This is a genomic window from Stenotrophomonas sp. PFBMAA-4, from assembly GCF_030053215.1.
Classification (GTDB): domain Bacteria; phylum Pseudomonadota; class Gammaproteobacteria; order Xanthomonadales; family Xanthomonadaceae; genus Stenotrophomonas.
The window spans coordinates 1-43,389 of the sequence record NZ_JASGBW010000039.1 but is presented as its reverse complement, the minus strand read 5'-3'; the positions used below and the strand labels follow the sequence as shown (position 1 = coordinate 43,389).

Sequence of the window (43,389 nt, the reverse complement as noted above, 5' to 3'; positions counted from 1 at the left end):
GGTCGGCACCCACCCAAGCAGAACGCCGTTCCAGTAGATCCACGCCATGCGTGGATGAAATCCGTCAGATATCGATATTCAAAATTGGATCCGCCCCCGTGCCGACCAACGGTCGGCACCCACCCAAGCAGAACGCCGTTCCAGTAGATCCACGCCATGCGTGGATGAAATCCGTCAGATATCGATAATCAAAATTGGATCCGCCCCCGTGCCGACCAACGGTCGGCACCCACCAAAGCAGAACGCCGTTCCAGCAGATCGCAGAAATCTGTCGAAGGCGGGGTGGGTCCGGTTGAGGGGGCGTGAGCCGCATGGATGCGGCGACCGAGCTTACATGGACGTACTTGCAGCGTCCCCCTCAACCGGACCCACCCCGCCAACCCACGGAATGCAGGCTTTTGAAGTTGAAGTTGATTCTGCAGGTGCAGGGCTGCAAGCCCTGCAAAAAAACCTACCGCCCAAGCACCCGCGCGATCGCTTCGACCAGCAGCTCACCCGTCACCGGCTTGCGCAGGAACCCGCCGATGCCCGCCGCCTCCACCTGCTCCTGCAGGTCAGCATCGGTCCGCGCCGTCACCGCCAGCAGCGGCAGCATGTAGCCCTGGTTGCGCAGGTGCTGGGCCAGCTCGAAACCACTCAGGCCCGGCAGGTCCAGATCCAGCAGGCCAACATCGAAGTCGCCCGCGCTGATCTCGCGCAGCGCCGCCAGCGCGTGGCCCGCATGCACCACCTGGTGCCCGCGTGCGGACAACAGGCCCACCACCACATCGGCCACGGTGGCATCGTCTTCCACCAGCAGGATGCGCAGCGCCGGCATGTTCGCCACTGCGCCCTCACCCAGCACCGCCTCACCCCCCTCGCCCACGCCATCCTGCTGCAGCGGCAGCGGCAGACTCACTTCGAAGCGGGTACCACTGCCCAGCTGGCTCTCCACCCGGATACGGCCCTGCATGGCCTGCGCCAGCTCGCGGCAGATGGCCAGGCCCAGGCCACTGCCACCGTACTGCGCTGCAGTGCGGGCGCCGTCGGCCTGCTCGAAACGGCGGAACAGGCGCTGCTGCTGTTCCTGGCTGATGCCCGGGCCAGTGTCGTGCACCTCGAAGTGCAGGCCACGCGGGCCGTCCTCGCAGCGCGCGTGCAGGGTGATGGTGCCGCGACTGGTGAACTTCACCGCGTTGGACAGCAGGTTCAACAGGATCTGCCGCACCCGCATCGCATCGCCGGTGGCCTGCAGACCCGCCGGCAGCTGGTTGTCCAGCACGAAGCGCAGGCCCTTCTGGGCGGCCAGCGGGCCCATCAACGCGGCCAGGTCCTGCAGCAGGCCGTTCAACGCGAACGGTCGCGACTGCAGCTCCAGCCGCCCCGATTCGATCCGGGCCAGGTCCAGTGCATCGTTCACCAGGTGCAGCAGGTGCTCGCCGGCATGGCGGATCGATTGCGTGTACCCGCGCTGCTGCGGGTCGAGCGACGAGGCCAGCAGCAGTTCGCTCATGCCCAGCACGCCGGTCATCGGCGTGCGGATTTCATGGCCCAGGTTGGCCAGGAACCGGGTCTTGGCAGCCGAAGCCTGCTCGGCCAGTTCCTGCTTGTGCAGGGCCAGCTGATAGGCGTGCTTGCGCTGCAGGCGGCGCCGGTACAACCAGGCGAACCAGCTGGTCAGCAGCAGGCCGATCGAGGCCAGCACCAGCACGCCGGACAGGCTGCGCCACCACGGTGGCTGCACGTGGAACTCCAGGGCTTCCACCCGCGACCAGACGTGGTCGGCCGAACGGGCCTGCACTTCCAGCCGGTACGCGCCCGGCGGCAGGCGCGAGAACAGGCGTTCGCCGCCCGGCCCGACTTCCACCCAGTCCGGGTCGTAGCCGGTCAGCCGGTAGCGGTAACTGTTGGATGCCGAGTCGGCAAAGGACAGCAGGCGCGCGACGATGCGCAGGTCGCGGTCGCCATCGGCGATCTGCAACGGCGTGTCGTGGGTCAGGTCCAGCACCTGTTCGTTGCGGCGCACTTCCACCCGCTCGATCACCAGCGGCGCGCGCCGGGTCGATGGGCGTACCAGCGTGGGATCAAACGCAACCACGCCAGCCGGCGTGCCGGCCACCAGCCGCCCGCTCGCGGTGGCGATCAGCGTGTGGTCGCGGAATTCCTGGCTGGGCAGGCCGTCGTGGACACCGTACAGGCGCACGCTCTGGCCAGAGTCCCCCACCCGCACCAGGCCGCGCGCACCGCTGGCCCAGGCCACGCCCTGCGCATCGACCACCAGGCCGGTCGCGGCAATGGCCGGGTAGCCCTGTTCGCTGCCGATCACCGCCTGCCGCTCCAGCCGCCCGTTGCGCCAGAGGTAGCGCGACAGGCGCCCGTCCTCGGACAACCACACCTGGCCATTGGCGCCGACGTCGATCGCATACACCGGCGTGGCCGGCGCCCCGGGAACCGGCTGGAAGCGCTGCGCATCGGGCTGCCACTGCAGCAGGCCGCGGCTGCTGGCCAGCCAGATCCGGTCCTGCGGCCCACATTCGACATCCATGTTGAGCTGGCCGGCCTGCAGGCCGTCACGCCCGTTTTCCAGCTGCCGGCGCAGGTGGCCGTCCAGGTCACGCTGCTGCAGGCCCGAGGGCAGCATCAGCCACAGGCTGTCGCCGTCGCAGGTCATCATCGCATCGATGTTGCCCTCCATCGTGGCATCGGCGCCGCTTTCCCCGTCCCAGCGCCGCAGCGCGCCACTGCGCGGGTCGTAGCGCAGCAGTGCGTCGGTGGAACCGACCCATACCTGGCCACGTCGATCCTCGCGCACCGAGGTCAGCCAATGCATGCCATTGAGGAAGGTCCGATGCTGTTCGATGTCGCCACTGCGCGGATCGAAACGATCCAGCGCACCGTGGCTGCCAACCGTCCACACCCCGCCATTGGCCGAGGGGCTGGTGCCCAGCACGTAGGCATTGCGCAGCGACGATGGATCGTCCTCCAGCCGCGAGAACACCGAGAACTGCCACCAGCGCGGCAGCAGGTGCCACAGGCCGGCATTGGTGCTGGCCAGCCAGATGCCGCCTTCGCGGTCTTCGTAGGCCCCCGCCCAGTTCGGCCGCACCTGGCCGCGCGCCACCGCGCTGTACAGCGGCACGGTCTGGTACTGGCCATTCACTGCGCGGCCCAGGCCACTGCGGGTGTCCAGCCAGTGCCCGCCCTGCTCATCGCGCAGCATCATGCCCAGCACCTGGTCATCGGCCGGCAACTGCCACGGCGGCGCCTCGAAGTGGCCGTCGGGCCGGCGCACGGTGGCGCCGGCCACGGTGCTGATCCACAGGCTGCCGTCGGGTTCGGCGGTCAGGCCATTGACCAGCTGGCTGGGCAGCATACCGGCCTCGATGCGCTCGAAATCGGTACCGGTCCAGCGCGCGACGCCGTGCTTCGTGCCCACCCACAAGGTGCCGTCGGGCAGGGTCGCCAGGAAGGGGATCGAGGCGGCCGGCACGCTGCGCGGGTTGTCTACTTCGGGCAGGAAGCGCTGCAGGCGGTCACCGCGATCCAGCCGGTACAGGCCACCGCCGTAGGTGCCGAACCAGATGGCGCCGTCCGGCGTCGAGGCCAGGCTCCACACCGTGTTGCTGGCCATCAACGGCTGGCTGCTGCGGTCGTAGAAGCGCAGCTGCCGGCGATCGGCCGACATCCGCACCACGCCGGCATTCTCGGTACCGATCCACAGCTCGTTCTGGGCATCGACCAGCACGGTCCAGATGCGGTTGTCGCGCAGCCCGTCCTCGGAACGCCAGACGCGGTAGTTGCGCCCGTCGTAGCGGGCGAGGCCGTCATTGGTGGCGATCCACAGGTAGCCGTAGCGGTCTTCGGCCATGCGGTTGACGGTGTTGGACGGCAGCCCGTCGAACACGGTCACCTGCCGCGGGGTCGGCGGCACCGGCTGCGCGGCCACGGGCGCCAGCACGCACAGGAGGATCAGCAGCAGCGTCGCTGCCCGCAGATACGCCACCGATTGCCTCCTCACGCTGCCTGTTGATGGACCCCGCGTTGTGCGGCGTCGGCATGGTAAACCGAAAGTCAGGGCATTCACGCCAGCGATTGTCCCGATCAGACGTCTATCTGGCGTTTTGACCGGGCCTGGAGGATTGCTGACACCAGCAGGTCACCGGTCACCGGCTTGCGCAGGAAACCATCGAAGCCGGCGGCAAGTACCTGGGTTTCCGCATAGGCATCGGAACGCGCGGTCACCGCCACCAGGGGCAGCTCGTAGCCCATCGCGCGCAGCTGGCGGGCGATGGCGGTGCCATCCAGCGCGGGCAGGTCCAGGTCGAGCAGGCCGACATCGAAGCCGTCGGTGGCGATCTCCGAAAGCGCACCCAGCCCATGCAGCACGTGCACCACCTGGTGTCCGCGCGCGCGCAGCAGGCCAGCGATGACGTCGGCCACGGTGACATCGTCCTCCACCAGCAGGATGCGCAGGGCGGGCAGCACCGGCACCGCGGCCGCCTCGCTCTGCGGCGACGCCGCCTGGCGCGTCCACGGCAGCGGCACATGCACGCGGAAACGCGCGCCCTTGCCCAGCTGGCTGTCCACGTCGATGTGCCCGCCCATCGCCACGGCCAGTTCCTGGCAGATCGCCAGCCCCAGCCCGCTGCCGCCATAGCGCGAGGCCGTGCGCGGCCCGTCGGCCTGCTCGAAGCGGTGGAACAGCCGGCGCTGCTGCTCGGCATTGATGCCCGGGCCGCTGTCGCTGACCTCGAAAGTGACCGCGCCGCCCCCCTCCTGCAGGTGGGCGCCCAGCCCCACGTAGCCACGCTCGGTGAACTTGATCGCATTGCCAAGCAGGTTCAGCAGGATCTGCCGTATCCGCATTTCATCCCCGCTGACGCAGATCGGCCCGGGCAGCGCGTCCTCGCGCCGGAACGCCAGCTGCCGCTGCTGCGCCATCGGCTGCATCAGCGCCTGCACCTGGTCGAGCAGGCCGTTCAGATCGAACGGACGGATATCCAGCTCCAGCCGCCCGGCCTCGATGCGGGCCAGGTCCAGCGCGTCGTTCACCAGCCGCAGCAGATGGCTGCCGGCCTGCTGGATCGAGCCGGCGTAGCTGCGCTGCACCGGGTCCAGTTCGGTGGCCAGCAACAGCTCGCTCATGCCCAGCACGCCGGTCATCGGCGTGCGCACCTCGTGGCCCAGCGTGGCCAGGAAGCGGCTCTTGGCCTGCGAGGCCTGCTCGGCCAGCTGCTGCTTGTGCACGGTCAGCTGCCACTGCTGGCGCCGCCGCAGGCGCCGGCGGATCGACCACACCGTCACCAGCAGCAACAGCGAACCCAGCATCAGATAACCGAAGATGGCCATGCCACTGCGCCACCACGGTGGCAGCACTTTCACCTGCAGCCGCTGCGAGGCCGTCCACGGCCCGCTGGCGGTGGCGGCCTGCACTTCGATGGAATACAGCCCCGGCGGCAACCGCGACAGCGTGCGCTGGCCATCGCCACCCTGCTCCACCCAGTTCTGGTCGTAGCCGTCGACGCGGAACCGGTAGCGGTTGCCCTGCGGATTGGCATAGGACAGCAGGCGCGCGTCGATCTGCAGGTCGCGATCATCCGGGCCCAGCAGCAGCGTGCCGTCCGCCGGCAACGGCTGCCAGCCACGCGCATCGTCGCGGCGCACGCGTACCTGCGCGATCACCAGCTGCGACGGCGGCAGCACGACATCGGCCGCGTCGGGATCGAAACCGACCAGGCCGGTCTGGGTCACCGCCAGCACGCGGCCGTCGGCGCCGATGGCCGGCGGCCGACCGGTGAACTCGGCATCCGGAAGGCCATCGCGTTCGTTGAACTGCTGCACGCGCCGCGTCTGCGGATCCCAGCGCACCAGGCCACGCGGCGTGGTGGCCCACACGCGTCCATCACGGGCCAGCGCCAGCCCGCCCATGCTGACCGGCGGCATGCCGTAGGTCGCGTCGACGCGCTGGATCAGGCGCAGGCCCAGGCCATCCCACTGGTAGCGTTCGAATGCGCCCTGCCTGGCCAGCCACAGCTGCTGCGGGTCGATCCAGACCAGGTCGTAGATCTGCCCCTGCGACACGCCGGGCACGGCCACGAAGCGCTCGGCCTGCTCGCGCCAGATTCCCATCGCGCCGACCAGCCAGGCCTGCCCGCGCGCATCGAAGCGGATCTGCTCCACCGGCGCATCGCCTTCGCCGCGCAGCGCCGCCAACTCGAAGGTCCGCAGCACCCGGCCATCGGCCGCACGCTGCTGCAGGCCCATGTTCATCACCGATATCCAGACCGTGCCGTCCGGGGCCTGGCGCATCAGGTCGATGCGCTGGCGCAGGTCGGCGCCACCGGCGATGGGCCAGTCGCGCAGCGTGCGTCGGGCCGGGTTGTAGACACTGAGGCGTCCGGCGCGGCCCAGCCACAGCTGGCCATCCGGGCGCGGCAGCACCGACCATACCGCGCCGCTGCCCAGTTCGCGGTCGCTGGCCAGCAGGCTCAGCGTGCCCTGTGCGTTGATCTGGTAGACGCCGTGGGCCGAGCCGACGAAGTAGTTGCGGCCATCGCTGGCCGCGCTCAGCAGGTACTGGCTGTCCAGCGGGCGTCCATCCAGCTGGTACCACGTGGAAAAACGCCGCCAGTCCGGCGGCAGGTAGGCCAGGCCCTGGGTCAACAGCGCAACCCACATGCCCCCTTCATGATCCTGCAGCAGATCCAGCACGCCGCTGTGGCTGGTCAGGAAGCCACTGCCGCGATCGCCCTCCAGCCGCCGCAGCTGGCTCGCATCACCGCGCAGCAGGCCGTCGGAAGTGCCGGCCCAGTAGCCCCCCTGGCGATCGGCCAGCACCATCGCCGAACGCAGCTGGGCGCTGTCGGCCCAGCGGGGCCGGCTCACCCGGTCCTGCGCATCGATCCGGTACAGGCCATCGTTCTGCGTGCCGATCCAGATCGCGCCCTCGGCATCACGGCTCAACCGCAGCACGCTCACCGCGCCCAGTTCACGCGCGGCAACCGCCTCGAATGCCGTGCCGTTCCAGCGCGCCAGGCCCGCTTCGGTGCCCAGCCACAGGCGGCCCTGCGCGTCGACCAGGCTGCTGTAGATGGTGTCGCTGGGCAGCCCACCCGGTGCCTGCCGGAAGAAACGCAGGCTGCCGTCCTCGCCGAAACGGCAGACCCCGTGCGTGCTGCTGCCGACCCACAGTGCCTCTTCGGCATAGGCCAGCGTCCAGACCTGGCCCTGGCATTCGTTGTTGAGTGCGTCGAAGGAAATGAAGCGCTCGCGGTCCGCATCCAGCCGGGCCACGCCCTTGCCGTTGATGCCGACCCAGACGCGGTCGAGCGGATCGACCAGCAGCGTCTCGATTTCGTTGCCGGGCAGCGAGCCGGGCTGTTCCGGATCGTGCTGCCAGACCCGCAGGGTGCCGCCGTCATAGCGCGCCAGGCCACCGTCGGTGGCGGCCCAGATGTGCCCGCTGCGGTCTTCGGCCAAGGCAAGGACCATGCGCGACGGCAAGCCTTCGGCCGCACCGAATCGGCGCAGGCGCGGTGTTTCACCTGCCATGTCGAAGGTCGCCGCCGAGGTGGCCAACGCCATCAGCAACAGACCTGCCCCCGCGATGCACCGCCAGTACCGGCGCCAGCCGCTCTTCATCCTGAACCCCCTGTCCTGCGCCGATTGTCACACAGGGCCGGGGTCATCGCTGCAACAGGCTGTTTCCAGCGGCATTGCCACCACGAACTGTTGCAGCCGTGCACACAGCGCAGTGCAGGGCCTGTGCGTATGATCGAGGCACCTTTCCGCCGAGCCCTGCCGATGCGTTCCTGCCTGGCCCTGCTGCCCCTGCTGCTTGCCGCCGCCCCGGCGTGGGCGGGCAACGATGCCTGGCGCATCGACCCGGTGCATACCCGCGTGTTGTTCGCCATCGACCATGCCGGCTATTCGCAGGCGATGGGCACGATTTCCGGCAGTGCGGGACAGCTGCGGTTCGATCCCGACAACTGGCGGGAGGCGACTCTGGACGTTGAGATCCCCGTGTCGCGATTGGACCTGGGTGATGCCAAGTGGAACCAGGCCACCCTCGCCCGCAGCCTGCTCGATGGCGAACGCTTCCCCACCGCGCGCTTCGTTTCCACCCACGTCGAGCCGGTCGACGAGAAGCATGCGCAGGTCGCCGGCACCTTGACCCTGCGCGGGGTCAGCCAGCCGGTGGTGCTCAATGTCACTCTCAACGCGGTCAAGCGCTATCCGCTGCCACCGTTCCGCCGCACCGTCGGCTTTTCCGCCACCACCACATTGAGCCGGCGTGCCTTCGGCATCACCGCGTGGCCGGGCGTCATCGGCGATGCCGTACAGGTGAGGATCGAGGCAGAAGCCGCGTTCGACCGCAGCGATGCGCCGGGAACTCCCGCCCCTGATTCCCACTCCGACAGCACGACGGCCCCCAAGGATCCCCGATGACCGCCAAGAACACTCCCGCCGCCTGGGGCAGTGTCAGCCAGACCCTGCACTGGCTGATCGCCCTGCTGATCCTTGCCCTGGGCATCGTCGGCCTGACCATGGGTGAACTGCCCAAGACGCCGAAATATTTCTGGGTCTATACCGCGCACAAGTCCATCGGCATCACCGTGCTGGCACTGGTGCTGTTCCGCCTCGGCTGGCGCCTGTATGCCGGTGCGCCGAAGCCGGTGCCGGGCGTGCCCAGCTGGCAGGAACGCATCGCCAGCGCTACCCACGTGCTGCTGTACGTGCTGATGTTCGCCATTCCGCTGTCCGGCTGGCTGTATGACTCGGCCAGCGGCCTGCGCCCGTTCCGCTGGTTCGGCCTGGTCGACGTTCCCAAGCTGAGCGGCCCCGACCCGCAGACCGTCGCGGTGTCCCATGCCATCCACGAATACGGTTTCTGGCTGTTGATCGCGGTGGTGCTGGCCCATGCCGGCGCTGCCTTCTACCACCACCTGTTCCAGCGTGATGCCACCCTCTCGCGGATGTTGCCGCGCGGCTGGCTCGCCTCCCCCCAGAAGGACTGACCGATGACCCTGAAACTGACCACCCCGGCCGCCGTGGCCGCCGCCCTGGCCGGCATGCTGGCCACCGCCCCGGTGCTGGCCGCCGATTACGCCCAGGCCCCCGGCGCCGGCTCGATCCTGGTGTTCGCCACCAAGTACGACGGCGAAGTGTTCACCGGCAGCTTCCCGGGCTTTGCCACCAAGCTCAGCTTCGACCCGGCCAACCCGGCTGCTGGTTCGCTGGACGTGGTGATCCCGCTGGCCGGCGCCAAGAGCGGCAACAGCGACCGTGACTCGACCCTGCAGGGCGCCGATTTCTTCAATGTCGGCAAGTTCGCCACCGCGCACTACACCGCCAAGGGCTTCCGCGCCGTCGGCAACGACCAGTACGCCGCCGACGGCACGCTGGAACTGCGCGGCGTCAGCAAGCCGGTCACCCTCACCTTCACCTGGAAGCCGGGCACGCAGCCGGTGCTGACCGGCAAGGCGACGGTCAAGCGCCTGGACTTCGGCGTGGGCGGCGGCGACTGGGCCGACACCAAGACCATCCCGGACGAGACCTCGATCAGCACGATCGTCAAGTTCGACGCGAAATAACACGGGCCTGCCGCCGGGCATGGCCCGGCGCTACCTTGGAACGTTGATGTTGGGTAGCGCCGGGCCATGCCCGGCGGATTCACCCCGCAGCCAGCCAGGCCTGCACGCCGGCCGCATCGAACGGCCAGTCCAGCTCGCGGTCACCGGCCTCGTCGCGCAGCACCGGCACCCGCGCGCCATAGCGCGCCTCCAGCCCGGGCTGGTCGTCCAGGAACACCGAATCGAACTCCGGCGCCCTTGCCTTGGCCAGCTCGGCCAAGGCCATGTCGCAGAGGTGGCAATCATCACGCTGGAACAGGGTCAACACCGGTCCGGCCCCCTTGGCGGAAATGCTGCGCCGCAGCCATGGCGGGCGGCATGAACCGCTAGAATAGCGGTCTCTTCCGGTACCCGCAGTACGGCAACCATGGCTGTCAGCACGTTCGACGTTTTCAAGATCGGCATTGGCCCGAGCTCCTCGCACACCGTCGGGCCGATGAAGGCCGCCGAGCGCTTCATCCACCGCTGGCTGCTCGACCCGGGCCGGTTGCACGAAGTGGCGCGCATCCGCGCCGACGTCTACGGTTCGCTGGCACTGACCGGCCGCGGCCACGGTACCGACAAGGCGATCCTGCTCGGCCTGGAAGGCCAGCGCCCGAACCTGATCGACCCGGACATCATCCCGGCCACCCTGGAACGCATCCGCAGCAGCAAGCGCATCCAGCTGATGGGCCAGCACGAGATCGCCTTCGACGAGAAGCGCGACCTCGGCATGAACAAGCGCCAGAAGCTGCCGTACCACACCAACGGCATGCGCTTCACCGCCTACAACGCCGAAGACGAAGTGATCGCCACCCGCGATTACTACTCGGTCGGTGGCGGCTTCGTGGTCAACCAGGACGATGCGGCCGATGATCGCATCGTGCCCGATGAAACCCCGCTGCCCTACCCGTTCAAGAGCGGCGATGAACTGCTGGCGCAGACCGCGCGCAGTGGCCTGAGCATCGCCCAGCTGATGTTCGAGAACGAAAAGTGCTGGCGCAGCGAGGACGAGATCCGCGCCCAGCTGCGCGAGATCTGGAGCGCGATGCAGTCATGCGTGGCGCGCGGCATCCGCGAGGAAGGCGTGTTGCCGGGCGGCCTGAAGGTCGGCCGTCGTGCACCGGCGCTGTACCGCGAGCTGTCGTCCAAGCCCGAAGCCGCCATGCGCGACCCGCTGACCACGCTGGACTGGGTCAACCTGTACGCACTGGCGGTGAACGAGGAGAACGCTGCCGGTGGCCGCGTGGTCACCGCGCCGACCAACGGCGCGGCCGGCGTGCTGCCGGCGGTGCTGCACTATTTCGACCGCTTCTGCCCGGGCGCGAACGAACAGCGCGTGTTCGACTTCCTGCTGACCTCGGCAGCGATCGGCATCCTGTACAAGGAAAACGCCTCGATTTCCGGCGCCGAAGTCGGCTGCCAGGGCGAAGTGGGCGTGGCCTGTTCGATGGCCGCCGGCGGCCTCGTCGCAGCGTTGGGCGGCAACCCCAGCCAGATCGAGAACGCCGCTGAGATCGGGATGGAGCACAACCTGGGGCTGACCTGCGACCCGATCGGCGGGCTGGTGCAGATTCCGTGCATCGAGCGCAATGCGATGGGTGCGGTGAAGGCGATCAATGCCTCGCGCATGGCCATGCGTGGCGACGGCAAGCACAAGGTCTCGCTGGACAAGGTCATCAAGACCATGCGCGATACCGGCCGCGACATGCAGGACAAGTACAAGGAAACCAGCCGTGGTGGCCTGGCGGTGAACGTCATCGAGTGCTGAGGGGTAGCGCCGCGGGCTGGGTTCGGGCCCTCGGTAGAGTCGACTGTCAGTCGACTATCGCGCGCAGCGCGGGAATTCCGCGCGTTGTTCGAGGGTAGTCGACCAGCGGTCGACTCTACCTCATGGGGCGACACCGTCACGGTGTTCCGGTTAGGCTCGGGGCTCCCCTGCTTCGGACTGTCCCATGCGCGTGATCGCTGCCGCCCTGCTTGCCTGCCTGCCCCTTTCCGCGCTGGCTGCGCCAACCTACGGCCCGCGCCTGGAAGGCTTCGATTACGGCTACCCGTTGAAGACCTTCGCCCTGCAGTCGCAGGGCCAGCCGCTGGAAATGACCTACCTGGACGTCACGCCGAAGAAGAAGGCGATCGGCGTGGTCGTGCTGCTGCACGGCAAGAATTTCTGCGCGGCCACCTGGCAGCAGACCATCGCGCCGCTGGTGGCCGCCGGTTACCGGGTGATCGCTCCGGACCAGATCGGCTTCTGCAAGGCCAGCAAGCCTGAGCGCTACCAGTATTCGTTCGGCCAGCTGGCCGCCAACACCCACGCGCTGCTGCAGCAGCTGCAGCTGGGTGACCAGCCGGTGCACATGGTCGGCCACTCGATGGGCGGCATGCTCGCCATCCGCTACGCGCTGATGTACCCGCAGGACCTGCGCAGCCTGTCGCTGGTCAATCCGATCGGCCTGGAAGACTGGAAGGCACTGGGCGTGCCGTGGCGCAGCGTCGATGAGTGGTATGCCGGCGAACTGAAAACCAGCTATGACAGCATCCGACGCTACCAGCTGGACGTGTACTACGACGGCCAGTGGAAGCCCGCCTATGAACAGTGGGCGCGCATGCAGTCAGGCATGTACGAAGGCGCCGGCAAGCAGGCGGTGGCGTGGAGCCAGGCGCTGACCTCGGACATGGTGTTCAACCAGCCCGTGGTCTACGAACTGAAGCACCTGCAGGTGCCGACCGCGTTGTTCATCGGCCAGAAGGACCGCACCGCGATCGGCCGCGACCGCGCCTCACCGGAACTGAAGGCTACGCTGGGTGACTACCCTGCGCTGGGCAAGGCGGCGGCCGCTGCCATTCCCAACGCGACCCTGGTCGAATTCGCCGGGCTGGGGCATTCGCCGCAGGTGCAGGATCCCAAGCAGTTCAACGCCGCGCTGTTGAAGGTGTTGAAGACCCGTTGACCTGCCGGGTTCCCGTTGTAGAGCCGAGCCCATGCTCGGCTCATCGCGCAGGACCGGCAACGTCAAGCGCAGCCGAGCATGGGCTCGGCTCTACGAAGGTGCAGATCTACGGGCGGTAGCGCCGGGCCATGCCCAGCGAGCGCAGCGGCAGGCCGTCAACCGGCAATGCGCAGCACATCATCCAACAGTGCTGCGGCGGTCACTTCCGCACCCGCACCCGGGCCCTGGATCAGCAGTGGCTGCTGGCGATAGCGGTCGCTGTGGATGGCCACGCGGTTGTCGGTGCCCGCACCCTGCGCCAGTGGATGATCGGCCGGCAGTTCGCGCAGTCCGACCTGCGCCCCCTCGGCATCGACACGGCCGACGAAGCGCAGCACGCGGCCCTGAGCGTGCGCCTGCTGCCAACGCGCCTGGAGCGGCGCATCCAGCTGCTCCAGCGCGGCCAGCGCCTCACCCAGCGGCAATGCCGCCAGCGCCGCCGGCACCAGTGAATCCACCTGCACCTGCGCCGCATCCAGCGCCAGCCCGCTGCTGCGGGCCAGGATCAACAGCTTGCGCCGCACATCCTCGCCAGACAGATCCACGCGCGGATCGGGCTCGGTGTAACCGGCCTCCAGCGCTTCGCGCACTGCCACCGAGAACGGCGAACGGCCGTCGTAGCGATGGAACAGCCAGGCCAGCGACCCGGACAGCACGCCTTCGATGGCATGGATGTGGTCACCGCCGGCCACCAGCGCGCGCAGGCTGCTCAACAACGGCAGGCCGGCACCCACCGTGGCACTGTCACCGTAGCGCGCACCGCTGTCGGCACAGCTTTCGGCGATGGCCTGTGCGCGTGCCAGCTGCGCGCCGCGGCCCAGCTTGTTGGCCGTCACCACGTGCACGCCGCGGGCCAGCCACTGCACGTGGCGTGCGGCCACGTCCTCGCTGGCGGTGGCATCCACCACCACGTCGCCGCGCTCCAGGCCCTCGGTGCTGGCCCACGGCGGCGAGCTCTGCCCATCGCGCGGCGCGCGCCGGGCCAGTTCCAGCGGCAGCGCGAGGTCACGGTCGATCGCCAGCGCCGTGCGCGAGTTGGCCAGCCACTGCACGCTGGGCAGGTCCAGCCCACGTGCCTGCAATGCCTGGTAGCGCTGCACGAAGGCCGTGCCCACCGTGCCGGTGCCGAGCAGGGCCAAGCGGCCACCGCCGAGCGCGGGAATATCTGCGGCCAGCGCGCTCATGCATCCACCACCTGTTTGCGACGCACCGCCGCGCCGATCGCTGCTTCGGCGCGCTGCAGCGCGGCGTCGAGATCGGCCAGCAGGTCACGCTCGGCTTCGATGCCCACCGACAGGCGCAGCAGGCCTTCGCTGATGCCGGCGGCGGCACGTGCCTCGGCGGTCATCGCCGCATGGGTCATGGTGGCCGGGTGCGCGATCAGGCTTTCAACGCCGCCCAGCGATTCGGCCAGGGTGAAGCAGCGCAGGCCGTCGACGAAGGCGCGCACTGCGGCATGCGGATCTTCGCCTTCGCAGTCGGCCAGTTCGAAGGAGAGCATGGCGCCGAAACCGCTCTGCTGGCGCGCGGCGATGGCATGGCCGGGGTGGTCGGCCAGGCCCGGGTAATAGACGCGGGCCACCGCCGGATGTGCATCCAGCAGGGCGACGATCGAAGCGGTGTTTTCCTGGTGCACGCGCAGGCGCGCATCCAGCGTGCGCAGGCCGCGCAGCGTCAGGAAGGCATCGAACGGCGAACCGGTCAGGCCCAGCGCATTGCCCCACCACACCAGCTGCTCGTGCACCCCCGGGTCACGCGCGATCACCGCGCCGCCGACCACGTCGCTGTGGCCGTTGATGTACTTGGTGGTCGAATGCAGCACCACGTCGGCACCGAACGACAGCGGCTGCTGCAGGGCCGGCGACAGGAAGGTGTTGTCCACCACGACAAGCGCACCGGCCTTGTGCGCGGCATCGATGACGAAGCGCAGGTCGGTGATGCGCAGCAGCGGGTTGGACGGCGTTTCCACCAGCACCAGCTTCGGCTGGCTGGCCAGCGCCTGGGCCAGCGCGCGCGGGTCGGTCAGGTCGGCGGTGACCAGGGTGAAGTGGCCCTTCTTGGCCAGTGCATTGAACAGGCGCCAGCTGCCGCCGTAGGCATCGTGCGGCACCACCAGGGTATCGCCCGGCTCCAGCAGTGCGTTCAGCACCAAGTTGATGGCGCCCATGCCGGTGGCGGTGATGACACCACCAGCGCCGCCTTCCAGTTCGGCCAGTGCTTCGCCCAGCAGGTCGCGGGTCGGGTTGCCGCTGCGCGTGTAGTCGTACTGCCGCTTGTTGCCGAAGCCATCGAAACTGAAGTTCGACGACAGCACGATCGGCGGGGTGACCGCACCGTGGGCGGTGTCGCGGTCGATGCCGGCGCGGACGGCGGCAGTGGTGCGGCTACAGGACGGCTCGTTGGCGTACAGGCTCATGCGGACTCTCCAGAAGTGCGGAAGGCGGTAGCGAGGATCGCATCGATGCGATCGGTTTCTTTGAGGAAGGCGTCGTGGCCGTAGGGCGAGCGCAGCACGCGCAGGCTGCCGCGCGGGCCCAGCCCTTCGACCAGGCCGACCAGGTCGGCCAGCGGCACCAGGCGGTCGCCTTCCACCGCCACCACCACGGTGGGCGGCAGGATGGCGGCGGGGTCCACGCGGTGCAGGTCGATCGATTCGGACAGGCGCAGGTAGGCGGTCACCGGCGTGCGCGCGACGTACTGCGCGCCGGCGGCATCGAGGTAGTCTTCGGCGGCCACGCGCACGCGGCCGTTGACCACTTCCGGCGCCGCATCGAAGCGCTCGCCGAATTCTTCCGGGGTGCGGTAGCTGAGCATGGCGAACTGGCGGGCCAGCGCCAGGCCATGGTCCTCGCCACATTGCAGCTGGCCCAGCGCAACCGCACGGCGCTGCAGGGCGCGCCAGGCGGCGGCATACGGATGCGGGCGGTGCGCACCGCTGGCCAGGACCAGCTGGCGCACGCGGCGGCGGTGGCGGATCGCGAACTGCTGGCCGACCAGCGCGCCATAGGAGTAGCCGACGAAGGCCTTCAGCACGCCGATGCCGAGATGATCGAGCAGCAGCGCCAGCGCATCGGCCTGGTCGGCGGTGTCGATCGGCACGTCCAGCGCGCCATCTGCACCGATGAAATCGAAGGCCAGCACGCGCAGCTGCTGCGGATCCAGCGCGCGGCCGCTGCCGACCAGGCCTTCGGCCCAGCCCTTTTCGCTGAACTGTGCATTGGAGGCGACATGGCGGTGGGCGGAAATGCCGCCGGCCAGCACCACCACCGGCGCGTTGGCCGGCCCCACCCACTCGTAGCGCAGGCGCACCGGGCTGGCCCCGGCGTGGCGCATCGACAGCACGGCAGCGAACTCGCCGCGCTCGGCGTGCACGCGGTCATCGACCGGCACGCTGACAGGGACAAAGGATTCGGGGCGGGCGGCAGTGCTGGGGGCGAAGCTCATGGCGGGATCCGTGTGGGAAATCGGCCATCGAGCCTTCGCGGGGCTCGCGTTCGAGATGCACGTACGGTGCATGGTTCGAACCATCTTTCGGTGGACGCCACGGTCCCCGCAGGATTTGGCACCTACGCGGACGCTTTCGCGCCTGCGGGCTGCCCCGGCTTCAAAGGGCCTGTCCCTCTGCCGGTCTCGATGGTGGAGCCACGATGCCAGCCCTTTCCGGACCTGTCAATCCCTTCATACGGATAAAGCGATGGAATAAATGAACCGCCGTTCCGGGAACTGCGCCCGATCCCCGCGTTCAGGATCCGCTACAGTCGCCAGCGCCCTTTCCGCTGGATCCGTCGATGCCCCGCCTGCCCCTGTCCTGCCTGCTGCTGTGCCTGCTGGCCAGCGCAACCGTCCACGCCAGCGACTGGCGCCAGGGCTGGGGCCTGGTGCCGAAGGCGGGTGCGGCCGCGGCCGGTGACGATGCCCCGCAGGCCGCGCCGACCACCCGGCTGCAGCTGCAGGCGATGGGCGGGCAATGGCAGGCGCGCATCGACAACCCGTTGGCAGGCCCGGTGCAGATCGAGCTGCGGCCGGCGCCCGGCGGCGCCATCGAAGGCCTGCCGCTGCGTTCGCTGATACAGGGCGGTGGCAGCCTGGTGGTCGGCCACCTGCCGGCCCCGGCCGATGGCCGCAGCCTGGAGGTGCGCCTGCAGTCGGTGCCGGGCAACCCCGCCGCACGGGCCGAGGACGTGGCCTACCGGCTGCCCTTCCAGGCGCCACGGCTGCGCGTGGACCAGGCCCCGAACGGACGCTTCAGCCACCAGGACGAAGAGAACCGCGACGCGGTGGATTTCGCCCTGCCCGAGGCCACCCTGGTGATGGCTGCGCGCGAGGGCACGGTCATGCAGGTGCAGGATGGCTTCAAGGCCAACGGCCAGGACCGCGAGCGCGATGCCGGCCGTGCCAATTTCATCCGCATCCTGCACAGCGACGGCAGCATGGCGCTGTACGGCCACCTGCAGGCGGGCGGCATGCGCGTGCGTCCCGGCCAGGCGGTGCAGGCCGGGCAGCCGATCGGGTTGTCCGGCAACAGTGGCTACAGCACCGCGCCGCACCTGCACTTCGTGGTCCAGGTCAACCGCGGCATGGGCCTGCGCTCGGTGCCGGTGCATATTTTCACCGCGCAGGGCCAGCTGCAGTTCGCCCGCCAGGGCGAAGCCGAAGGCGGCACCGGGCGCTGACCGGCCCCGGCCGGTATAATCGGGCGCTTATCTCTTTGAAAAGCGCCCCGGGCGGGCGCCACTGCCATGTCCGAAGTCGCCAACGAAGCGTCGCGTCGCCGCACCTTCGCCATCATTTCCCATCCTGACGCCGGCAAGACCACGCTGACCGAAAAGCTGCTGCTGTTCGGAGGCGCGATCCAGATGGCCGGTTCGGTGAAGGGCCGCAAGGCCGCCCGCCACGCGACGTCCGACTGGATGGCGCTGGAAAAGGAGCGCGGCATCTCCGTCACCTCCTCGGTGATGCAGTTCCCGTACGAAGGCAAGATCGTCAACCTGCTCGACACCCCCGGCCACGCCGACTTCGGCGAGGACACCTACCGCGTGCTGACCGCGGTGGACTCGGCGCTGATGGTGATCGATGTGGCCAAGGGCGTGGAAGAGCGCACCATCAAGCTGATGGAAGTCTGCCGCCTGCGCGACACCCCGATCATGACCTTCATCAACAAGCTCGACCGCGAGGGCAAGGACCCGATCGAACTGCTGGATGAAGTGGAGACCGTGCTGGGCATCCAGTGCGCTCCGGTCACCTGGCCGATCGGCATGGGCCAGCGCCTGAAGGGCGTGGTGCACCTGCTGACCGGCGAGGTGCACCTGTACGAACCGGGCCGCAACTTCACCCGCCAGGATTCGACCATCTTCCCGTCCATCGATGCGCCCGGCCTGGCCGAGAAGATCGGTGCACAGATGCTGGCCGAACTGCGCGATGAACTGGAACTGGTGCAGGGCGCCAGCCACCCGTTCGACCTGGATGCCTACCGTGCCGGCAAGCAGACCCCGGTGTTCTTCGGTTCGGGCGTGAACAACTTCGGCGTGCAGCCGCTGCTGGACTTCTTCGTCGAGCACGCCCCGCCGCCGCAGGCGCGCACCACCACCGGCCGGATCATCGCGCCGGAGGAAAACAAGCTGAGCGGCTTCGTGTTCAAGATCCAGGCCAACATGGATCCGCAGCACCGCGACCGCGTGGCGTTCATGCGCATCTGCTCGGGCCGCTTCAGCGCCGGCATGAAAACCTTCCACGTGCGCACCGGCAAGGACATGAAGCTGGCCAACGCACTGACCTTCATGGCCAGCGACCGCGAGATCGCCGCCGAAGCCTGGCCGGGCGATGTCATCGGCATCCACAACCACGGCACCATCTCCATCGGCGATACCTTCACCGAAGGCGAAGCGGTCACCTTCACCGGCATCCCCAACTTCGCCCCGGAACTGTTCCGCCGCGCGCGCCTGCGCGATCCGCTCAAGCTCAAGCAGCTGCAGAAGGGCCTGGCCCAGCTGTCGGAAGAAGGCGCGACCCAGTTCTTCCGCCCGCTCACCAGCAACGACCTGATCCTGGGCGCGGTGGGTGTGCTGCAGTTCGACGTGGCCGCCTACCGCCTGAAGGACGAGTACGGCGTGGAAGCGACCTTCGAGCCGGTCAGCGTGACCACCGCCCGCTGGGTCCACTGCAGCAACGAGAAGAAGCTGGAAGAGTTCCGCGAGAAGAACGCGCTGAACCTGGCCCTGGATGCGGCCGGCCACCTGGTCTACCTGGCCCCGACCCGGGTGAACCTGCAGCTGGCCCAGGAACGCGCGCCGGACGTGCGCTTCTCGGCCACCCGCGAAGCAGCGCATACCGTCCCGGCGGGCTGACGCCCCGGGGTCGGATCCGCGCCCCGGTAGATCCACGCCATGCGTGGATGGGCGCGGATTCATCCCCCATACGGTGGCGGGGGTGCAAGCGCCCGCCATCGCGGCGATGATAGGGGGGCTGCGGGTCCCCCCTCCCCGCGAAATCCGTCCTTGCCATGTCCTCCACGACTGCTGCTTCCATCCGTGAAGAAATCGCCAGCGCCCTGACCCACGGGCTCGGCGCCGTGTTCGCGCTGGCCGCCAGCGCCGTACTGATCACCCTGGCCGCCATCTACGGCGACGGCTGGCAGCTTGCCAGCGCCATCGTGTTCGGCATCGCCCTGCTGCTGCTGTACACCGCTTCCACGCTGTACCACGCCATCCAGCACCCTACGGCGAAGGGCCGCCTGAAGGTCTTCGACCACTGCGCGATCTACGTGCTGATTGCCGGTACCTACACGCCATTCACCCTGATCGGCCTGCGCGGGCCATGGGGCTGGGGCCTGTTCACCGCCATCTGGGCCCTGGCCCTGGGCGGCGTGGTGTTCAAGCTGTTCTATACCGGCCGTTTCAAGGCCCTCTCCACCGGCATCTACATCGCCATGGGCTGGCTGGTGATCGTGGCGATCAAGCCGATGTGGGCCTCCATCGACGGCGGCACGCTGGCATGGCTGTTCGCCGGCGGCCTGTCCTACACGCTGGGCACCTACTTCTACCACCGCGAATCGATCCCCTATTCGCACGCGATCTGGCACCTGTTCGTGATCGGCGGCAGCGTCTGCCACTTTGTCGCGGTGACCATGCAGGTGCTGTAGCGAGGCCGTTCGGCGCCCATGTGCACGCCATGCACATGAGCGCTTCGCGCCCCGTCCACCCGGATGGGGCAACCATGGCAGCGTGAATGCTGCCCCTGCCCTTGCTGCGCCGCGCACGACGCGCTGGCGACTTCGCCGCCCCGGCCCGCGTGGCCAGCGCTGGCTGGCCGTGCTGGTGTTCCTGCTGGCCGCACTGCTGATCCTCATCGCACTGTGGGACTGGAACTGGTTCAAGGGCCCGGTGGAACGCGCGGTCCAGGCCCGTACCGGGCGCGCCCTGCACATCGGCCACCTGGACGTCGACCTCGGCCGTACCAGCACCATCCGCGCCGATGCGATCACCTTTGCCAATGCCACGTGGTCCAAGCAGGCCAACATGGCCAACGCGGATCGCGTGGAGATCGACATCCGGGTCTGGCCGCTGCTGCGCGGCAGCATCCAGTTGCCCGAAGTGCGCCTGACCCGCCCCGACGTCCTGCTGGAAACCGCCCCGCGCAAGGGCGAGCCCGGCAACTGGGATTTCCTGCCCGCCAGCGATGGCAAGAGCTCGCTGCAACTGAAGGGCCTGCGCATCGACGACGGGCGCCTGCAGTTCCTCGACGCGCTGGGCCGCACCGACATCCGCGTCGGCGTGCGCAGTGGTGAACCGAAACAGGCCGACGCCGCGCCCCCTCTGCTGGTGAAAGGCCAGGGCCGCTGGCAGGGCAACCCGTTCACCCTCAGTGGCGGCACTGAATCGCCGCTGCAGCTGACCGACAGCGAGCATCCGTTCCGCATCCATCTGGACGGTCGCGCCGGCGGCACCCACGCCGTGGCAACCGGCACGCTGACCAACCCGTTCGCGCTGCAGGTGTTCGACCTGCAGTTCGCACTCAGTGGCCAGGACCTGGCCGACCTCTACCCGCTGCTCGGCATCGCCATACCGCCCTCGCCGCCGTATGCCCTCGACGGCCGGCTCAAGCGCGACCACAACGTGTGGCGCTACGAAGGGTTCACCGGCAAGGTCGGCGACAGCGACCTGGGCGGTACCCTGCAGTTCGAAGTGGGCCGTGAGCGTCCGCGCCTGACCGCTACCCTGGAGTCGCGCCGGCTCGATTTCGACGACCTCGCCGGCTTCGTCGGTGCCCCGCCGAAGACCGGCGGCGGCGAGACCGCCAACGCCGAACAGAAGGCACAGGCTGCGCAGGTTGCCGCCAGCCCGCGGGTACTGCCGGACACCCCGTACAACCTGGGCAAGCTGCGCGCGATGGATGCCGACGTGCGCTGGAAGGCCCACCGCATCAATGCGCCCTCACTGCCGCTGGATGACATGGACGCGCACCTGCTGCTGGACGACGGTGTGCTGCGCCTGGACCCGCTCAACTTCGGCGTCGCCGGCGGTGACATCCGCAGCACCATCCGCATGGACGCGCGCCAGCCGCAGATTGCCACGGCCCTGAAGGCCAGCGTGCGCGGCGTGCAGCTGGGCCAGTTGTTCCCGGATGCGAAGCTGGCCGAACAGGCCAAGGGTGGTATCAGCGGCCAGATCGACCTGGCCGGCCGCGGCAACTCCATCGCCGCGATGCTCGGCAGCAGCAGCGGCGATGTCGGCGTGGCGATGGGCCGCGGCCATGTCGGCAACCTGGTGATGGAACTGGCTGGCCTGGACATCACCGAGTCGCTGAAATTCCTGTTCACCGGTGACCGGCAGATTCCCCTGCGCTGCGCCTTCGCCGATTTCGGCGTACGCGACGGCCTGATGACCAGCCGCGCACTGGCGGTGGACACCACCGACACCATCATCATCGGCGAAGGCACCGTGAGCCTGCGCGGCGAGCAGATGGACCTGCTGCTGAAGCCGCGGCCGAAGGACAAGAGCATCCTGGTGCTGCGTTCACCGCTGCGCATCGGCGGCACGTTCAAGGATCCCTCGTTCCGCCCGGACTTCAAGGCCCTGGGCCTGCGCGGTGCGGTTGCGCTGGCCCTGGGGACGATCGCCCCGCCGGCAGCGCTGCTGGCCACGATCGAAACGGGGCCGGGCAAGGATGCCAACTGCGGTGGGCAGTACGCCAAGTAGGTTTACAGCGTTGTTCGCGGCGCCTTCCGGTTCATGGGACGAGGCGGAGGGCTATCGCAGGCAGGACACGCGGTAAATACGTCCATGTAGCTCGTAGGCGCCATCCATGGCACCTACGATCCTGCCTGCGATAGCCCTCCGCCTCCTTACAGTTTCCTGCGCGCGCGGAACGAGAGCGGGAATTCAAAAGAAAAGAGCAAAAAGCAGAATCAAAAGCTGTGCCAACCAAGGTTGGCACCTACCAGAAGCGGGGGCTGCGAGTGCATGCACCGCGCTCGCGGGAACGTGTCCAGAGGCGGAGGGCATGGCCGTGCAGGACCGTAGGCGCCATGGGCCCGAGGCATGCCTCGGGCGGGTTGGGCAGGACGCCCAAACCCGGTCTTGCCGAGTGCGCAGGACAGCGCACTCGAGCAAGGCGCCATCGAGCCCACATGGACGTATTTACCGCGTGTCCTGCACGGCCATGCCCTCCGCCTCCCACGCATCAGGAAGGCGCTGCTCTTGCGCTCTGGCTCTGGCTCTGGCTCTGGCTTCAGAAAGCGGGCCGGCGGGCTGCAAGCCCGCCAGCGAAAAACTCACCCCGCCACGATGTACTGCTGCAGCTGGTCCAACTCCCGCCGCTGCGCGTCGATCACCGCCTTCACCAGGTCGCCGATCGAAATCACCCCCAGCACCGATCCGCCCTCCACCACCGGCAGGTGACGGATGCGGTAGTCGGTCACCAGCTGCAGGCAGTGCTCCACCTGCTCGCCCGGCGACACCGTCACCACCTTCGCCGTCATGATTTCGGACACCGCCGTATCGCGCGAGGAACGATCGTGCAGCACGATCTTGCGCGCGTAATCGCGCTCGGACAGGATCCCGACCAGTCGCGGCCCGTCCATCACCAGCACCGCACCAATGCCCTTCTGCGCCATCAGCCGGATCGCATCGATCACCGCCGCGCCGGGCGCGACCGCATGCACTTCAGGGGACTTGCCGTCCAACAGTTGCCGTACCGACGTCATCTGCCTGCCCTCCCAGGGTGGGTTGCAGGCCCGAGTCTGCCACGGAAGGTGCTAGCCACGCGTCAACCAGGTACAGCGGCCGCTGCTTGGACTCCTCGTACAGGCGGCCCAGGTACTCCCCGACCAGCCCCAGGGCGATCAGCTGCACGCCGCCCAGGAACAGGATCACCGCCATCATCGTCGGCCAGCCCGCCACACGGTCGCCGTACAGGGCGGCCTTGACGATCACCCACACGCCAAACACGAACGCCGCCGCGGCGGTCGCCAGGCCCAGGTAGGTCGCTGCCCGCAGCGGGACGGTGGAAAACCCGGTGATGCCTTCCAGGGCGAAGTTCCACAGGTTCCAGAGGCTGAACTTGCTGTTGCCGGCCAGTCGCGCATGGCGGTGGTAGGGCACGGCCACGCGGCGGAAGCCCACCCAGCTGAAGAGGCCTTTCATGAAGCGGTGGCGCTCGCGCATCTCGCGCAGCGCGCTCAGCGCGCGCGCCGAAAGCAGGCGGAAGTCGCCGGTATCGGCGGGAATCGGCGTGCGCGAGAGGCGGCCGATCACGCGGTAGAACAGGGCCGCCGTGGCGCGCTTGCTCCAGCTTTCGCCGTCGCGCACCCGGCGCGTGCCGTAGACGTTGTCATAGCCTTGCTTCCAGTACGCGACGAAGGTCGGCACCAGTTCCGGCGGATCCTGGCCATCGGCATCGAGGATCATCGCCGCCCCTTCGCGCACCTGGTCCAGGCCGGCGGTCAGCGCGGCCTCCTTGCCGAAGTTGCGCGACAGCCGCAATGCCGAGACGCGCGGATCGGGATGGGCCAGGTGTTCGATCACTTCCCAGGTGGCGTCGGTGCTGCCGTCATCGACGTACAGGATGTGGCCGTCGACATCGCCCAGCGCGTCGAGTACCGCGCACAGGCGCGGGTGTAGCTGGGGCAGCGCCAGTTCCTCGTTATGGGCGGCGATGACGAAGGTCAGGCGTTGGCGGCTCATGCCTTGATTGTACGTCGCTGGCGGGCTTGCAGCCCGCCGGCCCGCTTTTAAAGGCCAGAGCCAGAGCTCAAGAGCAGCGCCTTCCTGATGCGAGCACGAGGCGGAGGGCATGGCCGTGCAGGACACGCCGTAAACCCATCCATGGGGGCTCGGTCGGCGCATCCATGCGCCTCACGGTCCTGCACGGCCATGCCCTCCGCCTCTGGACACGTTCCCGCGAGCGCGGTGCATTTCAGAGCCGATCACCCGCTTCTGGTAGATGCCAACCTTGGTTGGCACAGCTTTTGATTCTGCTTTTTGCTTCTTTCTTTTGAATTCCCGCTCTCGTTCCGCCCGCGCAGGAAACTGTCCGGAGGCGGAGGGCTACCGCAGGCAGGACCGTAGGCGCCATGGACGGCGCCTACGAGCTACATGGACGTATTTACCGCGTGTCCTGCCTGCGGTAGCCCTCCGCCTCACCCATGAACCGGAAGGCGCCGCGAAACGATCAACCGTTACTCCTCCAGATACCCCGCCCCGCCCAGCTGCCGGGCCTGCCGCTGTATCCACGCCGCCCGCCGCTGCACGTACGGCCCCGGCTTGGCCGCGTTGTACCGCCGCGGCGCCGGCAGCACCGCCGCCAACCGGGCACTCTCGCCCGGTGCCAGCCGCGCCGCGTCCTTGCCCCAGAACGTCCGTGCCGCTGCCTGCGCGCCGTACACGCCATCACCAAACTCGGCGATGTTGGCGTACATCTCCAGGATCCGCTCCTTCGGCCAGAACGCCTCGATCAATACCGTGTACCAGACCTCCAGGCCCTTGCGGATCCAGCTGCGGCCCTGCCAGAGGAACAGGTTCTTGGCCACCTGCTGGCTGATCGTGCTGGCCCCGCGCAGGCGCCCGCCCTTGGCGTTGTGGTCACGTGCCTTCTCGATGGCCTGCAGGTCGAAACCGTTGTGGTCGGGGAAGCGCTGGTCCTCGGCCGCCACCAGCGAGATCGGCAGGCTCGGGGCCATCTGGTCCAGGTCGCGCCACTGGTAATGCAGCCGGTAGGACCAGTCACCCTCGCCCAGCGCCTCGCCGTAGCGCCACACCATCACCGTGGACAACGGCGGGTCGACGAAGCGCAGCACCAGCACCTGCAGGCAACTGAAGCCCACGAACAGCACCGGCAGCCACAGCAACCGCTTCCAGCGCCAGCGTCGGCGCACCGGCGTGGTCGCTGCGGCCCCTGCGGCCTCCACCTTGTCCTGCTCTCCCCCTGCCCCCATTACTGGTGCATCCTTCTCATGCCTGGTTGTCGGCGCATTATCCGGCAACCGCCCCTGTTTACGCGCGATGTGAGCCGATGACCGCCCAACCCGATTCCCTGATCCGCTTCCTGCTGCCCGACGCCGGCGTCCGTGGCGTGCACGTGCAACTACAGGCCACCTGGCAGGAAATCCTGTCCCACGCCGTCTACCCGGACAACGCCGCCGAACTGCTCGGCGAGGCCTGCGTGGCCTCGGCCCTGTTCACCGGCCACACCAAGGTGGACGGCCGCCTGTCCATCCAGCTGCGCAGCAACACCGGCCTGCGCACCCTGTTTGCCGAGTGCACCGCCGCCGGCACCCTGCGCGGCATCGCCCAGCTGGCCGACGGCGCCGACGCGCCGCGCGACCTGTCCAGCCTGGGCAGCGACGCCCTGCTGGCGATCACCATCGAGAACCCGGGCCTGGACCCGCGCGAACCGCAGCGCTACCAGAGCCTGGTGGCACTGACCGCGCCGGCGCTGGATGAGGCCTTCGAGGACTACTTCCGCCAGTCCGAGCAGCTGCCGACCCGCCTGCTGCTGGCCGCCGACCGCAACGGCGCCGTGGGCCTGCTGCTGCAGAAACTGCCCGGCGACGAAGGCGACGACGACGGCTGGGCCCGCGCCAGCGCCCTGTTCGACACCCTGGGCAAGGCCGAACTGCTGGCCACCCCGGCCGAGCAGATGCTGCACCGCCTGTTCCACGAGGAGAAGCCGGAACTGATGGGCAGCAGGCCGCTGGCCTTCGGCTGCTCCTGCTCGCACGAGCGGGTGGCCTCGATGCTGGTCTCGCTGGGTGAGGAAGAAGCCCGCGCGGCCGCCGAAGACACCGGTTCGGTGGACGTGCGCTGCGAATTCTGCGGACGGGAGTATCACTTTCCTTTGACGGAGTTCGGCATACTGTTCCACGGTGCCGAGGGGACTGTACCGGCACCTGAACGACTTCAATGAATGAGCAGGTCTTGTGTTCTGGGGAGGATCAAGGCTTGTTAAGATTTCATAAACACCCTAGGATCGAGTTCCCGCCCCAGCGGGAACTTCCGCTGCTCATCCCTGTCTGAACTGGTCCGATGCGTACCTTCCTGCGTCTACCGCTGGCCCTGCTGATCGCCCTTGGCGCGATCACGGGCGCGCATGCGCAGAGCAAGGACACCCGCACCGTGCTGCCGGTCTGGAACAAGGGCAGCGGCAAGGTCGAGGCCCTGCTGTACCTGGAACCGACCGGTGAGCAGGCCGCCGGTGCCCGCTGGCACTTCGGCCGCAACTCGCTGGACGCCGCCTTCGGCCTGTCCTCGGGCGATTCGCTGGGCCTGCTGTGCAACAGCAGCAGCGGCACCAGCATCAGCGGCCTGGCCAGCCAGTGCATGCTGGCGAGCCTCGGCGATGACGATGACGGCATCGGCCCGAACTCCCGTCGCCTGACCGGCACCGCCGCGTTGAACCGGGGCGTCAACCGCCTGGGCATCACCGCCGGCACCAGCCGCGAGACGCTGCCGGCCTGGCTGGCCTCGCCGAACAAGACCCCGTCCCTGCGCGCCGAGCAGAACGACCTGACCGTGTTCGCCCAGCGCAACATCGGCCGCGAAGGCTTCGTCTCCATCGCCGGTACCTACGCCAAGGCGCGCCTGGTGCCGATTTCCGATGCATCGCCGGCGCTGGTCGACCGCTGGGACAGCAAAAGCCTGAGCCTGGGTGCCGGTTACGGCAACTTCACCGGCAGCATCATCGGCCGCGTGGTTGACGTTCCCGGCAAGCCGGGCAAGTGGGAGGGCCTGGGCATCGGCCTGACCTGGCGTACCCCGTGGTCGGGGCAACTGACCGTCGGTGCCGAGAACGTGATCAGCCGCGGCAAGAATCCGTTCTCCCCGCGCAACGAAAGTAACGACGACGGCACCGTGCCGTACGTACGCTACGAGCAGGACCTGTAAGCGCGTACAAGCGACCGGGCCTATCCAGTATCCAGCAGCGGGCGCCACAAGGCGCCCGTTTCGTTTTTGTACCGTTGTGTCAAGGCTGAACGGCCGACTCGGTACATTTCGATACCCGTCGACACCTATCTACTGAAAGTTTTTTTCCTTTCTGCATCGGTCCGGTGCGGCGACAACCTGCCCTGCCCCGGCATAAGTCATTGAAATCAAATATCTCCTTTCAGGTGAAACCGTATGAATTGCGTGAATTAACACGGCTTTAATTTTTCGGGGGGGGCCGTTACTATCGATTCAGCCTCGTATTTTTTGGAGCCCTGTTTGGCTCCGTGTGCGCAGGCATTACCCCAGCCAAGTTTTCTTGGAGAGAGAGAGCCAATGAATTTCAAGTCCAACACGCTGCGTGACGCTGTCGTCGTCGCGCTGATCGCTGGTGCGGCAACGTCCGTCACCGCCCAGGCGCAGGAAGCGACCAACCTGGATCGCATCTCGGTCACCGGCTCGCGCATCAAGAGCACCGACATCGAGACCTCGCAGCCGGTTCTGAGCCTGACCCGCGCAGACATCGAAAAGCAGGGCGTGACCTCGGTCGCCGACATCCTGCAGCGCGTCGCCGCCAACGGCGCGGCGCTGAACCGCACCTTCAACAACGGTGGTGATGGTTCGTCCGGCATCAGCCTGCGCAACCTGGGCGCCGAGCGCACCCTGGTCCTGGTCAATGGCCGCCGCTGGACCACCGGCCTGGACGGCAGCGTCGACCTGAACACCATCCCGGTGGCGATGATCGACCGCATCGACGTTCTGAAGGACGGCGCTTCGACCATCTACGGTTCGGACGCCATTGCCGGCGTGGTGAACATCATCACCAAGCAGAACTTCGACGGCGCCGAAGCGAACGTCTACAAGGGCCAGTACAGCGCTGGTGACGGCGAGCGCGAAGCCGCCGACTTCACCATCGGCACCACCACCGACCGTGCGTCGGTCGTGATGGGCGTGTCCTACGTGAACGAAAAGGCAGTCATGGCAGGTGATCGCAAGATCTCTGCAGGCGGCCCCCCGTTCTTCGGCGGCCAGAGCAGCACCGGCATCCCGGGCTCGTACATCCGCAATGACGAGCGCTACGTCATCATCGACGGTGTTGAAACCCCGTTCGATTCCAATGTCCACGGCTACAACACTTCGCCGGACAACTACCTGCTGACCCCGAACGAGCGCACCTCGCTGTTCGCCACCGGCTCGTACAGCGTCACCGACAACATCACCTTCCGCACCGAGGCGATGTACAACGAACGCAAGTCCGAGCAGCTGCTGGCTGCCATGCCGGTCACCGGCATGACCCTCAGCGCCGACAGCATGTACAACCCGTACGGCGAAGAGCTGACGGGCGTGAACCGCCGCTTCAATGAAACCGGCGGCCGTTCGTTCAACCAGAACGTCAAGAACTGGCACTTCTACGGTGGCTTCGAAGGCTTCTTCGAGTTTGCTGGCCGCAACTTCGACTGGGATGTTGGCTACCGCTACGACAAGACCGACCAGAACGACCTGACCTACGGCCTGTTCAACGTGCAGCGTCTGGATGAAGCCTATGGCCCGTCGGCAATGCAGGGCGGCCAGGCTGTCTGCCTGACCGCAGGCGGCGATGTGATTCCGGGCTGCGTGCCGATCAACCCGCTGGGCGGCCTCGGCTCGGTCAGCCAGGCAGCACTGGACTATGCATCGTTCACCGCGCATGACTCGGCCAGCCTGGTTTCCAAGAGCTACTACGCGAACATCTCCGGTGAAATCGTCCAGCTGCCGGCCGGCTCGCTGAGTTTCGCAGCCGGCTATGAAGGCCGTAAGGAAAGTGGCCAGTTCGATCCGGATGCGTTCATTGCTGCTGGCCTGAGCACCGGCAACGGCGCCGCACCGACCAAGGGTGGCTACGACCTGGATGAGGTCTTCCTGGAACTGTCGGTTCCGTTGCTGGCTGACCTGCCGGGTGCGAAGCTGCTGGACCTGAGCATTGCCTCGCGCTTCTCCGACTACAGCAACTTCGGCAACACCACCAACAACAAGTTCGGTTTCCGCTGGAAGCCGATCGACGACCTGATGGTGCGTGGTAACTACTCCGAAGGCTTCCGCGCGCCGAGCATCAACAACCTGTACCGCGGCGACACCGATTCGTTCGAAACCTATGCCGATCCCTGCTCGGCCTCCAGCGGCCGTCGCACCGGTGCGGTTGCCGTACAGTGCGCCGCCGAAGGCGTGCCGGCAAACTTCCAGCAGCCGGGTGCCGGCAGCGGCGCCAACAAGCAGACGCCGGAACCGTTCACCTGGACCTCGAACCCGGATCTGAAGCCGGAAACCTCGACCAGCAAGACGCTGGGCCTGGTGTGGAGCCCGAGCTTCGTGCAGGGCCTGAACGTGACCCTGGACTGGTGGCAGATCAAGATCGAAAACGCGATCACCCGCCCGGCCATCCAGGACATCATGGATCGCTGCTACGGCGGTTCGCCGCAGGAACAGGCAGCCTACTGTGGCCTGATCACCCGTGATCCGAACTACGGTACTGCCACCCAGCGCTACACCATCACCAACGTCGACATGCCGCTGCAGAACCTGGCGTCCTACAAGGTCGAAGGTTGGGATCTGGGCATCGTGTACAAACTGCCGGAAACCTCGTTCGGTCAGTTCAGCATCAGCCTGGACGGCACCTACCTGGCCAAGTGGGACACCAAGTCGACTGAAGATGCTCCGCTGGATGGTCGCGCCGGTCGCTACCTCGACCAGGATCCGTACTGGCGTGTCCGTTCCAACGTGTACGTCGATTGGTCGTACGGCGATTTCGGCATCAACTACGGCCTGCGCTACAAGTCCGGCATGACCGAAGACTGCCCGTTCGATCCGGTGGGTGACGCCGACCTGGTGGGCTACTGCTCCGATGGCCAGAACGGCAAGAACCACATGGGTGCCACCACCTACCACGACGTCCAGTTCCGCTACAACACGCCGTGGAATGGCACGGTCATGCTCGGCCTGAACAACGTGTGGGACAAGAACCCGCCGGTTTCCTACTCCACCTCGTACAACATGTTCGACCCGCAGTACGACCTGCCGGGCCGCTACATGTACATGCAGTACAAGCAGAAGTTCTGATCGGTTGATTGATCTGTAACTGCAGCAACGGCCCCGCAAGGGGCCGTTGTTTTTTGTGCCGCCGCTGGCGGTGCCGGCACCCACGAAAAAGGCCGCGGCAATGCCGCGGCCTTGTTTCATGCCACACGCAAGCGCACTCAGCCGTTCGGGATCAGCGTCTCGATCAGGTGCTCGACGTAGGCTTCGAAATCCTCGCGTGCCTGCTTGGGCTGCTGCAGCTGCAGCGACAGCTGCAGGAAGCCGACGTAGGCCGCGTAGGCCAGGCGCGCGCGATGGCGTGCATCGGTCGAACTGAGTCCGGCCTGGCGGAACGAGGCCACCAGGTAATCCAGGCGGCGCTGCGAGACCCGGTCGATCACCGGCCGCACCATCGGGTGGTCCAGCGCCTTCAGCAGCTCGCTGTAGATGATGTGCGGCTGCACTTCGTGGGCCACCATCTGGAACAGCTGGCGCAGGCGCGCGCGCGGATCGGGCACGTCTTCCAGGCTGCCGAAGACCTGCTCCTGTTCGAACAGTTCCCAGCGTTCCAGCGCGGCCTGCAGCAGCGCATCGCGCGAGGGGAAGTGCCAGTAGAAGCTGCCCTTGGTCACGCCCAGGCGGCGCGCCAGCGGCTCCACCGCGACGGCGCCCACACCTTGTTCAGCGATCAGGTCGAGGGCCGCCTGTGCCCAGTCTTCGGCACTGAGGCGGCTGTTGCGGCCGGCACGCGGTTCGCCGGCAGAAGCGTCAGGTTGATTCATGGAGTGATTTAACCATACGGCGGGGTTCGTTGCAGTACGCCGTTGCGGCCGAAACTGTCGCGGCACGGGGGATGGCACCTTCCGCAGCGCACCATACTGCATGGTATTGACTTCCATCACCAGCCATCCATACTAGCGAGTATGGTTACGTCCCCTACTCCCGCTGCGTTCCATGACCTGCGCCTGGAGGCGGCCCATGGCGCCCGCCTGGCGGCCACCGCCAGCGACCACGGTCGCCGCGGCCGCGTGCTGTTCGCGCATGGCTTCGGCCAGACCCGCCACGCGTGGAATGCCACCGCCCGGGCACTGTCCGCCGCCGGACTGCAGACGCTGGCCTACGATGCGCGCGGCCACGGCGATTCGGACTGGAACGCCGCCGACCTGCCCTACCACGGTGAACAGTTCGCTGATGACCTGATCGTGCTCGCCGGCGAGCAGCCGCGCCCGCCGGTCCTGGTGGCCGCCTCGATGGGGGGCCTGTTCGGCCTGCTCGCCGAATCGCGCTGGCCGGGCCTGTTTTCGGCGATGGTGCTGGTGGACATCACCCCGCGCTGGGACACCGCCGGCGTCGAACGCATCCTCGCCTTCATGACCGCCCATCCCGATGGCTTCGCCTCGCTGGCACAGGCCGCCGACGTGATCTCCGCGTACATGCCGCACCGCCCGCGCAAATCCGAGCAGTCGCTGCGTGCACTGCTGCGCGAGGATGGCCACGGCCGCTGGCGCTGGCACTGGGATCCGCGCCTGGTGGCCGAACTGGCCCGCGACAGCGAGCAGCACCAGGACGCGCTGGCCGAGGCCGCACGGCAGGTGAAGTGCCCGCTGCTGCTGGTCAGTGGCGGCCGCAGCGATCTGGTCACGCCGCAGACCGTCGCCGAATTCCTGGCATTGGCGCCGCACGCGCGCCACGTACAGTTGCCGCAGGCCACGCACATGGTCGCCGGTGATGACAACGACGCCTTTACCGCTACTGTGTTGGACTATCTGGACGTGTTGCCTGCGGTGGATGCCGCAGCTTCGTCCGCCACAAACGAGCACGTCACCGGAGCACGCTCATGAGCATCGTTCTTCCCTTCCTCGCCCTGCTGCTGGCAGGCGCGTTCGTCGCCTACCACCGCATGCGCCTGCTGACCTGGACGCTGATCAGCCTGGCGCTGCTGGCGGCCTGCTGGTTCGTGCCCTACGTCAACCAGACCGCCACGATCGTCGCTGCGGCCGTGCTGGCCGTCATCGCCGTGCCGCTGCTGCTGCCGTTCATCCGCAAGCCGCTGCTGACCGGCCCGATGATGAAGGTGTTCCGCAAGGTGCTGCCGCCGCTGTCGCAGACCGAGCGCATCGCGCTGGAAACCGGCTCGGTCGGTTTCGAAGGCGAGCTGTTCACCGGCGATCCGGACTGGAACATCCTGCTGAACTACCCCAAGCCGCAGCTGACCGCCGAAGAGCAGGCCTTCCTCGATGGCCCGGTCGAAGAGCTGTGCACCATGGTCAACGACTGGGAAATCACCCACGTCCATGCCGACCTGCCGCCGGAATTGTGGGCCTTCATCAAGAAGAACAAGTTCTTCGGCATGATCATTCCGAAGGAATACGGCGGCCTGGGCTTCTCCGCGCTGGCCCACCACAAGGTGATCCAGAAGCTGGCGTCGGTGTCTTCGGTGGTCAGCTCCACCGTCGGCGTGCCGAACTCGCTGGGCCCGGGTGAACTGCTGGTGCATTACGGCACCCAGGAACAGAAGGACCAGTACCTGCCGCGCCTGGCCGATGGCCGCGAGGTGCCGTGCTTCGGCCTGACCGGCCCGTTCGCCGGCTCCGACGCCACCTCGATTCCCGACTACGGCATCGTCTGCAAGGGCGAGTGGGACGGCGAGCAGGTGCTCGGCGTCAAGCTGACCTTCGACAAGCGCTACATCACCCTGGCCCCGGTCGCTTCGCTGATCGGCCTGGCCTTCCGCATGTACGACCCCGATGGCCTGATCGGCGAAACCCGCGACATCGGCATCACCCTGGGCCTGCTGCCACGCGATACCGCCGGCGTGGAGATCGGCCGTCGCCACTTCCCGCTGAACTCGACCTTCCAGAACGGTCCGATCAAGGGCAAGGATGTGTTCATCCCGCTGACCCAGCTGATCGGCGGTGCCGCCATGGCCGGCAAGGGCTGGAACATGCTCAACGAGTGCCTGGCCGTGGGCCGCTCGATCACCCTGCCCTCCACCGCCAGTGGCGGTGCCAAGGCCGGCGCAGCGGTCACCGGCGCCTACGCGCGCATCCGCAAGCAGTTCGGCCTGTCGGTCGGCCGCTTCGAGGGCGTGGAAGAAGCGCTGGCCCGCATCGGCGGCAAGGCCTACAAGATCAGCGCGCTGTCGCAGGCCACCGCCGCTGCGGTCGACCGTGGCGACGTGCCGTCGGTGCCGTCGGCAATCGCCAAGTACCACTGCACCAGCATGAGCCGTGAAGTGATTTCGGACATGATGGACGTCATCGGCGGCAAGGGCATCATCCTCGGGCCGCGCAACTTCGCCGGCCGCAGCTGGCAGGCCGCGCCGATCGCGATCACCGTGGAAGGCGCCAACATCATGACCCGCAGCCTGCTGATCTTCGGCCAGGGTGCGATCCTCTGCCACCCGTGGGTGCTGAAGGAAATGAAGGCCGCGCAGGACCCGGACACCCGTGCCGGCCTGCAGGACTTCGACCGCAGCCTGTTCGGCCACATCCGCTATGGCATCTCCAATGCCGTGCGTTCGTTCTGGTTCGGCCTGACCGGTGCGCGCTTCGGTGCCGCCCCGGGCGATGCCTACACCCGCCGCTACTTCCGCAAGCTGGACCGCTATTCGGCCAACCTGGCGCTGATGGCCGACATCTCGATGATGACCCTCGGCGGCAAGCTGAAGTTCAAGGAATCGCTGTCCGGCCGCCTGGGCGACGTGCTGAGCCATGTCTACATGACCAGCGCCATGCTCAAGCGCTACCACGACGAAGGCGCACCGCAGGCCGACCAGCCGCTGCTGGCCTGGGCCTTCCATGACAGCGTGCACAAGATCGAAGAGTCGCTGTCGGCGGCCCTGCGCAACTTCCCGATCCGTCCGATCGGCTGGCTGATGTGGGCGCTGATCTTCCCGCTCGGCCGTCGTGCCGAAGCCCCGGGCGACCGCCTGAGCCGTCGTGTCGCCGCCCTGCTGATGGCGCCGAACGAGGCGCGCGACCGCCTGGCCAGTGGCGTGTTCCTGACCCCGTGCGAAAACAACCCGGGTGGCCGCATCAACAGCTACCTGAGCAAGGCGATCATGGCCGAGCCGGTGGAGCGCAAGTTCCTGAAGGCGCTGAAGAGCAAGGGCATCGAGGCGCTGGACTTCAAGGCGCAGCTGGACGAAGCCGTGGCCGAAGGCGTGATCACCCAGGACGAGCGCAGCCTGCTGGAAGAACTGCGCACGCTGACCCTGGACACCATCACCGTGGACGACTTCGACACCCACGAACTGCGTGCGGCCAGCTACTACGACCGCCAGCACAAGGACCCGCATTCGCAGGCAGCTTGATCGCCTGCGTCATGCGCATACGGAAACGGCGGGCTTCGGCCCGCCGTTTTTGTTTGTGCACCGCAACCGTAGAGTCGAGCTTGCTCGACTGGGGCCCGAAAAAGCAGTCGAGCAAGCTCGACTCTACAAAACGATTACGCCGGCACGAACCACCAGGCCACCGCCGCCAGCAGGGCCGGCACGGCCTGGATGAAGAAGATGCGCTTGTTGACGCTCCAGGCGCCGTAGCAGCCGGCCACGATCACGCAGCCCAGCGAGAAATTCACCAGCATCGGCAGGTGGTCGAACAGGCCCCAGAACAGGCCTGCGGCGAGGAAGCCGTTGTACAGGCCCTGGTTGGCCGCCAGCACGCGGGTGATCTCTGCCTTCTCCGGGGTGTTGCGGAACGTCTTCAGGCCCAGCGGGCGGGTCCACAGGAACATCTCCAGCACCAGGAAGTAGACGTGCAGCAGTGCGACCAGCAGGGTCAGGGCGAGTGCGATCCAGTACATGGCGGATTTCCTTGGATGGATTGATGGGGTGATGGGGTCGGAGCCCTCTCCATGGGAGAGGGATCCGACCCCGCGCGACTCAGCGGTCGCGCGGCAGCTTCTTCTCTTCGCGCAGCACGCCGAACGCGGCCAGGGTCATGCACGCCGCCACCAGCATGCCGCCGGCGAACACCACATGCGATCCGAACAGCGACAGCGCCTTGTGCACCCAGGTGAAGCTCAGGTCGGCACCGCGGTAGACCACGGTGTCGATGGCCGCGCCGGCCTTGTAGCGCCACTGGCGGTCCACGCGGGTGTAGATGGTCTCGCGGGCGGGCTTGAACAGCGAGAACTCGCTGGCCCGGGTCAGCACCTGCACCACCGCCACCATCATCGGCAACGGCGAGGCGGCCAGCACCGAGAAGCCGATCAGGATGGCAAAGGCAGGAATCAGCAGCGCCGGTGCGATGCCATGGCGCGACAGCAGCCAGCGGGTCAGGCTGAGCTGCAGCAGCAGGGTCAGCGCATTGACCGCCAGATCGATGCGCGAGAAGAACGCGGTGCTGGCCGCCGGGTCGCTGAAGGCCGCGCGCACGATGCTGGCCTGCTGGTTGTACAGCAGGGTGCCCACGCCCACGCCGAACACCACCAGGACCGCCAGCCAGCGCAGCAGCGGCTCACGCACGATCAGCTTGAGGCCATCGAGCACGCTGCCGCCCATCGGCTTTTCGCCGGACACCAGCTGCTGCTCGCGCTCGCGCAGCACCGCCCAGTGCCGCAGCCGCCAGATGCAGAACAGGCAGACCACCAGGAAGCCGGCCGAGACCAGCATCAGGTTGGCGATGCCCACGCGCTGCACCAGCGCGCTGGTGAGGACCGGGCCGAGGAAGGCGCCGACCGTGCCGGCCGCGCCGATGTAACCGTAGTACGCGCGTGCCTGCACGTTGCTGAAGACATCGGCCATGAAGCTCCAGAACACGGCCACCGCGAACAGGTTGAAGACCATCACCCAGAGGAAGAAGGCCATGCCCCGCCCCGGCACGCCGCTGTCGAACAGCACGTAGAACACCAGCAGGGTGGCGATGAAGAAGCCATACACCACCGGCAGGAACACCCGCCGCGGGAAGCGGCTGACCAGCCAGCCATAGACCGGCTGCAGCACCAGCATGATCAGGAACACGCAGCTGAACAGGAACTGCAGGACGAAGTCCTTCAGGGCGATGCCGTGGCTGGCGAACCAGCCGATCAGCAGCGGCGGGAACACCGTCTCCAGATCGGACGAGGCGGCCATCGCCTCGCGCACCGGGCGCAGCACGTAGTAGCCGCTGAGCAGGCAGAAGAAATACAGGAACGACCACCACAGCGCCGGCGATTCGCGCAGCGCCGCCACAAGCCCGCGCAGCGGCCCCTTGCCAGTGGCCCCGCTCACGCGGTGGCCCCGGCCGGGACGCGGCAGTTGGATGGCGGCATGACAGGCTCCGGGGGCAGTGAAGCGCGTACGTTAGACAATGCACTGCAACATCGCCAGCACACCGTGCGCGATGCCCGCAGGCGGGCTCATGCGGAAGCCGTCTGCGGTCGCGTCCAGACCCTGTCGCCGAGCGTCAAAAATCCAACTTTTTCAAACAGATGCGCATTCATCTTCGCTTTGTTTGTGCACAGGCGAAAAGCGGCGCTAGAATCACAAACAGCAGTCGCGCACGGGTCCAACCGATGAAAATGAACAACCTGCGTCGCCCGGTCCGGGCGGCGACCACCGGTTTGCTGGGCATGTTGATGCCCGTGGCCTTGTCCACCACCGCGCAGACACCGCCGGCCCTGCCGCCGATGCCGACCAACATCGAAACCGCCGCGGGCCCGGGCATCGCCCACACCCAGCCGGCGGCGTACCGCACCGGGCTGGTGCCGCAGGTGCAGCTGCCTGCCGCAGGCTTCAACGTCGCCCACATTGAATCGATGGCGCAGCAGCTCACCTATGGCGAGCGCGTGCCGGGCATGGCCGTGGCCATCGTGCAGGGCGGCCGCGTGCTCAGCGCGCGCGGTTACGGCGTCACCGACGTCAACAATCCGCTGCCGGTCGATGCGCATACCGTGTTCCGCCTGGCCTCGCTGTCCAAGGCCTTCGCCGGCACCATGGCCGGCCTGCTGGTCAACGACGGCACGCTGCGCTGGGACAGCAAGGTGACCGACTACGTGCCGGGCTTCCGCCTCAATTCGCCCGAAGCGACCGACCGCCTGACCGTGGCCGATGTGCTCAGCCACCGCGTCGGCCTGCCCTACAACGCCTACGACCGCGACATCGAAGGCAACGCCGAGTACTACTCGCTGACCCAGAAGCTGGCCAACACCAGCCTGAAGTGCCTGCCCGGCGACTGCTACGCTTACCAGAACGTGGCCTTCAGCCTGATCGGCGACGTGGTCTATGCCGCCTCGGGCAGCTTCTACGAACAATCGGTCGAGCGCCGCATCTTCAAGCCGCTGGGCATGAACGATGCCAGCCTCGGCCTGGCCGGCATCCAGGCCAGCTCGCGCTGGGCGCGCCCGCACGTGCGCAGCCGCAATGGCTGGGTATCGCTGACGCCGAAGCCGACCTACTACCGCGTCGCCCCGGCCGCCGGCGTCAACGCCAGTGCCAGCGACATGGCGCAGTGGCTGCTGGCACACACCGGGCATCGCCCCGACGTGCTGCCGGCACCGCTGCTGGCCACCCTGCATTCGAGCCTGATCAACACCCCGGGCGAGATGCGCTCGGGCTGGCGCCGTGAGCGCCTGCACTCGGCCGGCTACGCGCTGGGCTGGCGCACCTTCGATTACGCCGGCCACGACGTGGTCTTCCATGCCGGTGCGGTGCAGGGCTATCGCGGCCTGGTCGCACTGGTGCCGGAGCGTGACCTCGGCATCGCCATCCTGTGGAACGGCGAGAGCGGCCTGCCCAGCGGCCTGCTGCCGACCGTGCTCGATTCGGCGCTGGGCCTGCCGGCGCAGCGCTGGCTGGACGTGGACACCGATTTCGGCAGCGACAGCCTGATGGCCGAGGGCGCGACCCCGGCGCAGCAGGACAAGCGCAAGGGCAAGGGCGCCTCGGGCAACCGCGCCGTGGCCTCGCCGCGCTGAGCGCGGTTGCCTTGCCGGTGATGGGTAGAGTCGACTGTCAGTCGACTCCCGCGGTGCCGGATCGAAACGCAGTCGACTGACAGTCGACTCTACCCACGGCGGTGAAGCAGACGCAGGCTCAGTGCGCGAAGTAGTGCATGCCGCCATCCACCGGGATCACCGCGCCGGTGATGTAGCCCGCCAGCGGCGACGCGAGAAATGCCACCAGTGGCGCCACCTCCTCCGGTTCGCCAAAGCGGCCGATGGGAATGTTACGGTCGATGAACGCTCGCCGGCTTTCCTCGGTGGGATGCAGGCGGCCGAGGATCTGCGCGCTGTTGATGCGCCCCGGCGCGAGGGTGTTGATCGTCACGCCCTGCGCCGCCACCTCCGATGACAGGCCCTTGCTCCACAGGTGCAGCGCGGCCTTCGCCGCCGTGGCGGCATTCACCGCACGCGGCTCCATCGAGCCACTGAAGTTGATCACCCGCCCCCAGCCCTGCGCCTGCATGCCGGGCAACAGCGCCTGGGTCAGCCGCCGCGACGCGGAAAAGTTCAGCGCCATCGCCTCCTCCCATACGTCATCAGCGGCGTCGACAGACGTCGGCCGCGAGCCACCCGCGGCATTGACCAGGATGTCCACGCGCTGCAGCGCGTCCTGGGCCCCAGCGGCGATGCGTGCCACCTGCGCGGCGTCGGTGAGGTCACCCGGCAGGATCAGCGGCGCGGCTGCACCGCCAGCGGCGATCTCCGCCGCCAGCGCCTGCAGCGGCTCCTGCCGCCGCGCGGTGATCGCGATGCGTACGCCGAGCGCCGCCAGCTGCCGCGCAACCGCAGCGCCGATGCCGCTGCCTGCGCCGGTGACCAGCGCGGTCCGTCCTTCAAGCTTCAGATCCATGGTGTTCTCCCATCTGCATCGCCGGCACATCCGGCCCATGCAGCGCATGCTCTTCGATCACCCCTGATTGATAAACTCCGCGCAGGTTTCAGCATTCAACACCCGGGGTGTCAGATGAACCTGCTGGAAAGCATGCAGGTCTACGTGCTGATCGTGGACAAGGGCAGTCTCAGTGCAGCGGCGGCGGCCATGGACATCTCAGCGACCATGGCCGGCAAGCACCTGCGTACACTGGAAACGCGGCTGGGCATGCAGCTGCTCAGCCGCACCACGCGCCGCCAGCACATGACGCCCTTCGGCGAGGACTACTACGCACGCTGCAGGGACATCCTGCGGCTGGTCGAGGAGACCGATGCGCAGGCCGCGCACCAGCAGTTGGCACCGGCCGGTACGCTGCGCATCAGCGCGCCGGTGATCTTCGGCACGCACGCGCTGGTGCCTGCCCTGGCCGAGTACATGCAGCGCCATCCACACGTGCGGGTGGAGGCGACGTTGAGCGACCGCGTGGTCGACCTGGCCGAGGACGGCGTCGAGGCCGCGCTGCGCATCGGCACCCTGGCCGACAGCAGCACGCTGGTCGCCCGCCCGCTGACGCCCTACCGGCTGATGATGTGCGCCTCGCCGGCCTACCTCGCCCGCCACGGTACGCCGCGCACGCTTGCCGACCTGGCAGCGCACCAGTGCCTGTCATTCAGTCCCAGCGCGCTGGCGCAGTGGCGGGAGGGCGATGCTGGCGGGCTGGAGCATATCGCCGCTGCGCGCCTGCAGATCAACAATGGCGAAGCGCTGCGTGCGGCGGCACTGCATGGGCTGGGCATCGTGCTGCAGTCGAACCAGCTGATGTCCGCCGACGTCGCCGCCGGACGCCTGGTGCAGTTGTTTCCGGAACATGGCCGGACCGGCCGGCCGATGCACGTGGTCTATTCCCACGACCGCTACCCATCCACCCGCCTGCGCAGCTTCGTCGACTTCCTGGTGGAGCGCTTTCCTCCGGCGCCGCACAGGTAGAGTCGGCCTGCGGTCGCCCATAAAAAAACCCCCTCCCCGCTGGGCAGCCAGGGAAGGGGGTTTCAGGGTACGGTTATCGGGAAGTACTTAGATCAGCGGCGCCGGGGTTGCCGGCAGAGCGACCGGAGCGGCCTTCTTCTTGCGGGCGGCCGGCTTGCGCTTGGCAACCTTCTTGGCAGCCTTCTTCGGGGCAGCCTTCTTGGTGGCCTTCTTCGCAGTGGCCTTCTTGGCAGTCTTCTTCACTGCCTTCTTGGCGACCTTCTTTACGGCCTTCTTCGCGGTCTTCTTTGCCGGCTTCTTGGCAACCTTCTTCGCCGCCTTCTTCACTGCCTTCTTCGCAGTGGTCTTCTTGGCGACCTTCTTGACGGCCTTCTTCGCGGTCTTCTTTGCCGGCTTCTTGGCGACCTTCTTCGCCGCCTTCTTCACTGCCTTCTTCGCAGTGGTCTTCTTGGCGACCTTCTTGGCGACCTTCTTCACGGCCTTCTTGGCGGTCGCCTTCTTCGCGACCTTCTTCACTGCCTTCTTGGCAGCGGCCTTCTTAGCGACCTTCTTCACCGCTTTCTTGGCGGCGGGCTTTTTCTTCGCAGCTTTCTTGGTTGCCATGGGATGGCTCCTCGTCAGTGATAGGGAGTTGAAACGCCCAGGTGGATCAAACCCGCGGTTGCTGCGTGCGGGGACCGCCGGCGCGTCAGGCGCGCCGTTACGGATGCGGCAATGCCCGCCTCGATCGGCGGAGCGGGCATCGGAACGGGAGATGCCTTGCATTTCTCCGGGGGAAGCGGGGCCATGTCCACCGTCATGAGGATCGCGGTGGTCTTGAAGGGGCTGCTTCGCATCGGACGATTGATTCTGCGCACTCGGTTTGGCAGGCAAGGTCTGCTGAGGCGAAACCTAATCACGGTTTTTTTTACTGTCAACAACCCCCGCGAAAAAATTTCACATCCGCGTCCATCCGAACGCCGCCGGCACCGCCACCACGCGGCACCTTCCCGGCCCTGCATCGCGCACCGCCAACGTCACGCGCAGCAACACGTGATCGCACCTGCTGAATAAAAAACGCTTGAAATAAGCACTCTGCGTTGATAGGCGACGACAGATGCCGCGCCATGCACCACGTCGTCCGGCACACGCCATCGCACTCGCCCGCCGCACCACAACGGGTCTGCAACGGGGGGTAAAAGTTTTCACATCCGAACACGCAAACGCGGGACGGAAACGCGGATTTGCGCAAAACTGCGCACGCCTGATCGCGCCGTTCGATGCCGCCTGATGCCATGCCGAAGGTGTGCCGCGAACCCGATGGCATGAGTCGACGACGGAGGCTGGAACGAAAACGGCCACCCGAAGGTGGCCGTTCTGGAAGCAGGAAGCGAGGACTCAGTGGTCTTCGTTTTCCAGGGCTTCGGCGTACGCGTCCGGATCCAGCAGCTCGTTGAGCTCGTCGGCGTTGGTCAGCTCGACCACGTACATCCAGCCTTCGCCGTAGGCATCTTCGTTGATGGTTTCCGGCTTGTCCGACAGCGCCGAGTTGACCTCGACGATCGTGCCGCTGACCGGGCTGTAGACGTCCGAGGCGGCCTTGACCGACTCGACGACGGCGATCTGCTCGCCCGCCTTGGCGTCGGCACCGACTTCGGGCAGCTCGACGTAGACCAGGTCACCCAGCAGGCCCTGGGCATGGTCGGAAATGCCGACGGTGACGCGGCCGTTGCCTTCAACGCGGGCCCACTCGTGGGACTTGAGGAACTTGAGGTCGCCGGGGATCTCGCTCATGGGAACTGCTCCAGGTTTTGCAGGGGGTGGAAAAATCGGGGCTAGTGTAACCAACCGGCCGCCACTGCTGTCAGTGACGACCGGCACGTTCGGATCAGGCGTCGGCCAGCACGCCGGGCTGGGCCTGGCCTTCGCGGACGAACGGGAACTTGACCACGCGCACCGGCACCTGCCGGCCACGGATGTCGACGGTGACCTGGCCGAGCTCGCCAGCCGGAACGCGGGCGAAGGCGATGCCCTTGGCCAGCGTCGGCGAGAACGTGCCGGACAGGATTTCGCCCTGGCCGCCAGCGGTGGTCACCGCCTGGCCGTGGCGCAGCACGCCCTTCTCGTCCATCACCAGGCCGATCATCTGGCGCGCATTGCCGGCGGCTTTCTGCGCCTCCAGCACGTCGCGGCCGATGAAGTCGCGGCCTTCGTCCAGCGACACGGTCCAGGCCAGCGCCGCTTCGTACGGGCTGATCGCTTCGTCCATGTCCTGGCCATACAGGTTCATGCCGGCTTCCAGGCGCAGGGTGTCGCGCGCGCCGAGGCCGGCCGGCTTCACGCCCGCCGCCAGCAGGCGGTTCCAGAACGCGACCACGGCGTCCTGCGGCAGCAGGATCTCGAAGCCGTCTTCGCCGGTGTAGCCGGTGCGGGCGACGAACAGTTCGACGCCGTCGTCCGCCGTGACCTGCAGGGCGGCGAAGCGGCCGAGCTTGGCCAGCGCATCGCGGTCGGCGCCGCCGACCAGGCCGACGACGCTGTCGCGCGCCTGCGGGCCCTGCACGGCGAGGATGGCCAGGTCCGGGCGCTGCTCGACGCTGACGCCGAACGGCGCTGCCTGTTCGCGCAGCCAGGCCAGGTCCTTCTCGCGGGTGGAGGCGTTGACGACCATGCGGAAGAAGTCATCGGCGAGGTAGTAGACGATCAGGTCGTCGATGACGCCGCCGGCCGGATTCAGCATGCACGAGTAGAGCGCCTTGCCCGGCACCTTCAGCTTGTCGATGGAGTTGGCGAGCAGGCGGCGCAGGAACGGCTTGACCTGCTCGCCGCGCAGGTCGACCACGGTCATGTGGCTGACGTCGAAGACACCGGCTTCGCGGCGCACCAGGTGGTGTTCGTCCAGCTGCGAGCCGTAGTGGATGGGCATGTCCCAACCCCCGAAATCGACCATCTTGGCGCCGAGGGCGCGGTGGGTATCGTTGAGCAGCGTCTTCTGGGTCATGACCGGTCCGGCAGCAGGGTAAACAAGAACGGCCATTATCCCAGATCGGTCGGCGCCAGGCGTGCCGCAGCGCAGCGGGGGTTGTGTTTGGCCGGCCTGCGGCCGGCGCCGCTTTTCTACAAGCGCAGAGCCTGGGTTCGTCGGCTCTGGGTTGTCTGGGTTTGGGCGGGGCGGCGTGACCGCGCGGGGGACGCCGTAAACCCATCCCTGGGGGCTTGGCCGCGGCATCCATGCCGCGGACACCCCCGCGCGGCCACACCGCCCCACCCCTGCCAGGTTCCGTGGTGACGGTTGGCAAGTGCCAGAGCAGAGCAAAGGCAAGAGCAGATGTGGATGTCGATACATATATAGAGAGGGGTCGGAGCCCTTTCCTGCGGAAAGGGACCCGACCCTGCGAGCGCAGCGACCGGCTTTTGCTCTTTATTTCTTTTCCGTGGGCTGGACGCGCACGGAAACTGTCGGGGGTGGGGGGGGGGGGGGGGGGGGGGGGGGGGGGGGGGGCGGGGGGGGGGGGCGGGCGCGCCCCCCGGGGGGGGGGGGGGGGGGGGGCGCGGCCCCCCCCCCCCCCCCCCCCCCC

General features: G+C 67.6%; 33 protein-coding genes and 1 riboswitch. Of the genes, 17 read left to right on the top strand and 16 right to left on the bottom strand.

The features are described 5' to 3' along the window. Positions 1–451: 451 nt before the first annotated feature. Both QMZ26_RS19130 and QMZ26_RS19125 read right to left on the bottom strand, forming a co-directional pair. Positions 452–3,982: a hybrid sensor histidine kinase/response regulator gene (locus tag QMZ26_RS19130; protein WP_283222368.1), complete on the bottom strand. Its 3,531-nt coding sequence runs from the start codon at positions 3,980–3,982 to the stop codon at positions 452–454. A 98-nt stretch (positions 3,983–4,080) separates the two neighbouring features. Next, positions 4,081–7,620 carry an ATP-binding protein gene (locus QMZ26_RS19125; protein WP_200734008.1) on the bottom strand — a complete coding sequence of 1,180 codons (3,540 nt, stop codon included), beginning with the start codon at positions 7,618–7,620 and terminating at the stop codon, positions 4,081–4,083. A gap of 162 nt (positions 7,621–7,782) precedes the next feature. On the opposite strand from QMZ26_RS19125, the gene QMZ26_RS19120 reads away from it, so the two are divergent. The 3 genes from QMZ26_RS19120 to QMZ26_RS19110 are packed head-to-tail and all read left to right on the top strand — an operon-like array spanning position 7,783 to position 9,572. Beyond that, positions 7,783–8,427 (top strand): YceI family protein, encoded by a 645-nt coding sequence (locus QMZ26_RS19120; protein ID WP_283222367.1) that lies wholly within the window; start codon positions 7,783–7,785, stop codon positions 8,425–8,427. Then, positions 8,424–8,996, top strand: coding sequence for a cytochrome b (locus QMZ26_RS19115; RefSeq protein ID WP_079222815.1), 573 nt, complete (start codon positions 8,424–8,426; stop codon positions 8,994–8,996). Before QMZ26_RS19120 ends, QMZ26_RS19115 begins: the two co-directional genes overlap by 4 nt. Before the next feature lie 3 nt (positions 8,997–8,999). Then, positions 9,000–9,572 carry a YceI family protein gene (locus QMZ26_RS19110; RefSeq protein WP_079222816.1) on the top strand — a complete coding sequence of 191 codons (573 nt, stop codon included), beginning with the start codon at positions 9,000–9,002 and terminating at the stop codon, positions 9,570–9,572. 79 nt (positions 9,573–9,651) lie between these two features. Here the strand turns inward: QMZ26_RS19110 and QMZ26_RS19105 are convergent, their stop codons facing one another. Next, complete coding sequence (locus QMZ26_RS19105) at positions 9,652–9,879, bottom strand: glutaredoxin family protein (protein ID WP_108758001.1); 228 nt, start codon at positions 9,877–9,879, stop codon at positions 9,652–9,654. Between the two features lie 99 nt (positions 9,880–9,978). Here QMZ26_RS19105 and QMZ26_RS19100 point away from each other — a divergent pair, with 99 nt between their 5' ends. Beyond that, complete coding sequence (locus QMZ26_RS19100) at positions 9,979–11,361, top strand: L-serine ammonia-lyase (RefSeq protein WP_010482751.1); 1,383 nt, start codon at positions 9,979–9,981, stop codon at positions 11,359–11,361. Between the two features lie 184 nt (positions 11,362–11,545). Continuing rightward, a complete protein-coding gene (locus tag QMZ26_RS19095) occupies positions 11,546–12,541 on the top strand; it encodes an alpha/beta hydrolase (protein WP_283222366.1) in 996 nt (331 codons plus the stop codon). Between the two features lie 155 nt (positions 12,542–12,696). Here the strand turns inward: QMZ26_RS19095 and QMZ26_RS19090 are convergent, their stop codons facing one another. The 3 genes from QMZ26_RS19090 to QMZ26_RS19080 are packed head-to-tail and all read right to left on the bottom strand — an operon-like array spanning position 12,697 to position 16,024. Then, positions 12,697–13,764, bottom strand: a complete 1,068-nt coding sequence (locus QMZ26_RS19090) for a homoserine dehydrogenase (RefSeq protein WP_200734011.1) — start codon at positions 13,762–13,764, stop codon at positions 12,697–12,699. Beyond that, positions 13,761–14,996 carry an O-succinylhomoserine (thiol)-lyase gene (locus QMZ26_RS19085; protein WP_283222365.1) on the bottom strand — a complete coding sequence of 412 codons (1,236 nt, stop codon included), beginning with the start codon at positions 14,994–14,996 and terminating at the stop codon, positions 13,761–13,763. The genes QMZ26_RS19090 and QMZ26_RS19085 overlap by 4 nt, the downstream gene beginning before the upstream one ends. Further along, complete coding sequence (locus QMZ26_RS19080) at positions 14,993–16,024, bottom strand: homoserine O-succinyltransferase (protein WP_200734013.1); 1,032 nt, start codon at positions 16,022–16,024, stop codon at positions 14,993–14,995. The genes QMZ26_RS19085 and QMZ26_RS19080 overlap by 4 nt, the downstream gene beginning before the upstream one ends. Before the next feature lie 77 nt (positions 16,025–16,101). Beyond that, positions 16,102–16,220, bottom strand: a riboswitch (SAM riboswitch). 148 nt (positions 16,221–16,368) lie between these two features. Between QMZ26_RS19080 and QMZ26_RS19075 the strand changes: the two genes are divergently transcribed. The 4 genes from QMZ26_RS19075 (at position 16,369) to QMZ26_RS19060 (ending at position 21,774) form a co-directional block, all read left to right on the top strand. Continuing rightward, positions 16,369–17,253: a M23 family metallopeptidase gene (locus QMZ26_RS19075; protein ID WP_283222364.1), complete on the top strand. Its 885-nt coding sequence runs from the start codon at positions 16,369–16,371 to the stop codon at positions 17,251–17,253. A 66-nt stretch (positions 17,254–17,319) separates the two neighbouring features. Then, positions 17,320–18,924, top strand: coding sequence for a peptide chain release factor 3 (locus QMZ26_RS19070; protein WP_283222363.1), 1,605 nt, complete (start codon positions 17,320–17,322; stop codon positions 18,922–18,924). 155 nt (positions 18,925–19,079) lie between these two features. Further along, positions 19,080–19,718 carry a hemolysin III family protein gene (locus QMZ26_RS19065; RefSeq protein WP_200734016.1) on the top strand — a complete coding sequence of 213 codons (639 nt, stop codon included), beginning with the start codon at positions 19,080–19,082 and terminating at the stop codon, positions 19,716–19,718. An 82-nt stretch (positions 19,719–19,800) separates the two neighbouring features. Beyond that, positions 19,801–21,774, top strand: coding sequence for an AsmA family protein (locus QMZ26_RS19060; protein ID WP_283222362.1), 1,974 nt, complete (start codon positions 19,801–19,803; stop codon positions 21,772–21,774). 575 nt (positions 21,775–22,349) lie between these two features. Here the strand turns inward: QMZ26_RS19060 and QMZ26_RS19055 are convergent. From QMZ26_RS19055 to mtgA, 3 genes are all read right to left on the bottom strand, one after another. After that, on the bottom strand, positions 22,350–22,781 hold the full coding sequence (locus QMZ26_RS19055) for a CBS domain-containing protein (protein WP_079222826.1): 432 nt from the start codon (positions 22,779–22,781) through the stop codon (positions 22,350–22,352). Next, positions 22,741–23,760, bottom strand: coding sequence for a glycosyltransferase family 2 protein (locus QMZ26_RS19050; protein ID WP_283222361.1), 1,020 nt, complete (start codon positions 23,758–23,760; stop codon positions 22,741–22,743). Before QMZ26_RS19050 ends, QMZ26_RS19055 begins: the two co-directional genes overlap by 41 nt. A 494-nt stretch (positions 23,761–24,254) precedes the next feature. After that, positions 24,255–25,010, bottom strand: a complete 756-nt coding sequence (gene mtgA / locus QMZ26_RS19045) for a monofunctional biosynthetic peptidoglycan transglycosylase (protein WP_283222360.1) — start codon at positions 25,008–25,010, stop codon at positions 24,255–24,257. 77 nt (positions 25,011–25,087) lie between these two features. Between mtgA and QMZ26_RS19040 the strand changes: the two genes are divergently transcribed. The 3 genes from QMZ26_RS19040 to QMZ26_RS19030 all read left to right on the top strand — a co-directional run bounded on the left by QMZ26_RS19040 (position 25,088) and on the right by QMZ26_RS19030 (position 30,090). Then, complete coding sequence (locus QMZ26_RS19040) at positions 25,088–25,981, top strand: Hsp33 family molecular chaperone HslO (protein WP_079222829.1); 894 nt, start codon at positions 25,088–25,090, stop codon at positions 25,979–25,981. A 119-nt stretch (positions 25,982–26,100) separates the two neighbouring features. Continuing rightward, complete coding sequence (locus QMZ26_RS19035; RefSeq protein WP_079222830.1) at positions 26,101–26,958, top strand: hypothetical protein; 858 nt, start codon at positions 26,101–26,103, stop codon at positions 26,956–26,958. A 375-nt stretch (positions 26,959–27,333) separates the two neighbouring features. Further along, positions 27,334–30,090, top strand: a complete 2,757-nt coding sequence (locus QMZ26_RS19030; RefSeq protein ID WP_283222359.1) for a TonB-dependent receptor — start codon at positions 27,334–27,336, stop codon at positions 30,088–30,090. A gap of 137 nt (positions 30,091–30,227) precedes the next feature. Here the strand turns inward: QMZ26_RS19030 and QMZ26_RS19025 are convergent, their stop codons facing one another. After that, positions 30,228–30,830, bottom strand: a complete 603-nt coding sequence (locus QMZ26_RS19025) for a TetR/AcrR family transcriptional regulator (RefSeq protein ID WP_079222832.1) — start codon at positions 30,828–30,830, stop codon at positions 30,228–30,230. A 141-nt stretch (positions 30,831–30,971) separates the two neighbouring features. Between QMZ26_RS19025 and QMZ26_RS19020 the strand changes: the two genes are divergently transcribed. Beyond that, positions 30,972–31,889 (top strand): alpha/beta hydrolase, encoded by a 918-nt coding sequence (locus tag QMZ26_RS19020; protein WP_108747205.1) that lies wholly within the window; start codon positions 30,972–30,974, stop codon positions 31,887–31,889. Continuing rightward, the gene (locus tag QMZ26_RS19015) at positions 31,886–34,363 is read left to right on the top strand and encodes an acyl-CoA dehydrogenase (RefSeq protein ID WP_283222358.1); all 2,478 of its coding nucleotides are present in this window, start codon (positions 31,886–31,888) and stop codon (positions 34,361–34,363) included. Before QMZ26_RS19020 ends, QMZ26_RS19015 begins: the two co-directional genes overlap by 4 nt. Before the next feature lie 134 nt (positions 34,364–34,497). Here the strand turns inward: QMZ26_RS19015 and QMZ26_RS19010 are convergent, their stop codons facing one another. Both QMZ26_RS19010 and QMZ26_RS19005 read right to left on the bottom strand, forming a co-directional pair. Next, positions 34,498–34,854 (bottom strand): DUF1304 domain-containing protein, encoded by a 357-nt coding sequence (locus QMZ26_RS19010; RefSeq protein ID WP_079222835.1) that lies wholly within the window; start codon positions 34,852–34,854, stop codon positions 34,498–34,500. Between the two features lie 79 nt (positions 34,855–34,933). Continuing rightward, entirely contained in the window at positions 34,934–36,262 is a 1,329-nt protein-coding gene (locus tag QMZ26_RS19005; protein WP_283222357.1) for an MFS transporter, read from the bottom strand. 284 nt (positions 36,263–36,546) lie between these two features. Between QMZ26_RS19005 and QMZ26_RS19000 the strand changes: the two genes are divergently transcribed. Next, positions 36,547–37,947 (top strand): serine hydrolase domain-containing protein, encoded by a 1,401-nt coding sequence (locus tag QMZ26_RS19000; RefSeq protein ID WP_108769672.1) that lies wholly within the window; start codon positions 36,547–36,549, stop codon positions 37,945–37,947. Between the two features lie 118 nt (positions 37,948–38,065). On the opposite strand, the gene QMZ26_RS18995 is transcribed toward QMZ26_RS19000, so the two are convergent. Next, a complete protein-coding gene (locus QMZ26_RS18995) occupies positions 38,066–38,824 on the bottom strand; it encodes an SDR family oxidoreductase (protein ID WP_283222356.1) in 759 nt (252 codons plus the stop codon). 114 nt (positions 38,825–38,938) lie between these two features. Here QMZ26_RS18995 and QMZ26_RS18990 point away from each other — a divergent pair, with 114 nt between their 5' ends. Then, the gene (locus QMZ26_RS18990) at positions 38,939–39,832 is read left to right on the top strand and encodes a LysR substrate-binding domain-containing protein (RefSeq protein WP_283222355.1); all 894 of its coding nucleotides are present in this window, start codon (positions 38,939–38,941) and stop codon (positions 39,830–39,832) included. A gap of 87 nt (positions 39,833–39,919) precedes the next feature. Here the strand turns inward: QMZ26_RS18990 and QMZ26_RS18985 are convergent, their stop codons facing one another. Next, positions 39,920–40,435: a hypothetical protein gene (locus QMZ26_RS18985; RefSeq protein ID WP_283222354.1), complete on the bottom strand. Its 516-nt coding sequence runs from the start codon at positions 40,433–40,435 to the stop codon at positions 39,920–39,922. Positions 40,436–40,546: 111 nt separating this feature from the next. Between QMZ26_RS18985 and QMZ26_RS18980 the strand changes: the two genes are divergently transcribed. After that, positions 40,547–40,885, top strand: a complete 339-nt coding sequence (locus QMZ26_RS18980; RefSeq protein ID WP_283222353.1) for a hypothetical protein — start codon at positions 40,547–40,549, stop codon at positions 40,883–40,885. Between the two features lie 324 nt (positions 40,886–41,209). Here the strand turns inward: QMZ26_RS18980 and gcvH are convergent, their stop codons facing one another. After that, positions 41,210–41,605, bottom strand: coding sequence for a glycine cleavage system protein GcvH (gene gcvH, locus QMZ26_RS18975; protein WP_200733963.1), 396 nt, complete (start codon positions 41,603–41,605; stop codon positions 41,210–41,212). Positions 41,606–41,699: 94 nt separating this feature from the next. Next, entirely contained in the window at positions 41,700–42,812 is a 1,113-nt protein-coding gene (gene gcvT / locus QMZ26_RS18970; RefSeq protein WP_079222842.1) for a glycine cleavage system aminomethyltransferase GcvT, read from the bottom strand. Between the last annotated feature and the right edge of the window lie 577 nt (positions 42,813–43,389).

Coding starts and splice junctions, on each gene's coding strand:
- QMZ26_RS19125 (WP_200734008.1), bottom strand. CDS start 7,620: ATGAAGAGCGGCTGGCGCCGGTACTGGCGGTGCATCGCGGGGGCAGGT.
- QMZ26_RS19120 (WP_283222367.1), top strand. CDS start 7,783: ATGCGTTCCTGCCTGGCCCTGCTGCCCCTGCTGCTTGCCGCCGCCCCG.
- QMZ26_RS19115 (WP_079222815.1), top strand. CDS start 8,424: ATGACCGCCAAGAACACTCCCGCCGCCTGGGGCAGTGTCAGCCAGACC.
- QMZ26_RS19110 (WP_079222816.1), top strand. CDS start 9,000: ATGACCCTGAAACTGACCACCCCGGCCGCCGTGGCCGCCGCCCTGGCC.
- QMZ26_RS19100 (WP_010482751.1), top strand. CDS start 9,979: ATGGCTGTCAGCACGTTCGACGTTTTCAAGATCGGCATTGGCCCGAGC.
- QMZ26_RS19095 (WP_283222366.1), top strand. CDS start 11,546: ATGCGCGTGATCGCTGCCGCCCTGCTTGCCTGCCTGCCCCTTTCCGCG.
- QMZ26_RS19090 (WP_200734011.1), bottom strand. CDS start 13,764: ATGAGCGCGCTGGCCGCAGATATTCCCGCGCTCGGCGGTGGCCGCTTG.
- QMZ26_RS19085 (WP_283222365.1), bottom strand. CDS start 14,996: ATGAGCCTGTACGCCAACGAGCCGTCCTGTAGCCGCACCACTGCCGCC.
- QMZ26_RS19080 (WP_200734013.1), bottom strand. CDS start 16,024: ATGAGCTTCGCCCCCAGCACTGCCGCCCGCCCCGAATCCTTTGTCCCT.
- QMZ26_RS19075 (WP_283222364.1), top strand. CDS start 16,369: ATGCCCCGCCTGCCCCTGTCCTGCCTGCTGCTGTGCCTGCTGGCCAGC.
- QMZ26_RS19070 (WP_283222363.1), top strand. CDS start 17,320: ATGTCCGAAGTCGCCAACGAAGCGTCGCGTCGCCGCACCTTCGCCATC.
- QMZ26_RS19065 (WP_200734016.1), top strand. CDS start 19,080: ATGTCCTCCACGACTGCTGCTTCCATCCGTGAAGAAATCGCCAGCGCC.
- QMZ26_RS19055 (WP_079222826.1), bottom strand. CDS start 22,781: ATGACGTCGGTACGGCAACTGTTGGACGGCAAGTCCCCTGAAGTGCAT.
- QMZ26_RS19050 (WP_283222361.1), bottom strand. CDS start 23,760: ATGAGCCGCCAACGCCTGACCTTCGTCATCGCCGCCCATAACGAGGAA.
- mtgA (WP_283222360.1), bottom strand. CDS start 25,010: ATGGGGGCAGGGGGAGAGCAGGACAAGGTGGAGGCCGCAGGGGCCGCA.
- QMZ26_RS19040 (WP_079222829.1), top strand. CDS start 25,088: ATGACCGCCCAACCCGATTCCCTGATCCGCTTCCTGCTGCCCGACGCC.
- QMZ26_RS19035 (WP_079222830.1), top strand. CDS start 26,101: ATGCGTACCTTCCTGCGTCTACCGCTGGCCCTGCTGATCGCCCTTGGC.
- QMZ26_RS19030 (WP_283222359.1), top strand. CDS start 27,334: ATGAATTTCAAGTCCAACACGCTGCGTGACGCTGTCGTCGTCGCGCTG.
- QMZ26_RS19025 (WP_079222832.1), bottom strand. CDS start 30,830: ATGAATCAACCTGACGCTTCTGCCGGCGAACCGCGTGCCGGCCGCAAC.
- QMZ26_RS19020 (WP_108747205.1), top strand. CDS start 30,972: ATGGTTACGTCCCCTACTCCCGCTGCGTTCCATGACCTGCGCCTGGAG.
- QMZ26_RS19015 (WP_283222358.1), top strand. CDS start 31,886: ATGAGCATCGTTCTTCCCTTCCTCGCCCTGCTGCTGGCAGGCGCGTTC.
- QMZ26_RS19010 (WP_079222835.1), bottom strand. CDS start 34,854: ATGTACTGGATCGCACTCGCCCTGACCCTGCTGGTCGCACTGCTGCAC.
- QMZ26_RS19000 (WP_108769672.1), top strand. CDS start 36,547: ATGAAAATGAACAACCTGCGTCGCCCGGTCCGGGCGGCGACCACCGGT.
- QMZ26_RS18995 (WP_283222356.1), bottom strand. CDS start 38,824: ATGGATCTGAAGCTTGAAGGACGGACCGCGCTGGTCACCGGCGCAGGC.
- QMZ26_RS18990 (WP_283222355.1), top strand. CDS start 38,939: ATGAACCTGCTGGAAAGCATGCAGGTCTACGTGCTGATCGTGGACAAG.
- QMZ26_RS18985 (WP_283222354.1), bottom strand. CDS start 40,435: ATGGCAACCAAGAAAGCTGCGAAGAAAAAGCCCGCCGCCAAGAAAGCG.
- QMZ26_RS18980 (WP_283222353.1), top strand. CDS start 40,547: ATGCCCGCCTCGATCGGCGGAGCGGGCATCGGAACGGGAGATGCCTTG.
- gcvH (WP_200733963.1), bottom strand. CDS start 41,605: ATGAGCGAGATCCCCGGCGACCTCAAGTTCCTCAAGTCCCACGAGTGG.
- gcvT (WP_079222842.1), bottom strand. CDS start 42,812: ATGACCCAGAAGACGCTGCTCAACGATACCCACCGCGCCCTCGGCGCC.